This window comes from Nocardia paucivorans NBRC 100373, from assembly GCF_000308675.1.
GTDB lineage: Bacteria > Actinomycetota > Actinomycetes > Mycobacteriales > Mycobacteriaceae > Nocardia > Nocardia paucivorans.
The window spans coordinates 1-55,943 of the sequence record NZ_BAGE01000035.1; the positions used below are offsets into that span (position 1 = coordinate 1).

General features: G+C 68.4%; 60 protein-coding genes (1 of these 60 running past the window's edge). 40 read left to right on the forward strand and 20 right to left on the reverse strand.

Annotated elements, in window-relative coordinates; genetic code table 11:
* On the forward strand, positions 1-645 hold a 645-nt coding region (locus ON32_RS08225; RefSeq protein ID WP_157224127.1), incomplete at its 5' end, for a serine hydrolase.
* 47 nt (positions 646-692) lie between these two features.
* Here the strand turns inward: ON32_RS08225 and ilvA are convergent.
* A complete protein-coding gene (gene ilvA, locus ON32_RS08230) occupies positions 693-2,018 on the reverse strand; it encodes a threonine ammonia-lyase IlvA (RefSeq protein WP_040790326.1) in 1,326 nt (441 codons plus the stop codon).
* A gap of 277 nt (positions 2,019-2,295) precedes the next feature.
* A complete protein-coding gene (locus ON32_RS08235; RefSeq protein WP_040790202.1) occupies positions 2,296-2,733 on the reverse strand; it encodes a nitroreductase family deazaflavin-dependent oxidoreductase in 438 nt (145 codons plus the stop codon).
* A gap of 107 nt (positions 2,734-2,840) precedes the next feature.
* Between ON32_RS08235 and ON32_RS08240 the strand changes: the two genes are divergently transcribed.
* Positions 2,841-3,125, forward strand: a complete 285-nt coding sequence (locus ON32_RS08240; RefSeq protein ID WP_040790205.1) for a hypothetical protein — start codon at positions 2,841-2,843, stop codon at positions 3,123-3,125.
* 18 nt (positions 3,126-3,143) lie between these two features.
* On the opposite strand, the gene treY is transcribed toward ON32_RS08240, so the two are convergent.
* Together treY and ON32_RS08250 are read right to left on the reverse strand one after the other, a co-directional pair.
* Positions 3,144-5,552, reverse strand: a complete 2,409-nt coding sequence (gene treY, locus ON32_RS08245; RefSeq protein ID WP_051133026.1) for a malto-oligosyltrehalose synthase — start codon at positions 5,550-5,552, stop codon at positions 3,144-3,146.
* A 160-nt stretch (positions 5,553-5,712) separates the two neighbouring features.
* Positions 5,713-6,261 (reverse strand): cupin domain-containing protein, encoded by a 549-nt coding sequence (locus tag ON32_RS08250; protein ID WP_040790207.1) that lies wholly within the window; start codon positions 6,259-6,261, stop codon positions 5,713-5,715.
* 29 nt (positions 6,262-6,290) lie between these two features.
* Between ON32_RS08250 and ON32_RS26965 the strand changes: the two genes are divergently transcribed.
* A complete protein-coding gene (locus ON32_RS26965) occupies positions 6,291-6,854 on the forward strand; it encodes a MarR family winged helix-turn-helix transcriptional regulator (protein ID WP_245550884.1) in 564 nt (187 codons plus the stop codon).
* Between the two features lie 71 nt (positions 6,855-6,925).
* Positions 6,926-8,200, forward strand: coding sequence for an adenosylmethionine--8-amino-7-oxononanoate transaminase (locus ON32_RS08260; RefSeq protein WP_040790209.1), 1,275 nt, complete (start codon positions 6,926-6,928; stop codon positions 8,198-8,200).
* A 28-nt stretch (positions 8,201-8,228) separates the two neighbouring features.
* On the opposite strand, the gene ON32_RS29555 is transcribed toward ON32_RS08260, so the two are convergent.
* Positions 8,229-8,561: a hypothetical protein gene (locus ON32_RS29555; RefSeq protein WP_051133001.1), complete on the reverse strand. Its 333-nt coding sequence runs from the start codon at positions 8,559-8,561 to the stop codon at positions 8,229-8,231.
* Positions 8,562-8,636: 75 nt separating this feature from the next.
* Here ON32_RS29555 and ON32_RS08270 point away from each other — a divergent pair, with 75 nt between their 5' ends.
* From ON32_RS08270 to ON32_RS08300, 8 genes are all read left to right on the forward strand, one after another.
* Positions 8,637-9,146, forward strand: coding sequence for a MarR family winged helix-turn-helix transcriptional regulator (locus ON32_RS08270; RefSeq protein ID WP_040790211.1), 510 nt, complete (start codon positions 8,637-8,639; stop codon positions 9,144-9,146).
* Positions 9,147-9,264: 118 nt separating this feature from the next.
* Positions 9,265-10,416: an 8-amino-7-oxononanoate synthase gene (locus ON32_RS08275; RefSeq protein ID WP_040790212.1), complete on the forward strand. Its 1,152-nt coding sequence runs from the start codon at positions 9,265-9,267 to the stop codon at positions 10,414-10,416.
* 7 nt (positions 10,417-10,423) lie between these two features.
* On the forward strand, positions 10,424-11,110 hold the full coding sequence (gene bioD / locus ON32_RS08280; RefSeq protein ID WP_040790213.1) for a dethiobiotin synthase: 687 nt from the start codon (positions 10,424-10,426) through the stop codon (positions 11,108-11,110).
* A gap of 65 nt (positions 11,111-11,175) precedes the next feature.
* A complete protein-coding gene (locus tag ON32_RS28760) occupies positions 11,176-11,331 on the forward strand; it encodes a hypothetical protein (protein WP_157224128.1) in 156 nt (51 codons plus the stop codon).
* Between the two features lie 16 nt (positions 11,332-11,347).
* Positions 11,348-12,532 carry a MacS family sensor histidine kinase gene (macS, locus tag ON32_RS08285; RefSeq protein WP_051133002.1) on the forward strand — a complete coding sequence of 395 codons (1,185 nt, stop codon included), beginning with the start codon at positions 11,348-11,350 and terminating at the stop codon, positions 12,530-12,532.
* 95 nt (positions 12,533-12,627) lie between these two features.
* On the forward strand, positions 12,628-13,260 hold the full coding sequence (locus tag ON32_RS08290) for a response regulator (RefSeq protein WP_051133027.1): 633 nt from the start codon (positions 12,628-12,630) through the stop codon (positions 13,258-13,260).
* 168 nt (positions 13,261-13,428) lie between these two features.
* Positions 13,429-15,627: a DUF2339 domain-containing protein gene (locus tag ON32_RS08295; RefSeq protein ID WP_051133003.1), complete on the forward strand. Its 2,199-nt coding sequence runs from the start codon at positions 13,429-13,431 to the stop codon at positions 15,625-15,627.
* Positions 15,628-15,769: 142 nt separating this feature from the next.
* Positions 15,770-16,930, forward strand: coding sequence for an alpha/beta hydrolase (locus tag ON32_RS08300; RefSeq protein WP_040790215.1), 1,161 nt, complete (start codon positions 15,770-15,772; stop codon positions 16,928-16,930).
* Positions 16,931-17,003: 73 nt separating this feature from the next.
* Here the strand turns inward: ON32_RS08300 and ON32_RS08305 are convergent, their stop codons facing one another.
* From ON32_RS08305 to ON32_RS08325, 5 genes are all read right to left on the reverse strand, one after another.
* The gene (locus tag ON32_RS08305) at positions 17,004-18,302 is read right to left on the reverse strand and encodes an APC family permease (protein WP_040790216.1); all 1,299 of its coding nucleotides are present in this window, start codon (positions 18,300-18,302) and stop codon (positions 17,004-17,006) included.
* Positions 18,299-19,120 carry a TVP38/TMEM64 family protein gene (locus ON32_RS08310; protein WP_085995146.1) on the reverse strand — a complete coding sequence of 274 codons (822 nt, stop codon included), beginning with the start codon at positions 19,118-19,120 and terminating at the stop codon, positions 18,299-18,301. The genes ON32_RS08305 and ON32_RS08310 overlap by 4 nt, the downstream gene beginning before the upstream one ends.
* A 41-nt stretch (positions 19,121-19,161) precedes the next feature.
* Positions 19,162-19,566: a VOC family protein gene (locus ON32_RS08315; RefSeq protein WP_040790217.1), complete on the reverse strand. Its 405-nt coding sequence runs from the start codon at positions 19,564-19,566 to the stop codon at positions 19,162-19,164.
* Positions 19,563-20,315 (reverse strand): arsenate reductase/protein-tyrosine-phosphatase family protein, encoded by a 753-nt coding sequence (locus ON32_RS30505; protein ID WP_040790218.1) that lies wholly within the window; start codon positions 20,313-20,315, stop codon positions 19,563-19,565. Before ON32_RS30505 ends, ON32_RS08315 begins: the two co-directional genes overlap by 4 nt.
* Positions 20,316-20,575: 260 nt before the next feature.
* Complete coding sequence (locus tag ON32_RS08325) at positions 20,576-21,160, reverse strand: TetR/AcrR family transcriptional regulator C-terminal domain-containing protein (RefSeq protein ID WP_040790220.1); 585 nt, start codon at positions 21,158-21,160, stop codon at positions 20,576-20,578.
* A 128-nt stretch (positions 21,161-21,288) separates the two neighbouring features.
* On the opposite strand from ON32_RS08325, the gene bioB reads away from it, so the two are divergent.
* The 5 genes from bioB (at position 21,289) to ON32_RS08350 (ending at position 24,642) form a co-directional block, all read left to right on the forward strand.
* Positions 21,289-22,326 carry a biotin synthase BioB gene (gene bioB, locus ON32_RS08330; protein WP_040790332.1) on the forward strand — a complete coding sequence of 346 codons (1,038 nt, stop codon included), beginning with the start codon at positions 21,289-21,291 and terminating at the stop codon, positions 22,324-22,326.
* Positions 22,327-22,388: 62 nt separating this feature from the next.
* Positions 22,389-22,601, forward strand: a complete 213-nt coding sequence (bsaP, locus tag ON32_RS08335; RefSeq protein ID WP_174361615.1) for a biotin synthase auxiliary protein BsaP — start codon at positions 22,389-22,391, stop codon at positions 22,599-22,601.
* 2 nt (positions 22,602-22,603) lie between these two features.
* Positions 22,604-23,308, forward strand: a complete 705-nt coding sequence (locus ON32_RS08340; protein WP_051133004.1) for a DUF2567 domain-containing protein — start codon at positions 22,604-22,606, stop codon at positions 23,306-23,308.
* A gap of 96 nt (positions 23,309-23,404) precedes the next feature.
* Entirely contained in the window at positions 23,405-24,040 is a 636-nt protein-coding gene (locus tag ON32_RS08345; protein WP_040790221.1) for a GNAT family N-acetyltransferase, read from the forward strand.
* 68 nt (positions 24,041-24,108) lie between these two features.
* Entirely contained in the window at positions 24,109-24,642 is a 534-nt protein-coding gene (locus ON32_RS08350; protein ID WP_040790222.1) for a DUF1353 domain-containing protein, read from the forward strand.
* A 100-nt stretch (positions 24,643-24,742) separates the two neighbouring features.
* Here ON32_RS08350 and ON32_RS08355 read toward each other — a convergent pair whose 3' ends face one another.
* The 4 genes from ON32_RS08355 to nadA form a co-directional block, all read right to left on the reverse strand.
* On the reverse strand, positions 24,743-25,252 hold the full coding sequence (locus tag ON32_RS08355; protein WP_040790223.1) for a hypothetical protein: 510 nt from the start codon (positions 25,250-25,252) through the stop codon (positions 24,743-24,745).
* 81 nt (positions 25,253-25,333) lie between these two features.
* The gene (gene nadC, locus ON32_RS08360; RefSeq protein ID WP_040790224.1) at positions 25,334-26,194 is read right to left on the reverse strand and encodes a carboxylating nicotinate-nucleotide diphosphorylase; all 861 of its coding nucleotides are present in this window, start codon (positions 26,192-26,194) and stop codon (positions 25,334-25,336) included.
* Between the two features lie 91 nt (positions 26,195-26,285).
* Positions 26,286-27,947 (reverse strand): L-aspartate oxidase, encoded by a 1,662-nt coding sequence (locus ON32_RS08365; RefSeq protein ID WP_245550886.1) that lies wholly within the window; start codon positions 27,945-27,947, stop codon positions 26,286-26,288.
* Between the two features lie 35 nt (positions 27,948-27,982).
* The gene (nadA, locus tag ON32_RS08370; protein ID WP_040790226.1) at positions 27,983-29,032 is read right to left on the reverse strand and encodes a quinolinate synthase NadA; all 1,050 of its coding nucleotides are present in this window, start codon (positions 29,030-29,032) and stop codon (positions 27,983-27,985) included.
* Between the two features lie 77 nt (positions 29,033-29,109).
* Between nadA and ON32_RS08375 the strand changes: the two genes are divergently transcribed.
* The gene (locus ON32_RS08375; RefSeq protein ID WP_040790228.1) at positions 29,110-29,868 is read left to right on the forward strand and encodes an NUDIX hydrolase; all 759 of its coding nucleotides are present in this window, start codon (positions 29,110-29,112) and stop codon (positions 29,866-29,868) included.
* A 45-nt stretch (positions 29,869-29,913) separates the two neighbouring features.
* On the opposite strand, the gene ON32_RS08380 is transcribed toward ON32_RS08375, so the two are convergent.
* A complete protein-coding gene (locus ON32_RS08380) occupies positions 29,914-30,312 on the reverse strand; it encodes a MerR family transcriptional regulator (protein ID WP_245550887.1) in 399 nt (132 codons plus the stop codon).
* A gap of 31 nt (positions 30,313-30,343) precedes the next feature.
* Here ON32_RS08380 and ON32_RS08385 point away from each other — a divergent pair, with 31 nt between their 5' ends.
* A complete protein-coding gene (locus ON32_RS08385) occupies positions 30,344-31,135 on the forward strand; it encodes an SDR family NAD(P)-dependent oxidoreductase (RefSeq protein ID WP_051133006.1) in 792 nt (263 codons plus the stop codon).
* Between the two features lie 23 nt (positions 31,136-31,158).
* On the opposite strand, the gene ON32_RS29560 is transcribed toward ON32_RS08385, so the two are convergent.
* Positions 31,159-31,299 (reverse strand): hypothetical protein, encoded by a 141-nt coding sequence (locus ON32_RS29560; protein WP_217998031.1) that lies wholly within the window; start codon positions 31,297-31,299, stop codon positions 31,159-31,161.
* 51 nt (positions 31,300-31,350) lie between these two features.
* Complete coding sequence (locus tag ON32_RS29565; RefSeq protein WP_217998032.1) at positions 31,351-31,563, reverse strand: hypothetical protein; 213 nt, start codon at positions 31,561-31,563, stop codon at positions 31,351-31,353.
* 151 nt (positions 31,564-31,714) lie between these two features.
* On the opposite strand from ON32_RS29565, the gene ON32_RS08390 reads away from it, so the two are divergent.
* The 6 genes from ON32_RS08390 (at position 31,715) to hisH (ending at position 39,374) form a co-directional block, all read left to right on the forward strand.
* On the forward strand, positions 31,715-32,692 hold the full coding sequence (locus ON32_RS08390) for an alpha/beta hydrolase family protein (protein WP_040790230.1): 978 nt from the start codon (positions 31,715-31,717) through the stop codon (positions 32,690-32,692).
* A gap of 363 nt (positions 32,693-33,055) precedes the next feature.
* Entirely contained in the window at positions 33,056-34,573 is a 1,518-nt protein-coding gene (locus ON32_RS08395; protein ID WP_040790231.1) for a serine/threonine-protein kinase, read from the forward strand.
* Positions 34,574-35,600: 1,027 nt separating this feature from the next.
* The gene (gene hisD / locus ON32_RS08410) at positions 35,601-36,938 is read left to right on the forward strand and encodes a histidinol dehydrogenase (protein WP_040790236.1); all 1,338 of its coding nucleotides are present in this window, start codon (positions 35,601-35,603) and stop codon (positions 36,936-36,938) included.
* Entirely contained in the window at positions 36,935-38,119 is a 1,185-nt protein-coding gene (locus ON32_RS08415) for a histidinol-phosphate transaminase (protein ID WP_051133007.1), read from the forward strand. Before hisD ends, ON32_RS08415 begins: the two co-directional genes overlap by 4 nt.
* Positions 38,116-38,748, forward strand: coding sequence for an imidazoleglycerol-phosphate dehydratase HisB (gene hisB / locus ON32_RS08420; protein WP_040790238.1), 633 nt, complete (start codon positions 38,116-38,118; stop codon positions 38,746-38,748). The genes ON32_RS08415 and hisB overlap by 4 nt, the downstream gene beginning before the upstream one ends.
* Entirely contained in the window at positions 38,745-39,374 is a 630-nt protein-coding gene (gene hisH / locus ON32_RS08425; protein WP_040790239.1) for an imidazole glycerol phosphate synthase subunit HisH, read from the forward strand. Before hisB ends, hisH begins: the two co-directional genes overlap by 4 nt.
* Before the next feature lie 52 nt (positions 39,375-39,426).
* Here the strand turns inward: hisH and ON32_RS26970 are convergent, their stop codons facing one another.
* Positions 39,427-39,918: a nuclear transport factor 2 family protein gene (locus ON32_RS26970; protein WP_157224129.1), complete on the reverse strand. Its 492-nt coding sequence runs from the start codon at positions 39,916-39,918 to the stop codon at positions 39,427-39,429.
* Between the two features lie 97 nt (positions 39,919-40,015).
* On the opposite strand from ON32_RS26970, the gene ON32_RS08435 reads away from it, so the two are divergent.
* The 6 genes from ON32_RS08435 (at position 40,016) to hisI (ending at position 44,263) form a co-directional block, all read left to right on the forward strand.
* Positions 40,016-40,477: a MarR family winged helix-turn-helix transcriptional regulator gene (locus ON32_RS08435; protein ID WP_040790340.1), complete on the forward strand. Its 462-nt coding sequence runs from the start codon at positions 40,016-40,018 to the stop codon at positions 40,475-40,477.
* A gap of 112 nt (positions 40,478-40,589) precedes the next feature.
* Positions 40,590-41,321 (forward strand): bifunctional 1-(5-phosphoribosyl)-5-((5-phosphoribosylamino)methylideneamino)imidazole-4-carboxamide isomerase/phosphoribosylanthranilate isomerase PriA, encoded by a 732-nt coding sequence (priA, locus tag ON32_RS08440; protein ID WP_040790240.1) that lies wholly within the window; start codon positions 40,590-40,592, stop codon positions 41,319-41,321.
* 6 nt (positions 41,322-41,327) lie between these two features.
* Complete coding sequence (locus tag ON32_RS08445) at positions 41,328-42,140, forward strand: inositol monophosphatase family protein (RefSeq protein ID WP_040790241.1); 813 nt, start codon at positions 41,328-41,330, stop codon at positions 42,138-42,140.
* Positions 42,137-42,910 (forward strand): imidazole glycerol phosphate synthase subunit HisF, encoded by a 774-nt coding sequence (hisF, locus tag ON32_RS08450; RefSeq protein WP_040790242.1) that lies wholly within the window; start codon positions 42,137-42,139, stop codon positions 42,908-42,910. Before ON32_RS08445 ends, hisF begins: the two co-directional genes overlap by 4 nt.
* A 39-nt stretch (positions 42,911-42,949) precedes the next feature.
* Positions 42,950-43,909: a TIGR03564 family F420-dependent LLM class oxidoreductase gene (locus ON32_RS08455; protein ID WP_040790243.1), complete on the forward strand. Its 960-nt coding sequence runs from the start codon at positions 42,950-42,952 to the stop codon at positions 43,907-43,909.
* Between the two features lie 9 nt (positions 43,910-43,918).
* On the forward strand, positions 43,919-44,263 hold the full coding sequence (gene hisI, locus ON32_RS08460) for a phosphoribosyl-AMP cyclohydrolase (RefSeq protein WP_040790244.1): 345 nt from the start codon (positions 43,919-43,921) through the stop codon (positions 44,261-44,263).
* Between the two features lie 33 nt (positions 44,264-44,296).
* On the opposite strand, the gene ON32_RS08465 is transcribed toward hisI, so the two are convergent.
* Both ON32_RS08465 and ON32_RS08470 read right to left on the reverse strand, forming a co-directional pair.
* On the reverse strand, positions 44,297-44,722 hold the full coding sequence (locus tag ON32_RS08465; RefSeq protein ID WP_157224132.1) for a MarR family winged helix-turn-helix transcriptional regulator: 426 nt from the start codon (positions 44,720-44,722) through the stop codon (positions 44,297-44,299).
* Between the two features lie 302 nt (positions 44,723-45,024).
* The gene (locus ON32_RS08470) at positions 45,025-45,489 is read right to left on the reverse strand and encodes a peroxiredoxin (RefSeq protein WP_040790245.1); all 465 of its coding nucleotides are present in this window, start codon (positions 45,487-45,489) and stop codon (positions 45,025-45,027) included.
* Between the two features lie 77 nt (positions 45,490-45,566).
* Here ON32_RS08470 and ON32_RS08475 point away from each other — a divergent pair, with 77 nt between their 5' ends.
* From ON32_RS08475 to ON32_RS08520, 9 genes are all read left to right on the forward strand, one after another.
* Complete coding sequence (locus ON32_RS08475) at positions 45,567-47,171, forward strand: anthranilate synthase component I (protein WP_040790247.1); 1,605 nt, start codon at positions 45,567-45,569, stop codon at positions 47,169-47,171.
* Complete coding sequence (locus ON32_RS08480) at positions 47,168-48,049, forward strand: TIGR02234 family membrane protein (RefSeq protein ID WP_083874215.1); 882 nt, start codon at positions 47,168-47,170, stop codon at positions 48,047-48,049. The genes ON32_RS08475 and ON32_RS08480 overlap by 4 nt, the downstream gene beginning before the upstream one ends.
* Before the next feature lie 277 nt (positions 48,050-48,326).
* Positions 48,327-49,145: an indole-3-glycerol phosphate synthase TrpC gene (gene trpC / locus ON32_RS08485; RefSeq protein WP_040790248.1), complete on the forward strand. Its 819-nt coding sequence runs from the start codon at positions 48,327-48,329 to the stop codon at positions 49,143-49,145.
* Complete coding sequence (trpB, locus tag ON32_RS08490; protein ID WP_051133010.1) at positions 49,142-50,449, forward strand: tryptophan synthase subunit beta; 1,308 nt, start codon at positions 49,142-49,144, stop codon at positions 50,447-50,449. The genes trpC and trpB overlap by 4 nt, the downstream gene beginning before the upstream one ends.
* Entirely contained in the window at positions 50,446-51,246 is an 801-nt protein-coding gene (gene trpA / locus ON32_RS08495; protein WP_040790251.1) for a tryptophan synthase subunit alpha, read from the forward strand. The genes trpB and trpA overlap by 4 nt, the downstream gene beginning before the upstream one ends.
* Before the next feature lie 135 nt (positions 51,247-51,381).
* Positions 51,382-52,707 (forward strand): prolipoprotein diacylglyceryl transferase, encoded by a 1,326-nt coding sequence (lgt, locus tag ON32_RS08500; RefSeq protein WP_083874237.1) that lies wholly within the window; start codon positions 51,382-51,384, stop codon positions 52,705-52,707.
* A 401-nt stretch (positions 52,708-53,108) separates the two neighbouring features.
* On the forward strand, positions 53,109-53,549 hold the full coding sequence (locus tag ON32_RS08510; protein WP_040790254.1) for a TM2 domain-containing protein: 441 nt from the start codon (positions 53,109-53,111) through the stop codon (positions 53,547-53,549).
* An 82-nt stretch (positions 53,550-53,631) separates the two neighbouring features.
* Positions 53,632-55,050 (forward strand): pyruvate kinase, encoded by a 1,419-nt coding sequence (gene pyk, locus ON32_RS08515; protein ID WP_174361613.1) that lies wholly within the window; start codon positions 53,632-53,634, stop codon positions 55,048-55,050.
* Between the two features lie 26 nt (positions 55,051-55,076).
* A protein-coding gene (locus ON32_RS08520) for an acyl-CoA thioesterase (RefSeq protein ID WP_174361614.1) crosses the window boundary here: on the forward strand, positions 55,077-55,943 show its 5' portion. 27 nt of this gene lie beyond the right edge of the window; 867 of the gene's 894 nt are visible here — the first part of the coding sequence; it begins with the start codon at positions 55,077-55,079; its stop codon lies beyond the right edge, outside the window.

Consider the following 55,943-nt stretch of genomic DNA (forward strand, 5'->3'; position numbering starts at 1 on the left):
GGTATCCATCTCGGCCGGCCGGATACCGGGTCTCCCATAACGGTGGCGCGGGGCACCGGTTCCCATCTGAACGCCGCCGGCACCCCGTGGGGGCTGCGGTTGCTGAACGGACTCGCCCGGGCGCCCGGTGCCGCCGGGGCCGCCATCCGCTCGTTGTTCACCCCGGGTCTGGAGAAGATCCTCACCGGTGCGGAGCCGCCGATTCTGACCACCGAGATGGCCGCGGGTGGCGGTGTCTGCACCGCGAACGGTCTGGCCACCCTGTACACCCCGCTCGCATGCGATGGGATGATCGCCGGTCGCAGATACCTGTCCGGGGCCGCCATGCAGGCCATTCGACGTATCGAGCGGTACCGTCCCGACGGCGGACTGTTCTTCTATCTGCCGCCACTGTGGCATCTGGGCTACCACACCTTCCCCACCCGGGGCGGCTGGAGCGCCTTCGGTCATATCGGGCTCGGGGGCTCGTTCGGTCTGGCCGATCCACGTTCGGGCCTATCGATCGGATTCGTGCACAACCGGCTGGCGCTCGAGAGTATCGGTTGGGATATGGCCACCCCCGCGTGGCTGTTGCCGCTCATCCTTTCCGGGCTGCGGGCGTCCGGGCGGATCAGCCGCGAGCAGGCCCCCGATATCGCTGCCTGAGCCCCGGATCGCGCGCGACATCCGGTCGGTGTCGCGCGCGATCCGATTCAGGTGAGATAGCGATAGGCGGGGGATCCCGGTTCGAGCCGTTCGCACTGGATGGGCGAGGCGGCGATCCGGGCCAACAGCGGGTCGAGCCCTTCCCGGACGCCGAGTTCGATACCCACCAAAGCGGCGCCGGTCTCCCGGTTGTTGCGTTTGACGTACTCGAACAGGGTGATGTCGTCGTCGGGGCCCAACACCTCGTCCAGGAAGCGGCGCAGCGCGCCCGGTTCCTGGGGGAAATCCACCAGGAAATAGTGCTTGAGCCCCTGGTAGACGAGGGAACGCTCGATGACCTCGCTGTAGCGGGAGACATCGTTGTTGCCACCGGAGATCAGACATACCACCGTCGAGGACGGGGAGAGGTCGATCTCGGTGAGCGCCGCCACCGACAGGGCCCCGGCGGGTTCGGCGATAATGCCCTCGTTCTGATACAGGTCCAGCATGGCGGTGCAGACCGCGCCCTCGTCCACCTGCATCATCCGGAACGAGCCCGCACCGGCCGGTGGCTCGGTCGCGGTGAGCAGCGGTAGCGAGGCGTGCGAGACCACCCGTCCGCCGAATCCGGACACCGCCGCGTACGGCACCGCGCCCACTCGGCGCACCGCGGCGCCGTCGACGAACGGGTCGACCTCCGGCAGGGTCACCGGACCGCCCGAGATCAGGGCCGCCGTCATGGAGGCCGCGCCCTTGGGCTCGACCCCGAGGATGCCTGTGGCGGGAGATCGTTCCCGCAGATAGGTGCCGATTCCGGCGAGGCAGCCCCCGCCGCCCACCGGTACCACCACCAGGTCGGGCGGGGTATTCATCTGCTCCAGGATTTCGGCGGCGATGGTGCCCTGACCGGCCGCGGTGCGGGTGTCGTCGAACGGGGGAACCATGGTGGCGCCGGTGCGTTGGACATCGGCCTGGGCGGCCGCCGCCGCGGCGTCGTAGGTTTCGCCGATGGCGATGAGCTGTACGAATTCGCCGCCATGTGCGCGGATTCGGTCGCGCTTCTGTTTGGGGGTGGTGGTCGGCACGTAGATTCGGCCGGTGATACCCATGGCCCGGCAGGCGAAGGCGACGCCCTGGGCGTGATTGCCCGCGCTGGCGGCGACCACCCCGGCCGCGCGTTCACGCTCATCGAGCTGCACCACCAGGTTGTAGGCGCCGCGCAGTTTGTAGGAGCGCACCACGCCGAGGTCTTCGCGCTTCAGATAAACCTGTGCGCCGGTGATTTCGGACAGCCGCGGACAGGGCTGTAGCGGCGTCGGCTCGATAATCTCGGCGAGGCGTTTGGCGGCGGCGTCGATCTCGTCCGCGTTCAGCGCGGGACGGGTCAGTGACATGTCTTCGAGCACATCGAGGGGATCGGCCACTCGACCATGCTGCCACCTGCCGGTTCGTGGCAGCGCAGTGGGGGCCATCTCCGGGCGTGGCCCATGGCCTGCGCAACCTACCACGTCGGGCACGTCCCACGGACCGGCGGGCAGCCGATCCGTGTCCCCCGAGCGGCATCGCCGTCCCAGGGCGGAGCGGGCACCCACAGGGCCGCCGGCCCGAGACGACGTCCCGGGGTGAGGCGGGGCATGCCGCCGGGCGGCCCGGCCGGACGAGGTGGAACTCTCAATCCAGGGGTGTCAGAACGAAAACCGGGATCTGTCGGTCGGTCTTCTTCTGGTAGTCGGCATACGGCGGGTAGGCGGCGACCGCCCGTTCCCACCACACGGCCTTTTCCTCACCGAAGACCTCGCGGGCCAGGTAATCCTTCTGGACGGTGCCGTCGCGCAGTTCCACATGCGGATCGGCGATCACGTTGTAGTACCAGACCGGGTGTTTGGGCGCGCCGCCCAGCGAGGCGACCACCGCGTACTCGCCGTCGTGTTCCACCCGCATGAGCGGAGTCTTGCGCAGTTTGCCGGTCTTGTTGCCCTTGGTGGTGAGGAGCACTACCGGCATGCCCTGCAGGGTCGTGCCCTTGGTTCCGCCGGAATTCTCGTACTTCTCGGCCTGTTCGCGGGCCCAATCGGACGTGCTGGGTGCGTATTCTCCTGAAAGCGGCATACGGCGTGCAACGTGCCGGAGAGCCGGAGTGTTCCCGCGGGCCGGGGACCGGCCGGCCGCCGATAATTTCGACTTCCCGAACTTCTTTACAGGGGTATCCTGAACTGATGGCAGTACCTCGTCCCGTGCAGGCGCGTGCCACCGCCTCGTCCGCGGTGGAGTCGTACGATGCCGTCGATATTGCGGGTACCCGGTGGCCGCTGTACAAACTGGAGGCGCTGGTGATCGCGCTGCTCACCGTTCTGGTCCTGGGACTCGTCACCGGGTCCGCGCAGACCGCGGTCCTGGTGGGGGCCGCGGTGGGGGCGCTGTTGTGGGTGACGGGGCGCTACCGCGCGGCGCACCACAACCCGCATCCGTATCTCCGACCGAAGGCGGGCCGCCCGATATAACCCCGCGCCGGCGCGGCCTCAGCGCACCAGCAGTGCCACCGGCAGCCGGGCGAACAGTTTCTCCATCCGGGCCCGGCCCTGGAAGGTGTGTCCGGTCAGTCGGTCGGTCCAGCTTCCACTGGGCAGCTCGAGAAAGGTGTCGCCCCAGCCGGTTTCGGCCAGGGCGACGCTGTGCCGGGTGGTGGCGACGACGACCTCCGGCTCCGACCCGAACCGACCGCGGGCATAGGCGACCAGTTTGTCCTCCTGCTCACCGTAGGCGAACAAGGGTGTGTAGGTGCCGCCGACGAAACAATCCGGTTTCTCCCGGCGTAGCCACAGCGCGTAGGCCACGATCCACATCTTCGCCGCCCCCGTGATATCCGGTTCCGGGGTGCTGGTCAGCGAATGCAGCATCGCGGCACATCGACCGAAGTCCACCGGACGTCGATTGTCCGGATCGACCAGCGAGTCCTCCCACAGCTCGCAGCCCTGGTAGATGTCGGGGATCCCGGGGGCGCACAGCTGCAACAGTTTCTGCGCCAGCGAATCCGACCACGCGTGCGGGGCCAGATCGTGGGCCAGATCGCCGAGTTGTCCGCCGACCGGCCCGTCGATCACCGTGTCCAGCCAGGTGTGCACCGCGGCCTCGAACTCGATATCGGGATCCTCCCAGGACGTGTGTTCACCGGCCTCACGTATCGCCTTCTCGGCGAAGACGTGCAACCGTTCGCGCAGGCCCGGTACCGCGGAGGCGGGCCTACCGTCGGCGGGCCAGACGCCGAACATGTTCTGCAACAGGAACAGCGCCGTCGCGCCGTCCGGTGGTGGGGCCATCTCCAACCAGGACAGCACCGATCGGGCCCAGGTCCGCGATACCTGGGACAGCACCCCTATTCGGGCGCGCACATCCTCACCACGTTTGGTGTCGTGGGTGGACAGTGTGGTCATGGAGGCGGGCCAGCGGGTGGCGCGGCCGATATTGGCCAGGTGGAATTCGTTGACCGAATGTCCGAATCGAGCCGGGTTGCCGCCCACATCCTGTAGCGACACCAGGCGCACCGCCCGGTAGGACATGATGTCCTCCACCGCTTTCGCGGTGATCGCCCCGTTCACCTGGGCGAAGCGGGTCGTCGCGGAACCGCCCGCGGCCAGTGCCCGCACCAAAACCGACAACGGGACCCGAAGTTCGCTGTTGCGCCGCTCCACATCGGCCACCACGGCGCTGATCATCCCGGCCAGCGGGGTGTAGTCGGAGCGATACACCGGCATGAAGGCCAGCACCTCGATGGTGGCGTTGGTCAGGGCCATGGTGTCGAAATCCTCGGCGCCGGCATCCTGTTTGATCGCCGTGACCAGCCGGCGGACCTCCGGGGCGAGAATGGTTTCGGCGACCGCGCGTTTGATGCGATGCTGTTTCTCTCCGATCCAGACGCGGTCGCTGCCGTGACCGGCGACGGCCCGCGACAGTTCGGTGAGCGGTTTCTCACCGGCCGGATCGATCAACACCCCGCCGAAATCGGCGAGTGCCTCGTAGCCGGTGGTGCCATCGATCGGGAGGGTGGGATCGAGGGGTTCCCGATTGGACAGGATCTTCTCCACCAGCAGGAGGCGGTGCGGGCCGATGATTCGACGCAGACGGGCCAGATAGGACGCCGGGTCGGTGAGGCCGTCGGGATGATCCACCCGGACACCATCGATGAGATCGTGATCGCACCAGGCCATGAGTTCCCGATGGGTGATATCGAAGACCTCGGTCTCCTCTTGGCGCAGGGCGGCCAGGGTGTTCACCGCCAGATAGCGGCGGTAGCCGCACACCCCCGATTTCCAGCTCACCAACCGATAGTGCTGTTTGTCGTGGATGCGCAGGGCGTTGTCGCCGTCGGTGCCGGGGGCGATGGGGAACCGCATATCGTGCAGGGCCAGCATGGGTTCGGGCCCGGTGCGGTCGACGGTGAGCGCGGCGGGGTCGTTCTCGCTCTGTAATACCGGTAGCGCCAGTCGTCCCCCCGCGCCGTTGCCGGGGCTCCAGTCGATATCGAAGTAGTGGGCGTATTTCGAGCGACGGCCGTTGCGCAGCACATCCCACCACCAGCGGTTGTGCTGCGGATTGCCGACGCCGACATGGTTGGGCACCAGGTCGATGATCAGGCCCATCCCGCGGGCGCGGACCTCGTCGGAGAGGGCCTTGAGTCCGCCGGGGCCACCCAGGGCGGCGGAAACCGTGGTGGGGTCGGTGACGTCGTAGCCGTGGATGGAACCGGGCTGGGCGGTCATGACCGGGGAGAGGTACAGATGCGAGATGCCCAGTTGTTGCAGGTATTCGGCGATGGCGGCGGCGCCCGCGAAGGTGAGTACGTCGGGACGCAGTTGTAGCCGGTAGGTGCTGCGCACCGGGGTGTGCCGGACACGGCGTCGGGCGGGCACGGTCGGTGGGGCTTCGAACATGCGCTTCTCGGGAATCGGCTCGGTCTCGGGTGACGGCTCGGTCATGCGAACGACTCGTCAGCCGGGACGGTGGACGAGCAGGCGTGGCAAATCGGGCGCACACATGGCATCGACAGTAGCGCCACCGGACGCGGAACCGGGCGGGTGGTGGCCTTTCGGCCTACCGATTCGCGGTGCGATCCGCCGACCACCGGCGCTCATAACCGAGTTTTCGGGCGAGCGCGGCCAGTGGGCCGAGGATCGCTCGTTGCGGCCGGGCCGGGATACCGGCGAGATAGCCATCCTGTTGCTCCCACAGCAATGCCAGTGCCAGCGGGTCGCGCGGGACGCCGGAGCAGGTGGTTCGACCGGCATTGTCGAGCGCGCACCACAATTCGAACATGCGCCGATGCCGCAGTGCGGGGCGGATTTCGTGTTCTATCACGGTATTCGGTTCGGCGCTTCGGAATTCGTGCACCGTGCGCGCGGGGGCCGTCACGGTATCGCCGGGGCGGGCGTGGATCGTGCGGCCGGCGATGCGAAAACGCACCGCGCCCTGCCGGACGGTCCACCGTTCGGTGAGTACCGGGTGCCAGTGCGGTCCGGCCTGCCGGGCGGGGATCGGGAGTTCGTGACGCAAACGTAGGTACGTGCCCTGATCATCGGTGCCCTCGGCGAGCACCGTGACGCGATGGCCGCTACGGAAGGTGAGTGTGTCGCCGGTGGTCATGAGACAATTAGAAAGGTTACCTTCATAATATGTCAATGTCTTCGATGTCCTCGTCGCCGTCTTCGTCGCCGTCTTCGTCGCTTTCGGTGTCCGATCTGCCGAGGTCCGCCGAACCCTCACTGTTGCAGCTGCTCATTCGCGCCGCCCGGGCCTTCGAGGACGAACTGAACCGGGAATTGCGCGCCCGATTGGGCGACGAATTGCGACCTGCCCACTACGCGGTCTTCCGCTATCTCGATCCCGCGGGGTCGCGGGTGGGGGCACTGGCCGAAGCGGCGGGGATGACGCAGCAGTCCATGGGGGAGCTGATCGGACAGCTGGAGCGGGCCGGACTGGTTCGGCGTCGGGTGGACCCCACCGATCGGCGGGCCCGATTGGTGGAATGCACCGAGGCCGGGATCGTCGCGCTGCGGATCGCCGGGGCGCGGATCGCGCGGATCGAGGAGGTGCTGCGGGTCGGGATGGGGGTCGAGGAGTTCGACGAGATGCGACACCACCTGGGTCTGGTGATCGATGTTCTGACGCGTGGGCCGGTGGCGCTCACGGAGAAGGATCGGCGACCCCTGGAGGGGAATGCCCCGGACGATTGCTAACTTGAACAACGTTCAGGCCGCGGCGGTGCGTGCCGTGCGGCCGTCGCCGACAGCGAAGGACCCGAGCTCTCGTGGTATTGACCCCCGCCGAGATCACCGCCCTCGACGCGCGATATGTCTGGCATCCCTACGGCGGTTTTCCGCCCACCACCCAACCGCTGGTGGTCGCCTCGGCCGCCGGAACCCGCCTGACCCTGGCCGACGGACGGGAACTGGTCGACGGAATGAGCTCCTGGTGGGCGGCCGTCCACGGTTACCGGCATCCGGTCCTGGACGCGGCCCTGCGGGAGCAATCGCAACGAATGAGCCATGTGATGTTCGGCGGGCTCACCCACGAGCCGGCCGTGCGGTTGGCCGAACTGCTGGTGCGTCATACCCCGGCCGGATTGGACAAGGTGTTCCTGTGTGACTCCGGTTCGGTGTCGGTCGAGGTCGCGGCCAAGATGTGTCTACAGTACTGGCGCTCGCTCGGCCGCCCGAACAAACGGCGGCTGCTCACCTGGCGCGGCGGCTATCACGGCGACACCTTCACCCCGATGAGCGTCTGCGATCCCGAGGGCGGGATGCACGCCCTGTGGACCGATGTGCTGGCCGACCAGATTTTCGTCTCCGCGCCGCCGCGTGACTACCGCGACGACTACGTCCGGGAGCTGGAGACCGCTCTGGCCGCCCACGCCGACGAACTGGCGGCGGTGATCGTCGAGCCGGTGGTGCAGGGTGCGGGCGGGATGCGCTGGCACGATCCGCGATATCTCGCCGATCTGCGGCGACTGTGCGACGCGCACGAGGTCCTGCTGATCTTCGACGAGATCGCCACCGGGTTCGGCCGCACCGGCGCTTTCTTCGCCGCCGAACACGCCGGGGTGTCGCCGGATGTCATCTGTGTCGGCAAGGCCTTGACCGGCGGATACCTCACCCTGGCGGCCACTCTGTGTACGACCCGGATCGCCGAGACGATCAGTGCCGCGCACGGTGGGCTCATGCACGGGCCCACCTTCATGGGCAACCCCTTGGCCTGCGCGGTCGCCGTCGCCTCGATCGAACTGCTGCTCGCGCGCGACTGGTATGGGGAGGTGACACGGATCGAGGCGGAGCTGATCGAGGGATTGGCACCGGCGCGCGGGTTGCCGGGGGTGGTGGATGTGCGGGTTCTCGGCGCCATCGGGGTGCTCGAGCTCGACCGTCCGGTGGATATGCGCGCGGCGACCGACGCGGCGGTGGCGGCCGGGGCCTGGCTGCGGCCGTTCCGGAATCTCGTCTACGCCATGCCGCCGTTCATCAGTGGCACGGACGATATCGCAACCGTCACCGCGGCCATGGTGGCGGCCGCCGCGGCCTCGTGCTGATCAGGCCATCCATGCCGGAACGATCGGATCACCGCTGTCCGGGGTGCGCACGGCGGCATCGGCCGGGGCGGTGTAACCCTGCGGTCCCGCGGATATCCGTCGGGTGGCTTCGGCGGGCAGGATGACGGTATCGCCTTCGGTGGCCTCGAGGGGTGCCGTCCAGGTCGAAGCTCGCCCGGCCGGTGAGGATGGTCCAGATCTGTTCCGTATCGCAGGAGTGCATGGGTCCGCGGTTGTCCGCCGTCATCTCGACCCGCCACAGGAGCTGCGACGATCCGCCCAGGGTGGGTGAGGCGAGGGTGGTCATCACGGCATCGGGGGTTTCGGTACGGCGGGTTTCGGACTGTCGGATGATCGGCATGACGGCTACTCGCCAAGATGGACAACAAAGTTGTCCATATAGTCAACGAGCATATAGTCAACGAGGTTGTCCATTATGTCAACGGGATCCCCGAACACCGGCCGTTCCCCGGAGTCCGGTGGCTATGAACTACCGTTGCGCATGCTGCTCGGATTCCGTGTCGTCATCGACGAGGTGCACGCGGATCTCGCCGAACACGGACACGCCGAGCTGCGGCCCATGCACGGTTTCATGTTCCAGGCCATCGGCCGGATCGGTGGTGCGAACGGCTGCACCGCCGCCGACCTCGGTCGTGCCCTGGGTATCTCGAAACAGGCCGCGGGCAAACATGTCGAGGCATTGGAGCGGTTGGGGTATCTGACGCCCGGACGTGATCCGGCCGATGCCCGGCGCAAGGTCTATACGCTCACCGAACGGGCTCTCGATGCGCTGGACCGCTCGGTGCGCGCCTTCGATCGCATCCACCGTCGGTGGGCCGCCCTCATCGGAGCCGATCGGCCGGCCGCATTGGAGGCCGATCTGCGCACCCTCACCCCCGATGGGCCGTTCCGGTTGGATACGCCCGGTTGGTTCGCCTCGTCGTGAACTCCCGGGATTCGTTGCCGGTGGTCGTCGAGTGCGTGGGGCGTGTCGTGCTCGGGAGATGGGGTCACCCGGCCGGGACGAGTTCCTGAACGGCGTTCAAGTATGGTGTACAGCTGTGATGATCGACCCCTTGGCCTGGCTGGATGAGCGCGCTGCCGAACGGGTGGCCGTCGGATTGCGCCGGCAGTTGCGGCCCCGAGCGGTGCATTCGTCGGCGCTGGATCTGGCCTCCAACGACTATCTGGGCCTGGCGCGCCGGCCCGAGGTGATCGAGGCGGCGATCGAAGCGGTGCGCCGCTGGGGCACCGGCGCGACCGGATCGCGGCTGGTGACCGGGACCACCACCGATCACGAATTGCTCGAAATGGAATTGGCCGAGTTCGTCGGGGCCGAATCGGGACTGGTCTTCGCCTCCGGATACGCCGCCAACCTCGGGGTGGTGACGGCATTGGCCGGGCGGGGCTCGCTCGTGGTCTCCGACGCGCGCAGCCATGCCTCTCTGGTGGACGCCTGCCGGTTGTCCCGGGCCCGGGTGGAGATCGCCCCGCACTGTGATGTGGCGGCGGTCGACCGCCTGCTCGCCGAACGCACCGAAGAACGGGCACTGGTACTCACCGACTCGGTGTTCAGCGCCGACGGGAACCTGGCGCCGCTCGTCGAATTGCACCGGGTGACCCGGGCCAATGGCGCGGTGCTGATCGTGGACGAGGCACACGGGATCGGGGTGCGCGGCGCCGGCGGTCGCGGTCTGGTGCACGAGGTGGGGCTGGCGGGGGAACCGGATCTGATCGTCACCGCCACCCTGTCGAAGGCCCTGGCCGCGCAGGGTGGCGCGATACTGGCGAGCCATCGGGTGCGGGCGCATCTGATCGATGCCGCGCGCACATTCATCTTCGACACCGGTTTGGCGCCCGCCGCGGTGGGCGCCGCTCGTGCGGCACTGCAGGTGTTGCGCGCGGACCCCGGATTGGCCGGACAGGTCCTGGAGCGGGCGGCGGAAATCGCGCGGATCGCGGATGTGCCCACACCGGACTCGGCGGTGGTCTCGGTGGTGCTCGGCGATGCGCAGGTGGCCTACGAGGCCGCCCTGGCCTGCCGGGAACGCGGGCTGGAGGTGGGCTGTTTCCGTCCGCCGAGTGTGCCGGAGGGCACCTCCCGGCTGCGGATCACCGCCCGCGCCGACCTGTCGCCCACCGATATCGACACCATTGCGGTCGTCCTCGGCGAGGTGCTGGCACATGCCCGCGCCACCGACGCGATGGCATCGTGAGGCGCCGATGAGTCCGCTGCTGATCACCGGAACCTCCACGGAAGTCGGGAAAACCGTGACGACCGCCGCCCTGGCCGCCACCGCCCGGGCCGCCGGCCGCACCGTCGCCGTCTGCAAACCCGCCCAAACCGGTGTCGTCGAAGGGGAACCCGGTGATCTGGCCGTCGTCGCGAACCTCGGCGGAGCCGGCCGCACCGTGGAACTGGCCCGCTACCCCGAGCCATTGGCCCCCGACACCGCTGCCCGTCGGTGCGGCGCGCCCCTGCTCACCCTGGCCGAAACCGCCGCCGCCGTGGACGATCTCGCCGGGGCCGATGTGGTGCTGGTGGAAGGCGCGGGCGGACTGCTGGTACGGCTCGGTGATTTCACCCTGCTCGACCTGGCCGTGGAGTTGGCGGCGCCCGTACTGGTGGTTGCCGCGCCCGGCCTCGGCACCCTCAACCACAGCGAGCTGACCACCCGTGTCCTGCGCGCCGCGGGGGTTCCGTGCGCCGGGCTGGTCGTCGGTTCCTGGCCGGACGATCCGGATCTGGCGATGCGGACCAATCGCTCGGACCTGCCCCGGGTCACCGGCGCCGAACTCGTCGCGACCATACCGGCGGGGGCCGGTTCCTGGTCGCCGGAGAAATTCCGTGCCGCGGCGCCCACCTGGTTCCCCCGGACATGGACCGCGCGATATCTGGGAGCCGGATAACCCGTCTGCCGGTGCGGCCACCGGAATTCGTTGTGTGGTGTGGCGGGGACGCATAGGGTTTCGCCATGTCGATCAGCACGTCCGCCGCACGGGATATCGCTGTGCTCCCGGACCCGTTGCGCCAGGTCTTGCACGCCGGTGCGGTGATGCCGCCCCGGCCGGTGACCACCGGGACGACGAGCCGGGGCCGCGGATTCGACGCCCTAGCGATACCGGTCTGAGCGGAGTTGTCCGACGGTGGCCGAGCGAAGTGGCGCGCGGGTGTCCGAGCCGGACCCGGCCGATGCGGCGACCGGCCCGCTCTGGCGGGCCGTGCAGGCATTTCGGTTGGTGACGCTGCTGTATGCGATCGGGCAGCAGTTCGCCTCGGTGCCGTACTACCACAATCAGCGGCTGAGCTGGTTCTGCATAGCCGTGATGGTGATGTGGTCGGGGATATCGGCCCTGGCATTGGCGCAGTGGCATACCACGGAGGTCGCCCGCACCCGGCGGCGTGTGGTGATCGGCGACCATATCGTGGTGATCGGATTGATCGCCGCCACCCGGCTGGTCGCCGACTACGACTGGTATCACGGGCATCAGCCGCTGCCGACCACCATGTGGGCGACCAACGCGGTGATCTCCGCGGCGATTCTGCGCGGGCCGACGGTCGGGGTCGGTTCCGGTCTGCTGATTGCGGCGGTGATCCTCACCGTCCGCGAACAATGGGGAGAAGACGTCTGGAGCGATGCGACCGCCCCGGTGCTGGTGTCGGTCGGACTGGCTCTGGGGCTGGCGGCCAATACCGCGCGCCGCGCCCAGGAGCAGTTACAGCGCGCGGTGCGGATGACCGCGGCCGCCGAGGAACGGGAACGGCTGGCCCGCGAGGTACACGACGGTGTGTTGCAGGTGCTCAGTTACATCAAACGCCGGGGCGGCGAGATAGGCGGACCCACCGAGGAATTGGCGCGGCGGGCCGGTGAACAGGAAGTGGCGTTGCGCATGCTGATCTCCGAGCAGGGCACCGAGGTCGACACCGGGGGTGGTGAAGTGGATCTGCGTTCGCTGCTGACCGGTTATGCCTCCCCCACGGTATCGGTGTCGATGCCGGGGGATCCGGTGCGGATCGAACGCCGGGTCGCCCACGAGATCGCCGCCGCGGTGGCCACCGCTTTGCACAATGTCGAATTGCACGCCGGACCGGGCGCCCGTGCCTATGTGCTGGTGGAGGACACCGGAACGGAACTCGTCGTCAGTGTGCGCGATGACGGTGTCGGTATTCCGCCCGGTCGGCTGGCCGAAGCCGAGGCCGAGGGGCGGATGGGGGTGTCGCGGTCGATCACCGGACGTATTGCCGCACTCGGCGGCACCGCCGAGTTGCTCACCGCGGATACGGTGGGGGAGGGCACGGAATGGGAGTTCCGGGTGCCCCGCACCGCCTGATCCGCCCCACGGACTCTGGCACGATAGGCGGGCGGAAACGGCGGAGAGGAGGGCCCGCGGTGGCCGATCGAACCGAGGCCGAGGGGATCTCGGTCATGGTGGTGGACGACCACCCCATGTGGCGGGAGGGGGTGTCCCGCGATCTCACCGAGGCCGGTTTCACGGTGACCGCCACCGCCGACGGCGTCGCCTCGGCCGCCCGCCGGGCCGCGGCCGTTCGGCCCACCGTGGTGCTCATGGATATGCAGCTGCCCGATGGCAGTGGTGCCCGGGCCACCGCCGAGGTCTTGCGGGTATCACCCGACAGTCGGGTATTGGTGCTGTCGGCGTCGGCGGAACGCGGTGATGTCCTGGATGCCGTCAAGGCGGGTGCCTCGGGGTATCTGGTCAAGAGCGCGTCGGCGGCGGAGCTGATCGCCGCCGTGCGGGCCACCGCCGCCGGGCAGGCGGTGTTCACGCCGGGGCTGGCCGGGCTGGTCCTCGGCGAATACCGTCGGATGGCCAATGCGCCCGCCGATTCCGGTGCGCCGAGTCGTCCCGCGCTGACCGAGCGGGAAACCGAGGTGCTGCGTATGGTGGCGAAAGGGTTGTCCGCCAAACAGATCGCGGCCCGGTTGGGTTTGAGCCATCGAACCGTCGAGAACCATGTCCAGGCCACCCTGCGCAAACTGCATCTGGCCAATCGGGTGGAACTCACCAGATACGCCATCGAACAGGGCTTGGAATAGTCGGCGCGGGTGACGATGCGGCGGCGTCGTACCGAAACGGGATGGCGCGCATCGCATCGGTGGGACCGGAGGAAATCGGTGGGACCGGAGGAAATCGAGTAGATCCCGGCACGCTACCGAGTAGTACTACTCATGTGCGGACGGTCGCGGTGGTCGAGCATCGATGGTATGACCACCACTATCGATCCGGCACTGATAGAACGCCTTTCCGGCGAGTTCACCACGCTGGGCAGGCATATGGGGGCGCTCGGACACGACCTGGGACTACTGCGTGCCCAGCTGCTCGCGGGTGGGTCGGTCGCCGAGGGAAGCGAGCCGAAGGCGCTCGGGACACCCACCCCGCCCCCGGCGGGGGAACAGTATGTGAATGTCGAGACCTCGCGACCCGACAGTCTCCCGTCCACCGCCCCACCGGAAACCGGAGCGGTCGAAGCATCGCCCGAGATGGAGGCGGAGAAGGACACACCGGTGGATTCGGCCGTGGACCGGACCGGCGAGAAGGCACCCGACTCCCGGGCGGAGGCCTTTGCCGCGGCGGCGGCAACCGATCCCGTTCCTCCGCAGGAGTTCGCCCCCGCCTGGCCGGGTATGCCGCCACGACCCCCGTCACCGACCGGTATGCCCACCGGCGCATGGATTCCACAACAGCCGTATCGACCCGGCTACGCGGGGACGGTGCCGCCGCGATACAGCGCACCGAGCGCCCGCGCATGGTCCGGTGCCGCACCGCCGGCCGGGGGCCGACCGAAACCCGGGTCACGGGAACCATGGTGGCAGCGCGATGGGATGATCAGCCGCGTACTCGCCGTCGCCGGGGTGGGGGTCACCCTGATCGGCATCGTGATGTTGCTCGTCCTCGCCGCCCAGGCGGGGGTGTTCGGACCGATACCGAGAGTTGTGGCCGGGGCGGCCTTCTCGGTGGCGCTGATAGGGGTCGGGGCGCGGGTGTACGGGCGCGACGGGGGACGGGTCGGCGGTATCGCCTTGGCCGCTACCGGTATTGCGGGCGTCTACCTGGATGTGGTCGCGATAACGGCGATATACGAATGGTTGCACCCGGTGCCGGGATTGGCCGCGGCGTTGGCGGTGGCCGCGGCCGGGGTGGGATTGTCCGTCCGATGGCGTTCCCAGTTGCTGGCGGTGCTGGTGGTGGCGGGTGCGGCGCTCCTGGCGCCCTTCGTGACACTCGACTTGTCGTTGCTCGCCTTCCTCATCGTTTTGCAGTTGGCCTTTCTGCCGGTGCAATTCGAGCGTGACTGGCCGTTTCTGCACCTGGTCCGCACCGTGCCGGCGGTGGTGACCGCCCTGGTGATCTGTGCGATCGCCGCCTTCGACCCCTTCGAACGGGACCGGCTGTACCTGTTGTTGTCGGCCACGGTCGCACTGGCGGTGATCGGCCTGGTCGGCACCGTGGCGGTGGTGCGCCGCCGTCCGGCGGATCTCGTGGCCACCCTCACCTTCGCGGCCGCGGCCGCCCCGCTGCTGCTCGTGCCGGGTCTGTTCGGCAAACCGGTCACTGCCGTCATCGCGGGCGGTTACGCGGTCGTACTGCTCGCGCCGGCGGTATCGCCGCTGGTGTCGAAACTTCGCGATATCGCCCGGATACCCGGTCACACCGCCGGCGCGGCGGCCGTGGTCGCGGCATTCGCGCTTCTGGAAACCTGTGTTCAGGTGACCGATTTCCGCACCCTGCCCATTGCGCTGTTCCTCGTCGCGCTCGGTTTCCTCGGTGTGGGTGGGCAGCTGCTGTCGCGGGCCGCGGCCGGGATCGGCGGTGCCTTCGCGGGGCTGGGTGGTCTGTTCTTCCTCGCTCAGGCCCGACCGGCAACCCTGGCCACCTCGCGGGAGGCCGAATGGGGGCTGGGTCCGGTCACCGCCCTGGCCGCCGTCGTCGGCCTGGGACTGGTGGTGGTGACGGTGTGGGCGGTGCGGAAACTGCTCCGGTCGGCCGGACAGGATGCGCACGGCTCCGCGGAACGGGTGCTGTGGATCACGGCCGGGGCCGCCGCGCTGTACCTGGTGACCGCGGCCGCCGTGTCCATCGGTACGGCCGCCGGCACCGCCGACGGATTCGTCATCGGCCATAGTGTCGCGACCATGATCTGGATGGTGGCCGCTACCGGTGCGCTGCTGTACGGTCTGCGCAACCCCGCCGCCGGGGTGGCCGGAATCGCCCTCGGCGGTGGACTGTCGGTGACGACCGCGGCGCTGGTCAAGCTGTTCATCTTCGACCTGGCCACCCTCGACGGCCTGATCCGGGTCGCCGCGTTCCTGGTGGTGGGGATTCTGCTGCTACTGGTGGGCACCCGGTACGCCCGGGCATTCGCCGAGGTCGGCGGTCGAAACGAATCCTCGAACGGCCGATAATCCCGGTGAATCGGAGCGTCCCCGCCGGATATGTCCGGTGGGGACGTTTCGGCGTTCCGGCGACCGTTGCCGCCGTGAGCGTGTCGTACGTCGCCGCGGCGATCGTGGCACGGGGCCGCCGGCCGTGCCTACCCTGGCGCATATGTCGCCGTTGTACCCTCGGCCCCCGTCCACCGTCGCCGACTGGGACGATGCGCGGCGCCGGGCCCGGCTGCGGGAGACACGGTGGGGATACCGGTGGACGAGATTGCGTCGCACCCGATCGGTGGCCTTGCGGATGGCCGTGTTGCTGCTGTTCGTGCTGGTGCTGTTCGCCCAATACCTGGCTCGTGACGTCGCCCCGGAACGGGATCGGCTGTCCCGCACCGCGCCGACCTTGCTGCCGGTGGCCGGTCCGGCCGAGGAGAGCGGATGGGACACCGCGGTCGTCGATATGGTCGGTCTCGGGGGACTCAATGCCGCCGATACCGCCGCGGCGCTACCGTCGCTGCGCCGGATGGGGGTGGTGTGGGCGATTCGCTACGACAACACCGGTATCGATACGAAGGTCATCGCCGATCTGATCGTTCGGGCCACCGCGATGTCGGGGGTGCGCAATATCGTCCTGGTCGGCCACAGTATGGGCGGAGTGGTGGCGCTCGAGGTCGCCCAACACATCCACACCGACAGCGACCGCCACCTGGTCGGGGTGCTGTTGGACTGCACCCCGCTGGATCTGGATGCGGTACGCCCGGAAAGCCGCAGCCTGGGCGAGGACATGGTGCGCTGGATGCGGTGGCTGCCCGGTGCCCGGGAGAGCCGCAGTCTGCGGTTGCTGGTGGAGACCTACGCCCGCCGGGACCGGTTCCTCGACCGCACCGGTGTCCCCGGTATTCGCGTCGGCGATCTGGGCGAGACCGTCGCGGATGTTCTGCGGGAGAAGATCTTCAACGACGATGCCGCGAGCAACGGTCTGATCGAAGCGCAGTTCCTGGCGATCGTGGCGGGCGGCGCCGGCGACAATCTGCGGGTACTGTCCCGCCCGGCGCACGGAAAACCGCGGCCCGCCATCGTATTCATCCGTCCCCGCAATGCGGCGAACGATCCGGTCGTCGATGTCGTGTATTCGCACCGGATGCTGGTGGAGCGGGTCGGCGGCCCGGACGGATCCCTGCTGGTGGTGCGCCCCCGCAATACCGGTCACGCCAATCCGCGGGAGCGGCCCCGGGAATACAACACGGTGATCGAACAGCAGGTTCTGCCCTTCGTCGAGCGATACCGGGCGCAGATCCGCATGGCGACTCGCGCCGCGCCGCCACCGTAACGCGACAGCGGTGGTGCGTGAAGGGTATGAGCGGTCCTGGCGTCGAGTGGCCGATCGGCCGTCCGTTTCCCGCTCAGCGGTCGGCGTTTCCGTGCATCGGTGTCGTCGAAGCGCCGGCGATACCGCGCCGTAGACCGTATACGAGTGCTCCCACGGCCATGACCACCGCGCCGGTGACGATGGAGGACAGCGGCAGAGTGCATACGAGGACGAGGCAGCCCGCCAGACCGAGAACGGGGACGACCCGGCCCCATCGATTCCCACCCTGGGCGAGTGTGTAGGCCGAGGCATTGGCGACGGCGTAGTAGAGCAGCACGCCGAAAGAGGAGAAGCCGATTGCCGCGCGGATATCGGCGGTCGCGGCCACCACGGCGACGACCACGCCGATGGTGATCTCGGCGCGATGCGGCACCCGATAGCGCGGATGTACGGCGGCCAATGCGGGGAACAGGTATCGGTCGCGGGCCATGGCCAAGGTGGTGCGCGAAACACCGAGGACGAGTGCCAGCAATGATCCGAGCGCGGCCACGACGGACCCCGCCCGCACCACCGGTTCCAACCACTCGGCCCCCGCGATCCGCACCACCTCCGTCAGCGGCGCGGCGGTCCGGGCCAAGTGCTGTGGGCCCAGCACCATCAGTGCGGCCCCGGCCACCATCGCATACACGACCAGGGTGATGACCAGAGCGATCGGCACGGCTCGGGGAATGATGCGAGCGGGATCACGGACCTCCTCACCGAGGGTGGCGATGCGCGCGTATCCGGCGAAGGCGAAGAACAGCAATCCCGCCGCCTGCAGCACTCCGCCGACGGTGATATCGGAACCGAATGCGAGTCGCGCACTCTCGGCGGCATCCGAACCGAACGCGGTCACCGCGACGGCGGCGAGCACCGCCGACACCACCACGACGATGAGTCGGGTGAGCCACGCGGATTTCTGCACCCCCACGTAGTCGACCGCGACCACCGTGACCACCGCGGCCACCGCGACCGCGTGCGCATGGTCGGGCCAGGCGTAGACACCGATGGTGAGCGCCATTGCCGCACAGGATGCGGTCTTGCCGACCACGAATGCCCACCCGGCCAGATAGCCCCAGAATCGGCCGAGCCGTTCCCGCCCGTAGACGTAGGCGCCGCCCGAGGTCGGATAACGTGCGGCCAACCGTGCCGAGGAGATCGCATTGCAGTAGGCGACCGTTGCCGCGATCACCAGGCCGATCGGCAGTCCCGACCCGGCCGCGTGGGCGGCGGGTGCGAGAGCGGTGAAGATACCCGCACCGATCATCGCGCCGAGTCCGATGACAATGGCGTCGGTGAGGCCGAGGCGGCGGCTCAGCCGGTCTGCGGTCTCGGGCGATGCGGGATCACTCACCCTGCCTCCCGTCGTTCTTCGGCCTCGCAGGAGAACGGACTTCGGCCTTCGTCCGATGGTGAGGAGACCGTTCCACCGGTGGAAGGACTCGTATCGAGTGGTTTCGGGAGGTGGGGGAGCGGTGAATGCGCCCGCGCCGGGTCGTCCTCGCCCGGGGTCGGATCCTCGATTCCCAGACGCGCGTCGACGACAAGGCCTATGACGCCGACCGTGATACCGATTGCCGAGACGGCGATGAGGGAGGGCTCGGTGCGTCCGGTGAGTGCGTCGGCGAGGGTGATGAGGGCGACCGTACCGGGGAGCACACCGACGGCCGTGGCGATCAGATAGGGCACGAGTCGGACCGACGAGAGGCCGGCGCAGAAGCTGGCCAGCGAGAAGGGGATCGGGCTGATCAGTCGAAGCGATCCGACCGCGAGCCAGCCGCGGCGCGCCAGGCGACGGTCGACGGCGGAGACCGCCCGGTGGGTCAACCGGTCTGCGACCATACCGCGGCCGAACACTCGGACCAGCAGGAATGCGAGTAGTGCGCTCACGGTGGTGGCGCCGATCGCGACGGCGACTCCGGTGACGGGCCCGAACAGGAGCCCGGCACCGAGAACGAACGGAACCCGTGGGACGACGACGGTTGCCAGTGCGTGCGCGACGAAGAATGCCAGGGGGAACCAGGGGCCGGTTCGCTGTGCCCAATCACGGATCTGTTCGGGGCCGGGGATCGGGAGCAGCGGTGCGAGCGCCACCAGGACGACGAGCAGCGCCACGGTACCGAGCAGCCTCGGATCACGCCACCGTGGCCTCTGACGTTCTGTCCTGGCCACCCTATCGGTGTGCGAGGTCGTGCCCGGTGTGAAAGGTGCGTTCACCGTGCGCCGTGCGGGTTGGGCTGGAACAGTTCGACGAGATTGCCCGCCGGGTCGTGCAGTAGGACCTGCTGCCCGCCGGGGCCGTCGATGATGTCGTTACGGAAGCCGATTCCGGTAGCTCGCAGCCTCGCCGTTTCGGCGTGGATATCGTCGACGACGAGCTGGATGCGGTTCCAGCCGGTGCCCGGCGCCGGAACGGTACCGTCGGGTAGGGGACGTCCGGCGGAACTCTTGGGCCCGGCGAGAAGCAACTGCAACGGACCACGCCGGATGGCGGCGAAGGCGGGCGCGGCATCGAAGTCGATGCCGAAGCCGAGATGAGTGGTGTAGAAGTCGACGGCTGCACGTACATCGTCGACGAGGTATCGGACGCGGGCGAGCTCGGTCGGTGCAGTGGTCACAGTGGGGCTCCTTCGAATTGTTCTCGGATGGGCAGAAAGCCGATGCGGGTATCGAGTTCTCGGGCCACGTGCCGGAATTCCGGGTAGGTCGCCGTATCGGAGGTGCCGGCTTCGGTGGGATTGGGCAGGCTCCAATGCACCGCGACGGCCGGTCCGTGGTCGCGGGGGACTTCGCGGATCTTGTCGCACAACGTGATCACGTAATCGAAGTGTCGCCCGGCGACGGCGTCCAGTGACTGCGGCCGGCGGTGTTGCAGGTCGATGCCGTAGTCCTCGCGGAGGACCCGAACCGTGTTCGGATGCATTCGCGGTGCAGGATGGCTGCCTGCGCTGGTGACATCGATGCCTTCGATGCGGTGCCGCAGCAATGCCTCGGCGATCGGGGATCGCGCACTGTTTCCGGTGCACAGGAACAACACCGAACCGCCGACGTGTCGGCGCTTGCCCGTGGATGCCGGCGCCGGGTGCAAAGCGGCCGCCGCCTCCCTGAATGCGACAGCGCAGCGGGCCATATCGAGGTGGTAGTAGCTGTCGCGGCCGTCGAAGCTGCTGCGTCGCGCGGTGACCAGTCCGGCCGAACGCAACAGTCGCAGATGGTACGAGACCAGGTTCTGTGGCTCGCCCACGGCGTCGACCAGTTCCCTTACCCGGCGATCGCTGAAGGCCAGTTCGGTCATCAGGTTCCATCGCAGCGGATGGGACGCCATCTGTATCAGCAGCGGGACCTGTACTCGTTCGGAAGTCGACACATGGGTAATATATATCAAATCAATTTGATGCGAAATGATTTGATGTAATTGTCCAGGTCGTCGGATCGGCGCGGTCGCGACCGTCGAGCGCGATGCAGCAGTTGCCGACCGAAGCAGGGTGGCCCTGGTGAAGGAAAGGGGGAGTTCGAGTCGATCCCCGGACTCCCGCCGCCCCGGTTGTGCCATGGAAGAGGGGCCGCATACCCGTGTGCGGCAGATCTCGGCGGGGACGAGAAGTTCGGAGTTCTGTGGATGGTGGTTCAGCGCAGCGCGGCGCCCAGGCGTTGGCGGATACCGTCGACGAACAGGCGCAGACCGAAGTCGAATCGGGAGGTGGGATCGGGGTCCTCGGCGTCGGGATCGGCGGAGTCGGGAAGGGCGCCGGCGGAGTCCATCTGCATTCGGGACTGTTCGTCGACGGTGTGGCCGAGCACGTAGTACAGCAGGGTGTAGGCGGCCAGTTCGGCCTCGGCGCGCGGCATACCGGCGCGGATCACGGCGCTTGCCATCCGTTCCCGGCTCTTGCTGGTGGTGAGGCGGGAGGCGTAGGTGGCCGAGACCAGTTCGGCGCCGTCGCGGTAGGTGAGCAGGCAGTCGCGGAAACGGTGGGCCAGTTCGGTGAGGGCGCCGGACCAGTCCGTGGCGGTCACCGGTTCCTCCATCGGGGTCAGTATGCGGTCGGCCACGGCGCCCAGGAGGGCCTGTTTATTGGGAAAGTGCCAGTACAGGGCGCCGGGTTGGACCCGAAGCGAGCCGGCGAGCCGGCGCATGGTCAGGTCGGCGAGGCCGTACCGGTCGAGAATGGCGAGGGCCCCGTCGACCACGTCGGCCCGGTGCAACTGCACGGTTCGATCCTCCCGATGGTGTTTTGACTCACTCCTACCGCTACCCTAGCCTGAACACCGTTCAAGTTCAGTGTCCCGGGTTGTCGGGACGCCGAAGACCCCGCACGCCGGACGAAGGGATGCGCGCTGTGACCCAGGCACCCGTGAGGCCCACCGATACCTCAGCGACCACCGACGACATCCTCGCCGTCGCCCGGGAACAGGTGCTCGAACGCGGTGTCGGGCTGAATCGAGAGCAGACCCTGCGGGTGCTGCAACTCGGCGACGACCGGCTCGAAGAGCTCCTCGAACTGGCGCACGAGGTGCGCATGAAGTGGTGCGGGCCCGAGGTCGAAGTCGAGGGCATCATCAGCCTGAAGACCGGCGGCTGCCCGGAGGACTGCCACTTCTGCTCGCAGTCCGGCCTGTTCCAGTCGCCGGTGCGCGCCGCCTGGCTCGATATCCCCAGCCTGGTGGAGGCGGCCAAACAGACCGCCAAGACCGGCGCCACCGAATTCTGCATCGTCGCCGCCGTGCGCGGCCCCGACGAGCGGCTGATGGCGCAGGTCGCCGCCGGTGTGGAGGCCATTCGCAACGAGGTCGACATCCAGGTGGCGTGCTCGCTGGGCATGCTCACCCAGGAACAGGTCGACCAGCTGGCCGCCATGGGTGTGCACCGCTACAACCACAATCTGGAAACTGCCCGCTCCTACTTCCCCAACGTGGTCACCACGCACACCTGGGAAGAACGCTGGGACACCCTGCGCATGGTGCGTGAGGCCGGTATGGAGGTCTGCTGTGGCGGCATCCTCGGCATGGGAGAAACCCTCGAACAGCGCGCCGAGTTCGCCGGCGATCTCGCCGAACTCGAGCCCGACGAGGTCCCGCTGAACTTCCTCAACCCCCGGCCGGGCACTCCCTTCGGTGACCTCGAGGTTCTACCGGCCGCCGATGCGCTGCGCGCGGTCGCCGCGTTCCGGCTCGCACTGCCGCGCACCATGCTGCGCTTCGCGGGCGGTCGGGAGATCACTCTCGGCGATCTGGGTGCCAAGAAGGGCATTCTCGGTGGTATCAACGCCGTGATCGTCGGCAACTACCTCACCACGCTGGGCCGGCCCGCCGAACAGGACCTGGATCTGTTGGGTGAGCTGAAGATGCCCATCAAGGCCCTCAACGAAACCCTGTAGACCGGGGCCGATCGGCCATGTCGGCTGGGGAGGAGACCGGTGTCGTGAGTACTGTCGACATTATGGACGACGAGCGCTACAACCCGTTCACGGGCAAGCGGATCGTGCCCGGGATCGATGACCCGATCCCCCGGGCCGCGGTGTTGGGGTTGGAACCCCCTCGGTTCTGCGAACATTGCGGTCGACGGATGGTCGTGCAGGTCAACCCGGACGGTTGGTGGGCCAAGTGCTCCCGGCACGGGGTGATCGATTCGGCGACCATGGAACAGCGCTAGCGATGACGGGGGACAACCCTTCCGCGACGGTGCGGGAGGTCCGCGCCGCCGCCGTCGTTCTCGCCGCCGTGGTGCTGTTGAGCATTGTGGTCGGCGCGATCTGGGGCATGCTGGCGCCCACCAGGAGCTACCTGGTCATCGAGCCGGATCGTCCGGTGCCGTTCACGGGGGAGAACCTGCACCACTTCGACGCATTGGCACTGTTCGTCTGCGCGGGCGCGGCAACCGGGTTGCTGTCGGCGGTGGGCGCGTGGCGGATGCGCCGGATGCGGGGCCCGATCCAGGTGGTCGGGCTGGTACTCGGCTCGGGCATCGGCGCCGTGGTGATGACATGGTTCGGGGAGATCGTCGCCGAACGGCGGAACCCGTTTCCCGACGAGTTGCGGGTGGGGGAGATCGTCACCGAGGCGCCGACCGTCGAGACCTGGGTGGCCCTCATCGTCCAACCGCTCACCGCCGCGCTGGTAATGGTCTTCCTCGCGGCGCTGAGTGCCGGTGCCGACCTGGGGACCGGTTTCGTCAGCGCATTCGACGACTCCCGGCCGCTGCCGCCCGAATTCCGGTCTCCCACCGCGCGCTCGCCGCATCCGGCTCCGGTGGCCACCATGGTGCACGTGCGTTCCGATGCGATGCTCGCACCGCAGCATGGCGGTCCCGGCGCGGGAAGTCCCTCGGAGGTCGGTCGAATGAGCGGTGCGGCCGGATAGGGCCCACCCGTTGTCCCACCCTGTTCGACGGCCGTTGCCGGTGGTCCGGAGCCGGAACCACCACCCACACCCGGTATTCGGGCGTAGGTTGGTGTGATGGTGATCCGTGGGTTCCGCGACGACGACCGAACCGAGTTGCGGGAGTTGTTCGCCCGTGCGGGGCAGGGCTCGCCGACCGAAAACCTGTGGGGTGATCCGGCCGCCGAGGCAATGGTCTATCTGGACCCGTACATGGATCTCGAACCGGAATCGTTGTTCGTCGCCGAACAGAACGGCAGATTGGTCGGGTATCTCACCGGGTGTGTGGACAGTGCCGCCTTCCCCACCGAGGAGGAGCGGATCCAGCGGGCGATTCGGCGACACCGGGTGGTTTTTCGGCGTCGCGGTGCAGTGTTCTTCGCCCGCGCCGCGGTCGACTCCCTCGGCGCCGTCGTGCGCCGAAGGCCCACCGCGGGCGATTTCACCGACCCACGATGGCCGGCGCATCTGCACATCAATGTGGCGCCGAAGGCCCGCGGCACCGGTGCGGCGGATGAATTGATGCGGCGGTGGTTCGAACGGCTGCGCGAGGTGGGCTCGCCGGGATGTCATCTCCAGACCCTGGTGGAGAACACTCGGGCCGTACGGTTTTTCGAGCGGATGGGTTTCCGCTCCCATGGCCTCGAGTCGCTCGTTCCGGGACTGCGGTACCAGGGTGCGCGAGTGCATCAGCGCACCATGGTGTGTAACTGAGGTGCACCTCTCTCCCGCACGCCGTACGCTGTGTGCGGTTGTGCGTGGTTGGTTGGGAGGGAGCAGTCGTGGTCTTCACGAATTCGCTTGTGGTCGAGGAGATCGACGCGCAATTCTGGCGACTCGTCCAACCGCTGCACTATCAGGGGGCGGATAGGGAGTTCACGGTGCCCGTCGGGTTCCGCACCGATTTCGCCTCGGTGCCGCGTCCGGTGACCTGGCTGGTGCCGCGCTACGGGGTGTACACCAAGGCCGCCATCCTGCACGACTATCTGTTGAAGTCGGGCGAGGTGAGTACGGCGGACGCGGACGGGATCTTCCGGCGCGCGTTGCGGGAATGCGATGTCTCGGTGCCGCGCCGTCGAATGATGTGGGCGGCGGTGCGTTTCAACAGTCGACTGGAGGGCGCCACCGCCGGTGATGTGGTGTCGTTCGTGATCACCGCCGTGCTGTCGCTGCTGTTCCTCGCGATTCCGGTGGTGGTGATCACCGTTTTCCTCTTGCTGTTCTGGCTGGTCGAACTCGTGTCCTGGGTGATCACCCGGGCGATGCCATCGATTCGCACCGAGTCCCCGCCGCGTCCGGAGATGAGATCCGCCTGAGCGCAGTGGTTCTCGGCGCGGACGCACCGAGAACCACTGTGGCGAAAGTGGCCGACGGGTACGGTGTCGAGTCGGCCGCCGGGAAGCCCGAATACGCGCCCTATTCTTCGTCGTCCTCGAAGCGGGTGGCGAATTCGTCGTCGCTGAACCATTGCTTCTCTGCTACGGAGTAAACGCCTGGATGGTCGTGTCGCCGAATCGCGTAGACGAGCGGGAGATCTGTATTCGCCTCGCGCAGCATATCCGCGAACCAGCCGCACAGATAGTTGACGGCGAGATCGTCCAGATCCCCGACCTCGTCGGGACTCATGCGATCCACTTCATCCAGTCGGGCATAGGCGTCGAACCCCAGAGCGAGTTGGTCGAATCCCGTCCGGTACAGGGGAGTACCCGAGGCATCGATGTCCACGTGGTAGTAGCTGTCCCGCATGACCCAGGGATGGAGACCGAAGTCGCCGTGGTGGCCGTGCAGCTCGAACATGAGTAGCCGGGTATCCGGGTGGAAGGGGAAGTTCAGTATCCGCTTCAGATCGTCCAGCGTTTTCTCGCGATACGTTTCGAACGAAGCGATGATTTTTTCCCGATACTCATGGTCGAAAATGGGACCCACAGCCTTTCCTGGTTTCGTCGGCGCGGGCCGGAACGGGGGCCGGCCATGCGCGCAGAGGAAAAGTGTAGTCGCACAAGACTTTTACATGTCGAGACCGAGATCCAACACCCGCACGGAGTGGGTGAGCGCGCCCACCGCCAGATAGTCGACCCCGGTGCGCGCGTAGTCGGCGGCCACATCCAGGGTCAGTCCACCGGAGGACTCCAGTGCGGTCTGCGGGGCCGTGGCATTGCGGCGCTGGACCGCGGCCTGGGTCTGCCAGAGCGGGAAGTTGTCCAACAGCACCAGTTCCACATTCTCGGCGAGCACCGCGTCCAACTGGTCCAGGTTGTCCACCTCGACCTCGCATTCGATATCCGGGGCGAGTTCACGCACCGCGCGCAGGGCGTTCACCACCGATCCGGCGGCGACCACGTGGTTGTCCTTGATGAGCGCGGCGTCACCCAGACCCATGCGGTGATTCACGCCGCCCCCGACCCGGACGGCGTATTTCTGCAGGGCGCGCAGACCCGGGAGGGTTTTGCGGCTGTCACGGATACGGCATCGGGTGCCGGCCACCGCGTCCACCCAGGCGGCGGTGGTGGTGGCGATCCCGGACAGGTGGCACAGCAGATTGAGCATGGTCCGTTCCGCGACGAGCAGTCCGCGGGTGGGGGCGACCAGACCCACAACCGTTTCCCCGGGCGCGATGCGGGTGCCGTCGGGGACCCGCTCGGTGATCTCGTAACCGCCTGCGCCGATCACCTCGTCCAGCACCAGCAGAGCAACATCGATACCGGCGACCGTTCCGGGTTCACGCGCGACCACCGCCGCTTTCACCGTCGCGTCGGCGGGAACGGTCGCGGTGGTCGTCACATCCGGGCCGTACCGCAGATCCTCATCGAGCGCCGTCCGAACCACGGACAGCACCTCCGCGTGGTCGAGCCCCGCATCCAATGCCATTACTACTCCTGTCCTCGGTTCGATCGGTCCGGCGGGCTACCGTCGCCGACGGTGTCGTCGTAGCGGGTGCCTGTCATGTAACGGGTGCCCGTCATATCGGGGCGGGCGATGTTCGGAACGGCTCGGGTTCGCGGACGACGCATGGCGCACCGTGTTCGTCCAACCGCACCATAGTGCTGCGGCCGAACCCCGCCACCGGATGGGGATGATCGGAGCGGGTGTGGCAGCCGCGGCTCTCCCGACGCTCCGTCGCCGCGAGGATCAGGACGCGCGCGGTGAGTGTCAGCGCCGCGTCCTCGAATTCGCCGAGCAGCCGGGTCGCGGCCGTCTCGTTGCGCGGTGTCGCGGTCGGGTCGAAAGACCCGGACTCCCGGCGGTCGTCGATGGCGACGGTCGTGAGCGTGGTCGCCGCCGTTTCGGCGATGCGCACCGCGTCGGTGAGTGTCCGAGCCGCGTGGGCGAGGCCGTCGCCGTCTCGGACCACCGAGGCGTGCGCGGTCATCAGTCCCTGCACCAGGCCGCGTGGCAGCCGGGGGGCGATCCGCGCCGCCGAGCGGGCGACCAGGGTCGGCTCCCCGACTCGTTCGACGGCGGCGGCACCGACCCGTTCACCCATCACCAGTCCTTCCAACAGGCTGTTGGATGCCAGTCGGTTCGCCCCGTGCAGGCCGGTGCGCGCCACTTCACCCGCGGCGTACAGACCAGGTACACCGGTGCGACCGTGTAGGTCGGTCACCACCCCGCCGCACTGGTAGTGGGCCGCCGGCGCGACCGGGATGAGGTCGACACCGGGGTCGATACCCGCGGCCAGGCAGGAAGCGGTGATGGTGGGGAAGCGGCGGGTGAAATCGGTGACTCCCCGCGCGTCCAGGTAGACGTGGTCGGCGCCGAGCAGACGCATCCGGTCGGCGATTGCCCGGGACACCACATCGCGTGGGGCCAGGTCGCCGCGCGGATGCACACCCGCGGTCACCGACTCGCCACGCGTATCCACCAGGACGGCGCCCTCACCGCGCACCGCCTCACTGATCAGCGGTTGTCGGCCCAGGCCGCCCGGTGTGTAGAGCACGGTGGGATGGAACTGCACGAACTCCAGATCGGCCACCGTGGCCCCGGCCCACAGCGCCAGCGCCACCCCGTCGGCGGTCGCGCCGGGCGGATTGGTGCTGAGCGCGTACAGCTGCCCCAACCCGCCGGTGGCCAGTAGTACCGCGGGCGCGTGCACGATGCCGAGTCCGCGCTCGGATACCGCGAGTACGCCCCGCACCCCGGTGTCACCGGTGACGATCTCGAGTACGGCGGTCCCGAACAGCACCGGCAGCCCGGCCGCGTTCAGCGCCCGCTGCACCTCGGCGCCGGTGGCATCACCACCGGCGTGGATGATGCGTCGGGTGCTGTGCCCGCCCTCACGGGTGCGCGATACCTGCCCGTCCCGGCCGAGGTCGAAAACCGCGCCCAGATCGGTGAGCGCGGCCACCGCGTCCGGGCCGCCCGCCACGATGGACGCGACGGCGTCGGGATCGCACAGCCCGCCGCCGGCCGCCACCGTGTCGGCGACGTGGGAGTCCACCGAATCCCCGTGCGGCGCGACGACCGCGATACCGCCCTGGGCGTATTGGGTGGCGGTATCGGTGGGCCCGCCCTTGCTCAGGATCAGCACCCGCAGCCCGCGCAGCGAGGCCGCGCGGGCCGCGGTGAGCCCGGCGACCCCGCCGCCGACGACGACCAGGTCGGCCTCGGCGGTCCATCCCATGCCGGGCATCGGGCCCGCGACCGGCCCGAGGGAGATCATTCCCCGCCGCCGGGATTACCGATCTCGATCATGCGCTGGACCGAATTACGGGCCAGGACGGCGGTTTCCGGGTCGACGTGCACCTCGTCGCGGTTCTCGGCCAGGCAGCGCAACAGCGCGGCCGGCGTGATCATCTTCATGTACTTGCAGGACGCCCGATCGTTGACGGCCCGGAAGTCCACGCCCGGGGCGGCCTTGCGCAGCTGGTGCAGCATGCCGACCTCGGTGGCGACCAACACCTGGTTGGAGGTGGCGGCGCGGGCGGCGTCGATCATGCCGCCGGTGGACAGGATGTGCACCCGCTCGGCGGGGAATTCGCCGGCCCCGGCCAGATACAGCGCGGAGGTGGCGCAGCCGCATTCCGGGTGTACGAAGAGTTCGGCGTCGGGGTGGGTGCGGGCCTGTTCGTTCAGTTCGTCACCGTTGATACCGGCGTGGACGTGGCATTCGCCCATCCAGATGTGCATGTTCTCCCGCCCGGTGACGCGCTTGACGTGCGCACCGAGGAACTGGTCGGGCAGGAACAGCACCTCCCGGTCGGGATCGATGGAGGCGACCACGTCGACGGCATTGGACGAGGTGCAGCAGATATCGGTGAGCGCCTTCACGGCCGCGGTGGTGTTCACATACGACACCACGACCGCATCCGGGTGCTCGGCCTTCCAGGCGCGCAGTTCGTCGGCGGTGATGGAGTCGGCCAGTGAGCAGCCGGCCCGCTGATCGGGGATGAGAACGGTTTTCTCGGGGCTGAGGATCTTGGCGGTTTCGGCCATGAAGTGCACACCGCAGAACACGATGGTGTCCGCATCGGCCTCGGCGGCGATCCGCGACAGTGCCAGTGAGTCGCCGACGTGGTGGGCCACGTCCTGGATCTCGGGCAGCTGGTAGTTGTGCGCGAGGATCGTGGCATTGCGCAGTCGGGCGAGGCGCTCCACCTCGGCCGCCCATTCGGGCGTGGCGTCGATGCCCGTGTAACCCGACGGACCGTCGTCGATCTGTACCGGCAACGTGGTACCCGCGATCGGGGTGACTGCCGTCGTCGCCATGGTGGCTCCCTTCCTTCGTGCGGTCGGCGGCGCCGCCGATTCGCACCAAACCAGGTTTTCGACTTAGGATCGAAAACGTGGCCCATGGTAGCACCATCCATGAATCGCTTACCGCGGTGTTCCAAGTTCGTCGCTTTCCGGAAAACATCGCGGCAGGTAGAAACCCCGACGACCCCGTCGCCGACGCGGTCGGACGTCGCCGACCCGGTCGGCGCAGTGAATTGGCGGTGCTGCTGTGGCAGCGGGCTCTGGACCCACAGGCCGGAAGTTGGTCGCTACCCGGCGGCCGATTGGGCGACGACGAGGACCTGGACACCTCCGCGCGCCGGCAACTCGCCGAGAAGGTCGACGTCCGCGAATTGAGCCATCTCGAGCAGCTCTCGGTGTTCAGCGCCCCCGACCGGGTGCCGGGACCGCGCCGCATCGCCTCGGCCTACCTGGGTCTGGTCCCGCTCACCGCCGACCCGCGGCTGCCCTCGGACACCGCCTGGCATCCGGTGTCGGCGCTTCCGCGGATGTCGTTCGACCACGGGGTGGTGGTCGAGCACGCCCGGGCCCGATTGGTGGCCAAACTCTCCTACACGAATATCTCGTTCGCGCTGGCGCCCAACCGCTTCACCATGTCGACACTGCGGGAAATCTACTGCGCCGCACTCGGTTACGATGTCGACACCACCAACCTGCAGCGAGTTCTGACCCGGCGCAAGGTGATCACACCCACCGGCGCCACCGCCGCCCCCGGCCGGGCGGGCGGGCGTCCGGCGGCCGTATACCGTTTCACCGATTCGGATCTGCGGGTCACCGACGAATTCGCGGCGCTGCGGCCCCCGTCCTGATCGGGTTCGCCGCAGCGGACCTGTGTCCGAGGAACCGTTAGGACATCACCGCTTTCCGGTCTGTTGCCGAACCGTTTCGAGCTCGTCGAGGCGTTCGGCCAAACCCGCTCGGTGCTCGTGTAGGCGGGCGAGTCGCGCGTCGAGCACCGCCAACCGCGAACGGTAGACCTCGATCGCGTGTGCGGGATCGTCGCATTCGGCCGGATCGCCCATATCCAGACAGGGTTCGAGGCGGCGGATGCCTTCGATGGTGAGACCACGCGCCAACAGGTCGGCGATGGTGCGCACCCGTCGCACACAGGACTCGTCGTACTCGCGCCACCCGTTGGCGGTGCGATGTGACCGCAGCAGCCCATTGCTTTCGTAATAGCGGATGGAACGCCTGCTGACACCCGTCCGTCGGGACAACTCGCCGATTCGCATGGCCACCTCGGGGTTGATCATGACACCAGTGTCACCGTTTAGCGTCGCCGCCATGGTTACCGATTCCGCATCAACCGAATTCTCCACGCCTCCGACCTCCACCGACCTGGCCGGACGAACCGCGCTCGTCACCGGCGGCGGGTCCGGTATCGGCGCCGCCGTTGCGTACGCATTGGCCGACCGGGGGATGGACGTCCTGGTGACGGGCCGCCGCCGCGAGCCGCTGGAGCGGGTGGTCGAACATCGTTCGGGCGTCCGGCTACAGGTCGGCGACGTCTCTCGCCCGGCGGACGCCGCCGCCATGGTGGAAGCAGCGGTCGCCGCGCACGGACGGCTGGACCTCCTGGTCAACAATGCCGGGTTCGGCATACCGGCCCCCTTGGGAGAGATCGATCCCGACGATGCCATGCGCATGTGGGCGACGAACGTTCTGGGCCCCACCCTGCTGACACAGGCCGCCCTACCGCACCTGCGTGCCTCACGTGGGGCCGTGGTCAACATATCCAGCACCTTCGGCGCCAAACCGGCACCCGGGATCAGTCACTACGCGGCCGGTAAGGCGGCACTCGAGCAGCTCACCCGCAGTTGGGCCCTCGAACTCGCCGAGTTCGGCGTGCGGGTGAATGCGGTGGCGCCGGGGCCGACCGAGAGCGAAGCGCTGGTTCGAATGGGGTTGTCCGAGGAGGAGATCGACCGTCTGAAAACCGCGGAAGCCGCACGTATTCCGTTGGGCCGCCGGGGCCGTCCCGACGATGTGGCCCCCTGGGTGGTCGCACTGGGTCGGCCGGATTCCTGGGTGACAGGTCAGGTGTTCGGTATCGACGGCGGTTATCGGGTGGCCTGATCGGTGCGCCCCGGTCGAATCCATCAGGTCGTGAGCTCCCGCTCCAGCGGCGTGCGGAATCGGGGAATCGGACGGGTATCGCCGTATCGGCTCGCGGCCCGCTCGATTTCGGCATCGATCAACGCCCGGGCGTCGGCGCCGATGTCCTCGAGTACCCGCACCACGATCTCGCCGTCCTTGCGCTGTGCCCACCCACCGACGATCCGGCCGTCGTGTTAGACGCTGGGCCCGATATTGCCGTTGCGGTCGAACAGCAGGGGCGCGTACTCGCCGAGATACCAGTCGCGGGAACGCCATCCCATGGGGCAGGGGCGAGAGCGGGCAGCAGGGCGGCCCAGGGTTCGGGAGCGGGCACCGCGTCGATGTCGTGGCGATCGATGTCGTATTCCCAAGCGGGACAGCTGTTTCGCCGTGCCGATCGAACGCATACGCGCAGTCTGGCGGGCCGGTCCGACAGATTCCGTGCACTCGGGCCCGCTTCGGACCCGGTCTGCCGCTTCGCGTTTGCGGCCCGGGCCGAATCCCGACCGACCGCGCGGCCTACCCGGTGTGGCGCGATGTTCGTGCCATATTCGAATCATGAGACGAGGCGTGGGGTATGTGGTCGGATGGCTGCTGTCGGTGCTGCTCGTAATGGTGCCGGTGGGGATTCCCACGGCGGTGGCCGCGCCGGGGTGCACGGTCGATGTGCGGAATGTGTCGGTGCCGGTGGACGCCGAACACGCGACCGGACGCCTGTACGAGCCACACGGCTGTGCCGTCGGCGACGCCCTGGTGGTGGTGGCGCACGGGCACAAGGGCTCCAGCGCCCAGTACGCCGACTATCTGACCGAGATCGCCACCCGCACCGCGACCCCGATCGTGTCGATGGATATGCGCGCCACCGACAGCGCATGGCGCACCGGTGAATGGAACCCGTGGGCGGGTTGGCGGGATCTGGTGGCGATCACCCAGTGGTATCGCGGGGGTCATCCCGCCGTCACGCGCACCGTGCTGTGGGGATGGAGCCAGGGCGCCCTGACCTCCGGGCTCGCCGTCGCGCACGGACCGCGCGGCCTGTTCGACTACTGGGTCGATACCTACGGCCCCTCCGATTCCTTCGACCACTGGCACGGCCCGGCGGCCGACAATCCGGCGCTGCGGGCGCAGATCGAACGCGATGCGGGTGGATGCACCCCCATGGTCTGCCCGCTCGCCTACGCCGAACGCTCGCCGATGCTCCTCGCGCCCCGAATGGGTATTCGGCACGCGTTCCTCGTACACGGCACCGCCGACCACGTGGTGCCCTTCGAGGCGTCGCGCCGGATGCGTTCGGCGCTGATGGTCGCGGGGAAGCCGAGTTCCATGTACACCATCGTCAGCGGGCGTGATCGCAGGGGAGCGATCGTTCCCGGTTCGCACAATGTGGGTCCGGTCCTGTTCGAGGCGGGGTGTGTGGTGGAACGGTTGATCCGCGGCACCGAACCGCTCGGCGGCAATCGGGACTATCTGGTGGATATCGGGCGAGGTATCGCCACCGCACCTCCCGCGCCGGCGAACGCGAAGTGTGCTGCTTGACGGACGGTCGCACGGCTGCGCTGCCCCGCAATGGATATATAGCTTTTCGGTATCATTCGATGTTTCGGTGGGTTGTGGTGCGACACCCCGGACGCGGAGGTGTCCACGGTTCACCGCCGTCGGCGACGGTTTCGGTCCGGGTGGCCCGCCTCGTACCTGTATTCCCAGGTCGGAGCGCTTTTCGTGGGCGGTGTGGCCGGTTGCCGGGCCGGCACTTGTGGGACGGATCACCCATTGGGGGTAGATCGCTCGATGCCGTCGGTTCGGAGCCCGCTACACTCGTCCGGAACGCGTGAGTGGTCAAGGACGCGGCATGTCACGATTTCGAGAAGGTTCGGAGTAGGCGCCATCGATACCGGTCAGTTGATCGCGGAGCACTACCGCCTGGTCGAGCAGATTGGTAGCGGCGGCACAGGCGTGGTCTGGCGTGCCGTCGACGAGCGCCTGCAGCGGTCGGTTGCGATCAAGCAGATTCACATCAAGCCCAGCCTGCCCGAGGCCGAGCGCGATGTCCTTCGTCAGCGGGCCATTCGCGAGGCCCGCAATGCGGCACGTTTCCAACACCCGAATGCGATCGTCGTCTTCGATATCACCGAACACGGCGGCGATCCGTGCCTGGTGATGGAGTATCTGAAATCCCGCAGTCTGGCGATGGTGATCTCGGCCAACGGCCCCCTGCCGCTACCACAGGTCGCACGGATCGGCACCCAGGTGGCGTCCGCGCTCATCGCCGCCCACCAGGCGGGGATCGTGCACCGCGACGTCAAACCGGGCAATGTGCTGCTCGACGAACACGGCACGGTGAAGATCACCGATTTCGGTATCTCTCGCGCCGCCGGTGATGTCACCCTCACCGAAACCGGCCTGATCTCCGGAACTGCCGCCTATCTGGCGCCGGAAGTGGCCCGCGGCGCCGACCCGACCCCCGCCGCGGATGTCTTCTCCCTCGGTGCCACCCTGTTCCACGCCCTGGAGGGCGAACCGCCCTATGGTTCCGGAAACCCGCTGAAAGTGCTGTACGCCGCGGCGAACGGTCAGCTCAGCGAACCGCGCAATGCCGGTCCCGCCACCGATCTCCTGCTCGAGTTGCTCGATCCGAAACCGGAGAACCGGCCCACCATGCGCGAGGCGCGGGATCGGCTGACCCGGTTCACCGAGGTCGGTTCCGCCCGGGACGGCGGATATGTGTCCGCCGCCGAACAGCACGGTCGCGGCGGCCGGGAGCAGTCGGGCGCCCTGGGCACCATGGAGGCCGCGCCGCCGCGGCGGCGCCAGGCGTCGCCCCCACCGACCCGGCAGCACGAGCCGCCCCGCCGGTCCGACCGTGCGAACCCGCCCACCACGACCCAGCCCACCCCGCTGGTCGACCGGCCCGACGGGAAGAAACGCACCATGGTCATCGGCGGTGTGGTCGGCGCGGTGGCCATCGGCGGGGTGCTGTTGTTCAACCCCTTCGGTTCCGACGACTCCGGGTCCTCGGGTGCGCAGGCCACCTCCTCGGTCACCAGCGCGCCGCGTCCGAGCGATACCGAGGACGTCGGTGGGGCGGTCGCCCTCGGCGAGACGCCGAGCAGCGGCAGCGTCGACTGGGGGGCGGCCGGCCGACTCATCGAGGACTTCTACACCAACCCGAGCGGTTCCTGGTCGCTGCTGACCCCGGCCGCGCAGCGGGTGTACGGCACCCAGCAGCAGTTCCACCAGTACTGGGACCAGCGCACCGTGCAGAGTTTCTCCACCATCACCGCCGATCGCGGCAACAACCCCGACGGTTCGGTGGATATGCGGGTCAGTGGCCTCACCTACGGTGGGCAGACCAAGAACCCGGTCCTGCGGGTTGTCTCCGTCGGCGGGCAGCTGCTCATCGACAGCGACACCCGCTGACGATCCGACCGCGCCGGCGGCGGTTTTCGCACCGCGGCCGGCGCAGGCGCGCGCCATGGGATTCGGGGGCTGCTCGCCGCGAAGCGCCGAGCCGATCGAATTGTTGCGCACCCTGACGGACAAGCGGCGGGATGCGCCGACACCGTGCGGCGGACAGCGGGTCCGTGGGGTAGGGCCATCTGTGGCACGGCACCATCCCGCCGGCCACGTATACGGCGATATGCGTCCGGCACGGGCCGGGGGTGAACCGGGTCGACAACAGTCCGGCCGCCCAGGCCGCGACCATGTTGCCCCGGCCCCGGTGGCCGGCTCGAATCGTCGGCGGGGACCCTGTCGCGGTGGATGCCGCGGGTGATTCCGGCCGATATGCCGTGGACGCGCGGCTCCGATCCGGAGGTCTGCGGCACCGGGAGGCATCGACATCGGCAATCGTCGGGCGCAGTGCCGTTCTCGACGAACTCGAAGGCGGACGAACGCGCAGGCGGACGAACTCGAAGGTGATGGGGTGCCGGAGCTGCGGCGCCGCCACGGCCGGGTACGGGCCATCGTCCACCCGGGCCGGGGTACGAGGCGGTGTGCGATGAGACGGAGAACATCGAGACGGAAAACACACCACCTGCCGCCTAGGCATTACAACGAGCCGTTCCGTGTGCCCGAAACGCGATATATCCGGGTTCGGCGGGGATCCGTCGGCCGCAGGAGCGCCGGCCGGCCGCACACCGTCGCGTCGGGCGGATACGGGGCCGCCGGTGGAATACGCTGCGGCCGAATCCGTTTCCGGCATATCCGCGTTCGCTTGCCATCCGACGCGCCTCTCGTCGGGCATCGCGTGGCCGGTGGTGCCCATCGGGGCTTTTCCCGGGCTCCGATCGAGGGTCGGGTTCGGGGCGAGAGTGTTCGGGACCGGGCCCGGGGTCTCGGGTCCGCCGGCCGGCCCACCGGACGAAATTCGCTCGACCACGCCCACTAGGCTGGTAGCGGCAACTTTCCGTTGTTCTCCATCCGCAGACCAAGGACTGATACCGCTATGACACCCCGTATCGAGCTCGCCCGCGTCGATCTGCGCGGTCGTACTCCTACCGTCGCCGAGCTGCGCACCGCGCTGCCGCGCGGAGGAGTCGACGTCGACTCGGTGCTCCATCGGGTGCGGCCGGTGGTCGATGCGGTCCGGGAACGCGGCGCGGCCGCCGCACTGGAGTTCAGCGAACAGTTCGACGGGGTGGCGCCCGCCGCGGTGCGGGTTCCGGCCGCGGAACTGGCCGTCGCCCTGGACGGGCTGGATCCCGCGGTGCGCGCCGCGCTCGAGGTGGCCATCGAACGGACCCGGGCCGTGCACGCCGACCAGCGGCGCGCCGATACCACCACCGAGGTGGTGCCCGGCGGGACCGTCACCGAACGATGGGTACCCGTGGAACGGGTGGGGCTGTACGTACCCGGCGGTAATGCCGTCTACCCGTCGAGTGTCGTGATGAACGTGGTCCCCGCGCAGGCGGCCGGGGTGGACTCGCTGGTGGTGACCTCGCCGCCGCAGGCGCGGTTCGGCGGCCTGCCGCATCCGACCATCCTGGCGGCCGCCCGGCTGCTCGGCGTCGAGGAGGTGTGGGCGGTCGGTGGCGCGCAGGCGGTGGCCCTGCTGTCCTACGGCGGCGCCGATACCGACGGGGCCGCGCTCACCCCGGTCGATATGATCACCGGCCCCGGAAATATCTACGTGACCGCCGCCAAACGGCTCTGCCGCGGTCTGGTGGGCATCGATGCCGAGGCAGGTCCCACCGAGATCGCCGTCCTCGCCGACGCCACCGCCGATCCGACGCATATCGCGGCCGATCTGATCAGTCAGGCCGAACACGATGTGCTGGCGGCCAGTGTGCTGGTCACCGACAGCGCCTTGCTCGCCGACGCGGTCGACGACGCGATCACCGCGCAGATGGCGGTGGTGAAACACGCGCAGCGGGTGACCGAGGCGCTGACCGGAGCCCAGTCCGGAACCGTGCTGGTCGACGATATCGAGCAGGGGCTGCGGGTGGTGAACGCCTACGCCGCCGAACACCTGGAGATCCACACCGCCGATGCCGCGGCCGTCGCCGCCCGGGTGCGCAGCGCGGGCGCGGTCTTCGTCGGACCGTACGCGCCGGTGAGCCTCGGCGATTACTGTGCCGGCTCGAACCACGTCCTGCCCACCGCAGGCTGCGCGCGGCATTCGTCCGGGCTCAGCGTCCAGACGTTCCTGCGCGGTATTCACGTGGTGGAGTACAGCGAGGCCGCGCTGAAGGATGTCGCCGGACACGTGGTGGCGCTGGCGAACGCCGAGGACCTGCCCGCGCACGGTCAGGCCGTGCGGGCGCGTTTCGAGGCCCTGTCATGAGTGCCCGGGACACCACGACCGCATCCGTTCCGGGCGCGGGTATCGGTTTGGACGCGCTGCCGCTGCGGGAGAACCTACGCGGCAAATCGCCGTACGGCGCACCGCAGTTGACGGTTCCGGTGCAGCTCAACACCAACGAGAACCCACATCCGCCGAGTCGGGCGCTGATCGACGACATCGCCGAGGCCATTCGCGCCGCCGCCGCCGATCTACACCGCTATCCGGACCGGGACGCCGTCGCGCTGCGCGCCGATCTGGCCGCCTATCTCACCCGGCAGACCGGCATCACGGTGGACACCGCCAATGTGTGGGCGGCCAACGGCTCCAATGAAATCCTGCAGCAGCTGTTGCAGGCGTTCGGCGGTCCCGGCCGGCGAGCCCTGGGATTCGTCCCGTCGTATTCGATGCACCCGATCATCTCCGAGGGCATCGACACCGAATGGGTCGAGGCGAAACGCGCCGCCGACTTCTCCATCGATATCGACGCCGCGTTGGCCGCCATCGCCGAACGCCGGCCCGATGTGGTGTTCGTGACCAGCCCGAACAACCCCACCGGGCACAGCATCCCCGGCGACGAGCTGGTTCGGATACTGGAGGCCGCTCCGGGCATCGTCATCGTCGACGAGGCCTACGGTGAGTTCTCCGCCGCGCCGAGCGCCATCGGTCTCATCGACCGGTTCCCGGCCAAACTCGTGGTCACCCGCACCATGAGCAAGGCGTTCGCCTTCGCCGGCGGTCGCCTCGGTTATCTCGTCGCCGCCCCCGCCGTGATCGATGCGCTGCTGTTGGTGCGGCTGCCGTATCACCTGTCGGTGGTGACCCAGGCCGCCGCGCGTGCCGCGCTGCGGCATGCCGACGAAACTCTGGCCGGTGTCGCCGAATTGGCCGCGCAGCGGGACCGGGTCGCGCGGGAGCTGACCGAACTCGGTTTCGAGGTGGTCCCCAGCGATGCGAATTTCCTGCTGTTCGGGCGTTTCCGCGATGCGGCCCGGGCCTGGCAGCATTATCTGGACGAGGGTGTACTCATTCGCGACGTCGGTATTCCCGGCTATCTGCGCGCCACCATCGGCCTCGCCGCCGAGAACGACGAATTCCTGCGGGTCAGCGCGAAACTGGCCGCCGCCGAACTGACGGACCAGGGCCGAGGCCCGGGGCCGAGAACGACACGGAAGAGAGTATGAATCGAACCGCGCGGGTGGAGCGCACCACCAAGGAATCCCACATCGTGGTGGAACTGGACCTGGACGGCACCGGCCGCACCGATATCTCCACCGGTGTCCCGTTCTACGACCATATGCTCACCGCGCTCGGCGCCCACGCCAGTTTCGATCTGACCGTTCGCGCCGAGGGCGATATCGAGATCGAGGCCCATCACACCGTCGAGGACACCGCTATCGTCTTCGGTCAGGCCCTCGGTCGCGCCCTCGGCGACAAGAAGGGCATTCGTCGCTTCGGCGACGCCTACATCCCGATGGACGAAACGCTCGCCCACGCCGCCGTCGACGTCTCCGGCCGCCCCTACTGTGTGCACACCGGCGAACCCGATCACCTGCTGCATGCGGTGATCCCCGGCTCCCCGGTGCGCGGTCGCGGTGAACCGGGCGCCCCGTACTCGACGGTGCTCAATCGGCACGTCTTCGAATCCATCGCCCTCAATGCCCGGATAGCCCTGCACGTGCGGGTGCTGTACGGCCGCGATCAGCACCATGTCACCGAGGCCGAGTACAAGGCGGTCGCGCGGGCCCTGCGCGCCGCCGTCGAACCCGACCCCCGGGTACAGGGTGTGCCATCCACGAAGGGAGCGCTGTGACCTCGGTCGTGCTGCTGGACTACGGTTCCGGCAATCTGCATTCCGCCCACCGTGCCCTCATCCGTGCCGGCGCCGAGGTGGAGGTGACCGCCGACCCGCAGGCCGCCCTGGCCGCCGACGGACTGGTGGTCCCCGGCGTCGGGGCCTTCGCCGCCTGTATGGCGGGGCTGCGCGCCGTGCGCGGCGATCGCATCATCGGTCGGCGCCTCGCCGGTTCCCGTCCGGTGCTCGGTATCTGCGTGGGGATGCAGATCCTCTTCGAGCGGGGCGTCGAATTCGGGGTGGAAACCGAGGGTTGCGCCGAATGGCCCGGTACCGTCGACCGGCTCGAGGCGCCGGTGCTGCCGCATATGGGATGGAACACCGTCCAGGCGCCCGCCGACTCCGTGCTGTTCGCCGGGATGGACCCCGATACCCGCTTCTACTTCGTGCACAGCTACGCCGCCCGGAGTTGGGAGCTCCCACCCGGCGACCATATCGCCGAGCCCAAACTCACCTGGGCCCACCACGGTGGGCCGTTCCTGGCCGCGGTGGAGAACGGGGTGCTGTCGGCCACCCAGTTCCATCCGGAGAAATCCGGCGACGCCGGCGCGCAACTGTTGCGCAACTGGATCAAATCGCTCTGAGTCGACGCGTTTCGCGGCACAACGCTCCGAGACGTCGCGGCCTTTTCGTGCCTTACGGGCGCACGCCCTGCGCCCAGACCGGGTCCGTCGCCACACTCGACAGGCGCCAGCCCTGTGCGGTGCGGATCGCATCGAAGTGGTAGATCTCGCCGAGGGTGTACTGCGATGCCGGTGGGGTGGTATGGGCGTCCTTGCGGGCGAAGACCACCAACAGGTTCGCCCGAACGGTCGCGTGATCGCCGTGTAGGTCGATGTGCGTATTGGTGACGAAGTGCTGGATGGCGTAGTCCGGTCGGTGGTTGCGCGTCGCCTGTGCGATGAGCGCGTCCCGGCCCCGGGCCCGTCCGCCCGGGGTTCGGGCGGTGGCGTCCGCGGTGTAGATGGCGCCCAGCTCGGCGAACCGACCCTCATCGAGGGTACGGCCCAGACGATCGACCAGTGCGGTGATCTCCATGCGATCGGCCAGTTCTCGTCGTGTGTCGACGCGTGTGGCCGCGAATGCGCGCGGGAGCAGTGCCGATGACAGGATGCGTCCGACGTTCATTTCGAAACCCTTTCCTGAAATGTTGGCCAGTCCAACATTGGTATTACCAACGATATACATTGTGGGCCGCGCCAACAAGTCGGGTAAGTTGTCGGTCATGCAGATCGCGCACGACGGCGCCGCGGACCGGTTACGCGCCCTGCCGACCCGGCTGGTGGGACAGGTCGCCGTACTGGCGGACCGGGCGAGCGACCGGGCCTTCGCCGGCACCGGCTCCCGCCGTCACCATTTCGCCCTGCTCGCCACACTCGACCAGTTCGGCCCGCTCAGCCAGGCCGAACTCGGCCGGCGCACCCATATCGACCGCAGCGATATCGTCGCCGCCGTCAACGATCTGGTCGCGCGCGGTATGATCCGTCGCGATCCCGACCCCGCCGATCGCCGCCGCAATATCGTCACGCTCACCGATGCCGGCGCCCGGCACCTGGCCCTCCTGGACGATCGGCTGGCCGTGGCTCAGGACGAACTGCTCCACGGTTTGTCCGCCGCCGAGCGCCGCCAATTCGTGCGGTTGCTGACCCGAGTGCTCGACACGCACCCGAACGACCCGGCGCACTGACCCGGCCCGCGCTCCACGCCGATCGCCGTGGCCGCTCGGCGATCGCGGTGCGGTACCGGTATCCGACGGGCCGCCACCAGAGCGTCGAAGTCGAGCCGCTAGGCTGAGCGGAGTGAGTTTAGTGCTGTTGCCCGCGGTCGATGTCGCCAATGGAGAGGCCGTGCGCCTCGTTCAGGGAGAGGCCGGCAGTGAAACCAGCTACGGGTCGCCCCGGGATGCGGCCCTGGCCTGGCAGGAAGCCGGTGCCGAATGGGTGCACCTGGTCGATCTGGACGCCGCCTTCGGACGCGGCTCCAACCGGGAGCTGCTCGCGCAGGTGGTCGGTGAACTCGATGTGCGGGTGGAGTTGTCCGGCGGAATTCGCGACGACGAATCGTTGAAGGCCGCTCTGGCCACCGGATGTGCGCGGGTCAATCTGGGCACCGCCGCGCTGGAGGACCCGAAATGGTGTGCCCGCGCCATCGCCGAATACGGCGACCGGATCGCGGTCGGACTGGATGTGCGGATCGTGGACGGTGAGCACAGGCTGCGCGGTCGCGGTTGGGTCAGCGACGGCGGGGATCTGTGGGAAGTGCTGGAGCGACTCGAACGCGACGGCTGCTCGCGCTACGTGGTCACCGATGTGACCAAGGACGGTACCCTCACCGGCCCCAACCTGGACCTGCTGCGCGATGTGTGCGCCGCCACCGAGGCCCCGGTCATCGCCTCCGGCGGTGTTTCCACCCTCGACGATCTGGTGGCGATCTCCGAACTGGTCCCCGAGGGCGTGGAAGGGGCGATTGTCGGCAAGGCGCTGTACGCGGGCCGGTTCACCCTGCCCGAGGCGCTGGCCGCGGTGCGCTGACCCGGTATGGCCACCACCGACCTACCCGCGTTGCTCACTGTGGCCGCGGAAATCCTCGACGGGATCGAACCGCGGTTCCGGGAAGGGCGGGGTGCGCCCAGCGCGGTCGCGAAGGGCTCCAAGGACTTCGCCACCGAACTCGACCTGGAACTGGAACGCACCATCTCCGAACAGTTGACCCGCCGCACCGGAATCGATGTGCACGGTGAGGAATTCGGCGGCCCTCGGTTGACCGACGGCACCGCCTGGGTGCTCGACCCCATCGACGGCACCTTCAACTATTCGGCCGGACATCCGCTGTCGGGCACCCTGCTCGCATTGGTTCGCGATGGTGAACCGGTCCTCGGCATGGCATGGCTACCGGTCCTCGGCCAGCACTACGCCGCCGTCGAGGGCGGCCCGCTGCTGCTCAACGGCGAACCACAGCCCATGCTGACGCGGGGGTCCCTCGCCGAGGCGATGATCGGGTTCGGGGCGTTCAACATCGACTCCACCGGACGTATCCCGGGGCGGATCCGCTTCGATATGCTCGGCGCGCTGAGCCGACTGTCGTCGCGGGTGCGGATGCACGGTTCCACCGGAATCGACCTGGCCTATACGGCCGCGGGCATCCTGGGTGGTGCCATCGTGTTCGGTCACCATCCCTGGGACAATGCCGGCGGTGTCGTGCTGGTGCGCGCGGCGGGCGGTGTGGTGACCGATCTGGCCGGGGACCCGTGGACCATCGAATCCGGGTCCGTGCTGGCCGCGGCACCCGGGGTGCATACCGAATTGGTCGAGATGATCGCCGCGGCCCGCGGCAGTGAGGTGAGGCGATGACACTGGCGGTCCGTGTGATTCCGTGCCTGGACGTCGACGCCGGTCGGGTGGTCAAAGGAGTCAGGTTCCAGAACCTGCGCGACGCCGGCGATCCGGTGGAACTGGCCGCGGCCTACGATGCCCAGGGCGCCGACGAACTCACCTTCCTCGATGTCACCGCCTCCAGCGGCAACCGCGACACCATGCTCGATGTGGTCACCCGCACCGCGGAGCAGATCTTCATCCCGCTCACCGTGGGCGGTGGGGTGCGCACCGTCGAGGACGTGGACCGGCTGTTGCGCGCGGGCGCGGACAAGGTGTCGGTCAATACCGCCGCCATCGCCCGGCCGGAGGTACTGCGGGAGATGTCGCAGCGGTTCGGCTCCCAGTGCATCGTGCTGTCGGTGGACGCCCGCACCGTTCCGGACGGCCAACCGGCCACTCCGTCCGGCTGGGAGGTCACCACCCACGGCGGTAAACGCGGCACCGGTATCGACGCGGTGGAATGGGCGATCCGGGGCGCCGAACTCGGGGTGGGGGAGATCCTGCTCAACTCGATGGACGCCGACGGAACCAAGGCCGGATTCGACCTGCCCATGATCCGGGCCGTCCGCGCGGCCGTCTCGATCCCCGTGATCGCCAGTGGTGGTGCGGGCGCGGTCGAACATTTCGTACCGGCGGTGCAGGCCGGCGCCGATGCGGTACTCGCGGCCAGTGTCTTCCACTTCGGTGAGCTGACCATCCCGCAGGTCAAGGACGCCATGCGGGCGGCGGACCTGGTGGTCCGCTGACCGGGGAATCGGTGCGTTCCCCACGGCGTTGTAGCCGGGGTGAACATCGGAATCTCTTTGTCGCCATTTGCTTTCGACGCCGCGGACAATGCCGTGACCGCGGCGGTGGAATCTGCCCGGGAGGCCGCCGACGCCGGCGTGCGATCGTTGTGGTTCGGCCAGACGTTCTCCTTCGACGCGATCACGATGGCCGCCCTGGTGGCGCAGGCGGTACCGGAGCTGGAGGTGGGCACCTCCGCCGTGCCGATCCCCGCTCGCCATCCGCTGCTCATCGGCAGTCAGGCGCTGACCGCCCAGGCCGCCGCGCGAGGCCGGTTCACCCTGGGGCTCGCCCTCGGTGCGCCATCGATCACCGAGTCGGCGTTCGGGATTCCGTTCGACCGCCCGATCACCCGGTTGCGGGAATTCCTCACCGCTCTGGCCGGTCCGTTGCGCAACGAGAGCGCCGAGTTCCACGGGGAGACGGTCACCGCTGTCACGCCCATACCCGGCCGGGTCGCGGGGGCCGAGCCCGCCGTACCGGTGCTGGTGGCCGCCATGGGTCCGCAGGCGGTGCGGGTCACCGGAGAATCGGCCGACGGCACCCTGCCGTTCCTGGTGGGTCCCCAAGCGCTGGAACGGCATATCGTCGGGCCGATCGGGGCGGCCGCGCGCCGGGCCGGGCGCTCGCGACCGCGGGTGGTGGCCATGGTGCCCGGGGTGGTCACGAGCGATCCGGAGGCCGCACGGGCGGCCGCGGCGCGGCAGATGGCCTTCTACGACACCATTCCCTCCTATCGGCGGGTCATCGAACTGTCCGGGGCTTCCCGGGCGGCGGATCTGGCCGTTATCGGTGACGAGCGCGTGGTCGCCGATCGGATCGCCGAGTACTTCGCCGCGGGCGCCACCGATGTGGTGATCACCCAGACCGACCTGACCACCCCGGACGACCGCCGCCGCACCTGGCGTCTGCTCGGTGAACTGGCCCGCACGTCCACTCCGGCGACCCCCTCGGTATAAAAAGACACCATGAGCCTCGATCCCGCCATCGCCGCCCGCCTCAAGCGCAACGACGCCGGTCTGGTGGCCGCGGTGGCGCAGGAACGGGACACCGGCGCCGTGCTGATGGTCGCCTGGATGGACGACGAAGCGCTGGCCCGCACCCTGGAAACCCGCAGGGCAACCTACTTTTCGAGGTCGCGCGGCCAGTACTGGGTCAAGGGGGAGACCTCCGGCCATACCCAGTACGTGCACGAGGTGCGGTTGGACTGCGATGGGGACACCGTGCTGTTGGTGGTGGAGCAGCAGGGCGCGGCCTGCCATACCGGCACCCACACCTGTTTCGACACCGACGTGCTGCTGTCCGAATCCTGACGCCTTGCGGCGTACCCGAGGCGGGTGCGCGGATCAGCCGTCGGACGACGGATAGGGCGCGCGTTCGATCCCGACGGCCAGCTGGGCGTTGAGTGTCTCGCCGAGTTCGGCCAAGGTGAGCGTCCGCTCGGCGTCGAGGCCGTCGAACACCAGTCGGCGGACCATGTCCAGATAGCCGGGGGCCGCCTCCACCACTTTCCGATACCCCGCATCGCTGAGCACCGCCTGGACTCCGCGGCGGCCGCTGGTGGCCGAACGGCGGGCCCAGCCCATCCGTTCCAGCTTGGACACCACATGGGAAAGTCGTGATAGCGACGAGTTTGCTCTGTGGGCCAGCTCACTCATCTGTAGTCGGTGTTCGGGGGCTTCCGACAGTAGGGTCAGTACCCAGTACTCGAAATGTGTCACGCCGGATTCGCGCTGGAGCTCGGTATCCAGTGCGCTCGGAAGCCGGGTCATCAGCGCGACGATAGCGCGCCACGCGCGTTCCTCGACAGGATCCAGCCATTTCGTCACATGCGCCTTCTCTCCAGACAAGTGACGTGATCGGAATTCGGTCACCCGCTCCCCAGAGTTTGCCACGTCTTCGCTCGATCGTGTGGGAGATGCGGATGGCAGTTCTTGCTCGGATATGTCTTGCTTGGATGTGTCTTGCTCGGATATGTCTTGCTCGGATGTGTCTTGCTCGGATGTGCGGTCACGCGCATGGCGGCCCTATCACGCCCGGTGTCCGTCCGGGCGGAGCGTGAGGGCACGAAGCCTCAGGAGGTCGAATGCTTCCGGAGGAACTCCAGCGCCGCGTCGGCGTGGACGTTGGCGCGGAATTCGCCGCTGATCACGGTGAGTATCCGTCGATCGCGATCGATGACGAAGGTACGTCGTTTGACCGGCATCAGTGAGCCGAGCAGTCCCCGCTCGACACCGAACTGCCGCGCCACCGATCTGTCGGCGTCCGACAGCAGCGGATAGTCCAGCCGTTGGGCCCCGGCGAAACCGGCCTGGGTGTCCACCGCATCGGTGCTGATCCCGGCGCAACTCGCGCCCAGAGCGGCGAATTCGGCACTCAGATCCCGGAAATGGCAGGCCTCCGCCGTGCACACCGGGGTGTTGGCGGCCGGGTAGAAGAACAGGACCAGCGGTCCTGCGACCAGCAGGTCGGCCAGGGAACGCGGGGTTCCGGTCTGGTCGGGGAGTTCGAAGGCGGGGGCGAGCTGTCCGGTTTTCATACGGCGAAGTTACCGGCGTTCGCCCCGCCACGTGGGGTGTGCCCACCGGCTCCGAAGCGTCCTGGGATGATGGGCGGATGCCCGGCGTGCTCTCTTCCACGACGACCCGCGAACGTTTCCGAGAACTGGCCGCGGAACACCGCGTTGTCCCGGTAACCCGGAAAGTGCTGGCGGATTCGGAGACCCCCCTGTCCGCATACCGCAAACTGGCCGGTGACCGGGCAGGGACCTTCCTGTTCGAATCCGCGGAAAACGGCAGATCATGGTCGCGCTGGTCGTTCATCGGGGCGGGCAGTCCGTCCGCGCTGACCGTCGTGGACGGCGCCGCCGCCTGGTTGGGCGCCACCCCAGCGGACGCGCCGACCGGCGGCGACCCCCTCGACGCCCTGCGGGAAACCCTGGAACTGCTGCGCACCGAACGGCTGCCCGGGCTGCCGCCACTCACCGGCGGCATGGTCGGATACCTCGGCTACGACGCGGTGCGGCGGATGGAACGGCTGCCCGAGATCGCCGTCGACGACCTGCAGCTTCCGGAAATGGTGCTGTTGTTGGCCACCGACCTGGCCGCCTTCGACCATCACGAGGGCGCAATCACCCTCATCGCGAACGCGGTCAATTGGAACGGCACCGCCGAACACGTCGACGAGGCCTACGACGACGCCGTGGCCCGCCTGGACCGGATGACCGCCGCACTGGCCACGCCCGCCCCGTCCACGGTCTCGGTGTTCGATCAGCCCGAGCCGGTGTTCCGCCGCTCCCGCACCCCTGAGCAGTTCGGGGAGGGGGTACGGCGCCTGGTGCGGGAGATCGAGGCCGGTGAGGCGTTCCAGGTGGTGCTGTCACAGCGGTTCGAGATGGACTACGGCGGCACCCCGGTCGATCTGTACCGGATGTTGCGCGCGGCCAATCCCAGCCCGTACATGTACCTGCTGCACATTCCCGACGCCGACGGCGGCACTGCGTTCTCCATCGTCGGTTCCAGTCCGGAATCCCTGGTGACGGTGAAGGACGGCGTGGCCACCACCCATCCGATCGCGGGCACCCGGTGGCGGGGCGCCACCGAAGAGGACGACCGGCTGCTGGAGAAGGGACTGTTGGCGGACGAGAAGGAAAACGCCGAGCATCTGATGCTGGTGGACCTCGGTCGCAACGACCTCGGCCGGGTCTGTGAACCCGGCACGGTGCGGGTGAGCCAGTACCGCCACGTCGAACGGTACAGCCACGTCATGCATCTGGTGTCCACGGTGAGCGGGCGGCTGGCCCCCGGCAAGATCGCCCTGGACGCCGTGCGGGCCTGTTTTCCCGCGGGAACCCTGTCCGGTGCGCCCAAGGTGCGGGCCATGGAACTGATCGAGGAACTCGAACCCACCCGGCGCGGCGTCTACGGCGGGGTGGTCGGTTACCTGGACTTCGCGGGCGACGCCGATACCGCCATCGCCATCCGCACCGCCCTGCTCAAGGACGGCATCGCCTATGTGCAGGCGGGCGCGGGCATCGTGGCCGATTCTCAGGCCGAATACGAGGACACCGAATCCAGGAACAAGGCCATGGCGGTATTGCGGGCCATCGCGGCAGCCGAAACCGTGCACGCCTTCGGCGAGGAGATCCGGGCCGACAACGGAGCCGCCACGGCGGCCGCCGGCGCTTCCGCCGCGGTGTCGGGGACCACGGTGCGACCATGACGGATCCGACCCGCCCCGGTGAGCCGACCCCGAAGCCGGGCGGCGAGACCTCCGGCGCGCAGACCGGGTCGCCGGGAGACGAGACGACCACATCCGCCGGAGCCGCGGGGCGCGGGCGCGGTCCCGTCCTGCCGATCGCGCTACTCGCCGTTGCCGCCGCCACGTTATGGGGCTCGTCCCGGCTGACGTGGGTCACCGTCACCTCGGCCGACGGGCTCACCGAACCGCGCACCGACGATATCGACGGCGGGGTGTGGTTCGGCGCCCTCACCCCGCTGGCCCTGACGATGCTCGCCGCCGTCGCCGCCGTCCTGGGCACCCGCGGTTGGGTGCGGCGGCTGGTCGGGGTGATCGTCGCCCTGGCCTCGGCGGTCACGGCCGTACCGCCGCTGGCCCTGTTGAACGGTTCCGGCGCCACCGCCGAACGCGCCGCCGCCCTGGCCGAGCTGCCGGGACGGGCCGTGGTCCAGGAGGTGACGACCTCCACCGCGCCCGCCCTGTTGGCCACGGTGGGCGCGGTGGCCGCCTTCCTCGCCGGAGTTCTGCTGGCCCGTATGTCGGGACACACCGCGCGCCTGTCCGGTAGATACGACAATCCGGTGTTCCGCCGGGCCGAGGCCACCGATCTGGTCGCCAAGCGCAACAGCGGTGCGCCCACTGCCGAGCCGGTCTCGGAACGGGTGCTCTGGGACGCGCTGGACGCCGGTACCGACCCGACCGAATCCGATGCGGATCGGGAGGCCGAGACACCCCATTCACCCGGCGACCCGAAAGATGCGCCCGCGAAGCGGCAGGACGATTCGGCGTACCGTGTGGACGAAACCGGTACCGATCCCGGTGACGGCCCGGCCGACGGTGGGGGCGGAGGCGTCCGATAACGGTCGCGCACGATATCCCGCATGCCATGCGCCCCCTCGGGTGCCCTGATGCGCCGCGACCGATTCGTGTCGGGTATCCGTGGGCGGTGTTGCCCACTTCGGCCACGGGCGCGTGCAACCATGAATTGCACCACATTCGGGTTTCGTTCTCGGCGGACCCTCCCCCGACGTGAAGCCCCGACAACGCTCCCTTTACTCTTGATCAGCATCGGTGAGACAGCGCCTGGGGGAAATTCTCCGGCAGTACTCGCGTCTCCCCAGAAAGGATTCGAGCCAGATGACGGTACTCGACTCGATTCTCGACGGGGTCCGCTCGGATGTGGCCGCTCGGGAAGCCCTGGTGGACTTCGCCACGGTCAAGGCCGCCGCGGCCGCCGCGCCGCCACCGTTGGACGCGAAGGCCGCCCTGCTCGAAGACGGTATCGGGGTGATCGCCGAGGTCAAGCGGGCCAGCCCCTCGAAGGGCCCCCTCGCCTCGATCACCGATCCGGCGAGCCTGGCCAAGGCCTACGAGGACGGCGGCGCCCGGATCATCAGCGTGCTCACCGAGGGACGTCGTTTCCACGGATCGCTCGACGACCTCGACGCCGTGCGCGCCACCGTGAACATTCCGGTGCTGCGCAAGGATTTCGTGGTCGGTCCCTACCAGATCCACGAGGCCCGCGCGCACGGCGCGGATGTGATCCTGCTGATCGTGGCCGCATTGGAACAGGACACCCTGGCCTCGCTCATCGATCGCACCGAATCGCTGGGGATGACCGCGCTGGTCGAGGTGCACACCGAGGAGGAGGCCGACCGCGCGCTCGCTGCCGGCGCCTCGGTGATCGGGGTGAACGCGCGCAACCTCAAAACCCTGGAGGTGGACCGGGACTGCTTCGCCCGGATCGCGCCCGGCCTGCCCACCGAGGTCATCCGAATCGCCGAGTCCGGGGTGCGCGGCACCGCCGACCTGCTCGCCTACGCGGGCGCGGGCGCGGATGCGGTGCTGGTCGGCGAGGGCCTGGTCACCAGCGGCGACCCACGTGCCGCGGTATCGGAACTGGTGACCGCGGGCACCCATCCTTCCTGCCCCAAACCCGCACGTCGGGGGCGATGATGGCACCGACCGAGCGGATCGCTTCCGACGCCCTGCCCCAGGCCAGCGACGGGATCGCGCACCGGAGCGGGCACGAACCCGACACGGGCGGTCATTTCGGCGTCTACGGCGGCCGCCACGTTCCCGAGGCGCTGATGGCGGTGATCGAGGAGGTCACCGCCGAATACGACAAGGCCCGCCTGGATCCGGATTTCCTGTCCGAACTGGACCGATTGCAGCGTGATTACGCCGGGCGCCCGTCGCCGGTGTTCGAGTGCGCCGGTCTGGCCGAGCACGCGGGCGGCGCCCGGATCCTGCTCAAGCGCGAGGACCTCAACCACACCGGTTCGCACAAGATCAACAATGTGCTCGGGCAGGCGCTGCTGGCCAAACGGATGGGCAAGAACCGGGTCATCGCCGAAACCGGTGCCGGCCAGCACGGGGTGGCCACCGCCACCGCGTGCGCGCTGCTGGGCCTTCGGTGCGTGATCTATATGGGGGCCGTCGACACCGCCCGTCAGGCGCTCAATGTGGCCCGGATGCGGTTGCTCGGCGCCGAGGTCGTCTCGGTGACCCTGGGGTCGCAGACCCTCAAGGACGCCATCAACGAGGCCCTGCGTGACTGGGTGACCAATGCCGAGGACACCTACTACTGTTTCGGCACCGCCGCGGGACCGCACCCGTTCCCGATGATGGTCCGCGATTTCCAGCGCGTCGTCGGTCTGGAGGCGCGCGCTCAGGTCAAGGCCATGACCGGTCGCCTGCCCGATGCGGTGGTCGCCTGCGTCGGGGGCGGTTCCAATGCCATCGGCATCTTCCATCCCTTCCTCGACGACCCGGACGTTCGGTTGATCGGCTACGAGGCGGCCGGTGACGGCGTCGAGACCGGACGCCACGCCGCGACCTTCACCGGCGGTACCCCCGGCGCGTTCCAGGGCGCCTACTCGTACCTGTTGCAGGACGAGGACGGGCAGACCATCGAATCGCACTCCATCTCCGCCGGGCTGGACTATCCCGGCGTCGGGCCGGAACACGCCTACCTCAAGGACATCGGGCGCGCCGAATACCGGCCGATCACCGACACCGAGGCCATGGACGCCCTGTTGCTGCTCAGCCGGAGCGAGGGCATCATTCCGGCGATCGAATCGGCACATGCCGTGGCGGGGGCGCTACAACTCGGCAAGGAGCTGGGGCCCGGTTCGATCATCCTGGTGAATCTGTCCGGGCGGGGGGACAAGGATATGGATACCGCCGCCCGCTGGTTCGGCCTCTTCGACGAACCCGGCGACCACGCCGAGGCCGGCGCCAAGGAGAACGATCGGTGACCGAACAGTCCAATCTCGCGGCGACCTTCGCCGCCTGTCGTGCCGAACACCGAGCCGCGCTCGTCGGCTATCTGCCCGCGGGCTATCCGGATCTGCCCGGTTCCATCGCCGCCGTGCGGGCCATGGTCGAAGCCGGCTGCGACATCATCGAGGTCGGCGTCGCCTACTCCGATCCGGTGATGGACGGCCCCACCATCCAGGCTGCCGCCGAACAGGCCCTGCGCGGCGGTGTCCGGGTCCGCGACGTGTTCTCCGTGGTCCAGGCCGTCGCCGACGCCGGCGCCCGGGCCGTGGTGATGACCTACTGGAATCCGGTGCTCAAGTACGGCGTCGATCGGTTCGCCCGCGATCTGGCCGCCGCCGGAGGTTCGGGCCTCATCACCCCGAATCTCATCCCGGAGGAGGCCGACGAGTGGTTCGTCGCCTCCGCCGCCCACGAACTGGACCGCATCTTCCTGGTCGCGCCGTCGTCCACCGAGGAACGTCTGGTCAAGACACTCGAGGCGAGTTCCGGATTCATCTATGCCGCCTCCACCATGGGCGTCACCGGTGCCCGGCAGTCGGTATCGTCCATGGCGCCCGCATTGTGCGCCCGGATTCGCACGCACAGCGATATTCCGATCGGAGTGGGGCTCGGGGTACGTTCCGGCGCCCAGGCCGCCGAGATCGCCGCCTACGCCGATGGGGTGATCGTCGGTTCGGCTCTGGTGAGTGCGGCCGCTGAGGGGCTGGACGCGGTACGGCGGTTGACCGCCGAACTCGCCGAGGGTGTCCGCTCGGCGACGGTCTCGAGCTGATCCGGTCCGCGCTTCGCGGGGCCGCGCGCGATGCGGTGAGGACGCGCGGGGGTCGACCATCGGACTTGCCATTGTGATCGGCTGGACTACGGTGGCCCCGTGACCGTTCAAGCCCTGGCCGATACCGTTTCGACCATGCGGAGCCCGCAGGGACCCGCATCGTCCGCCGCCGTCGCCGATGTGCTGGCCTACATCCCCAGTCCGCCGCAGGGCGTCTGGCCGATCGGACCCTTCCCGCTACGGGCGTACGCAATCTGCATCATCATCGGGATCATCGTCGCCATCTGGTGGGGCGAGCGGCGCTGGCGGGCACGGGGTGGAGAACCCGGCACCGTCCTGGACGTCGCCGTGTTCGCCGTTCCGTTCGGTCTGATCGGCGGTCGGCTCTACCACGTCGCCACCGACTGGCAGAAATACTTCGGTCCCGACGGCGACCCGATGAACGTTCTGCGGATCTATCAGGGCGGTCTGGGGATCTGGGGCGCGGTCCTCCTCGGTGGCGTCGGCGCCTGGGTCGCCTGCCGGATCTACCGAATACCGCTGCCGGCCCTCGGCGACGCCGTCGCCCCGCCGATCCTGCTGGCCCAGGCCATCGGCCGGCTCGGCAACTATTTCAACCAGGAACTGTACGGCCGGGAAACCGATGTGCCGTGGGGTCTGCAGATCTTCCTGCGGTTCGACGACGCCGGGAAGCTCGACATGATGAACGGCGTGTCCTCCGGCGAGGTGCAGAAGATCGTGCACCCGACGTTCCTCTACGAGTTGCTGTGGAATGTGCTGGTCGTCCTGTTGTTGGTCTGGGCGGACCGCCGTTTCCGCCTCGGCCACGGCCGACTGTTCGCCCTCTACGTGGCCGGCTACAGTTTCGGCCGGTTCTTCGTGGAACTCATGCGCGACGACGAGGCCACTCTGATCGCCGGTATCCGCATCAACTCCTTCACCTCGTCCCTGGTGTTCCTGGCCGCCCTCGCCTACTTCCTGCTCGCCACCAGGGGCCGGGAAACCCCCGCCCGCCTGCAGCCCGGGGTGGCGGACCGTCCGTGGCCGTGGCAGCTGGGTGCGTTGCGGCGGGCCGGGGAGGTAACCGAGCAGAAGCCGGTCGCTACCGCCGACGAAGAATCGGGCTCGTCGGCGGGGGAGTCGAGTAAACCCGTCCTCGACAAACCGGACGCCGACAAACCGGACGCCGACAAACCGGACGCCGCCGCGAAGGATTCCGAGACCGCGAGCACGGACTCCGATGCGCCGATACCGGACCCGGAGATACCGGACTCCCGGTCGGACGCCTCCGCTTCGAAGGATGAGGAAGAGGCGGATTCCACCGTATCGGACCCCGGTGCGGCGAAGGCCGATACGGTCGCGGAGCGGTCCGAGACGGATTCGGACGAGGAGAAAACGGGGAACGAGCCCACCGAGGCGTCGAATTCGACGGAAGAGAAGGCGGGACGAACTCGCGCATAGCCGTATCGAGCGACCCGGTCGCAGGGGCTCGTCACCGATATTCGTTTCCGGATATCGCGGTCCCACCGGGCCTCGGCGCCTTCGCCCGGGAAGCGTCTCCACCTCCGGTTATCCGACCGGTGAAACGCGGCCGGGCGCGCCGGCGATGCCAGGGGAAAGCGGATATCGGCGCCGCCGTCGGGGCGGTGCCGTCCCATCGTTCGCGAGCACATGACCGACCACCTCGACCCGGGTAGGCCACCCGGGTCGGCAACCGGGAGCGCGGATATTGTCACCGGCACCGACCTTCTCCATTGCGCATCGAACGCCGAACTCGGGCAGAATCTGGCGTGGCCTTGCGTCGGGGAGGAGAGCACAGGGTTGTCCTCCACTACCGGGGGCCCGAACACAGGAGGAAACCGATGACCGATCCGTATCAGAGCTATCCCAAGAACGGCCCGCAGTACGGCCCGCCCGGCACCGGTCCCGGTGCACCGGGGCAGTACCCCTCGCAGCCTCAGCCCGGTTACCCCGCCCAGCCGCAGCCGGGCTACCCTGGCGGGTCCTACGGGCAGCCGCCGCAGCAGGGCTACAACCCCGCCGACCCGGAGGCCCCGTACGGTCGCGACTGGAACGGTGTGCCGTTTTCCGACAAGCAGAAGTTGGTGGCGGGCCTGTTGCAGATCTTCCTCGGCGGCTTCGGCGCGGGACGGTTCTACACCGGCCACACCGGTATGGCCGTCGGACAGATCGCGGTGACCTGGCTGACATGTGGTCTCGGCGGTATCTGGCCGCTGATCGACGGAATCATGATGCTGACCGGCAAGGTTCCCGACAGTTTCGGCCGCCCGCTGCGCGACTGATGGTGCGGCCGGCCCACCGATTACTCGTGGTTCACCCCGGGCGCAGCGCGCTGCCCCGGTTCGGCGCGACTAGGCTCGACCCGTGATGCGACGGACGAAGATTGTGTGCACCCTCGGACCGGCCACTGCCACCGAGGACCGTATTCGAGAACTCGTCGAGAGCGGAATGGACGTCGCCCGGCTGAATTTCAGCCACGGCGAGCACTCCGACCATGCCGAGAACTACAAGAAGGTACGGCAGGCGTCCGATCACGTCGGTCGTGCCGTAGGCATCTTGGCGGACCTACAAGGGCCGAAGATTCGGTTGGGCCGGTTCACCGAGGGACGTACCGTCTGGGCGGCCGGTGAGGAGATCCGCATCACGGTCGACGATGTCGACGGTGACCACGATCGTGTCTCGACCACCTACAAGCAGTTGGCCGCCGACGCCAAGCCCGGGGACCGGCTGCTGGTCGACGATGGCAAGGTCGGCCTCACCGTGACCGCCGTGGACGGCAACGACGTGGTGTGCCGGGTCACCGAGGGTGGGCCGGTCAGCAACAACAAGGGCGTCTCGCTTCCCGGCATGGACGTCTCGGTGCCCGCGTTGTCCGAGAAGGACGTCGAGGACCTGGAATTCGCGTTGAAACTGGGCGTGGACTTCATCGCGCTGTCGTTCGTGCGTTCGCCCGCGGATGTCGAACTGGTCCACGATGTGATGGACCGGGTGGGTCGCCGGGTGCCGGTCATCGGCAAGTTGGAGAAGCCGGAGGCCATCGACAACCTCGAGGCCGTGGTGCTGGCCTTCGACGCGGTGATGGTCGCCCGCGGCGATCTGGGCGTGGAACTGCCGTTGGAGCAGGTGCCGCTGGTGCAGAAGCGGGCCATCCAGATGGCGCGGGAGAACGCCAAACCGGTCATCGTGGCCACCCAGATGCTGGAATCGATGATCGACAACTCGCGGCCCACCCGCGCGGAGGCCTCCGATGTGGCCAATGCGGTGCTCGATGGGGCGGATGCGGTGATGCTGTCGGGGGAGACCTCGGTCGGCCGGTATCCGATCGAGGCCGTGCGGACCATGGCGCGGATCGTGCACGCGGTGGAGACCGAATCCACCCGGGTGCCGCCGCTGACCCACGTGCCGCGCACCAAACGCGGCGTCATCTCCTACGCCGCCCGTGATATCGGGGAGCGGCTCAACGCCAAGGCCCTGGTGGCGTTCACCCAGTCCGGGGACACGGTGCGTCGCCTGGCCCGGCTGCACACCCCCCTGCCGCTGCTGGCGTTCACCCCTCTACCGGAGGTGCGCAGTCAGCTCGCGCTGACATGGGGCACCGAAACGTTTATCGTTCCCACAGTGGACAGCACGGACGCCATGATCAAACAGGTCGATCAGGCGTTGCTGAGTATGAATCGGTATCGGAAGGGCGACCTGGTGGTCATCGTGGCGGGGTCGCCGCCCGGTACCGTCGGTTCCACCAACCTCATTCACGTGCACCGAATCGGCGAGGAGGACCACTAAGTGATCGAGCAGCGCGGAGTACAGCCGTGACCGTGTCGTTGGATGCCGTCCGGACGGAATCCCCGAGTGATCTGAAGGTTCTGCTCGACCTGCTGGACCTCGAACAGATCGATGACGATGTGTTCCTGGGCCGGCACCCGGAGAAGGTGTGGAGTCGCACCTTCGGCGGGCAGCTGGTCGCGCAGGCCATCATGGCGGCGGGCCGGACGGTCGGCGACCGACCGATTCACGCGGTGAACGCGCATTTCGTGCGTGGCGGGGACGTCAAGCAGCCGATCGAGTACCGGGTGGATCGGCACCGCGACGGACGTGCCTTCGCCAACCGCACGGTCACCGCGAGCCAGGACGGACAGGAGTTGTTCGTCATGCTGGCCGCGTTCCAGGACTGGGGCAAAGGTCTCGAACACGCCCACGAACGACCGGAGGTGCCCGACCCGGAGACCCTGCCCCGGGTGGAGGAGAGCTTCCAGGGGTTCGAGGACAAACTGGAGATGTTCGTCAAGGCGCCGCGTCCGATCGATATGCGGTACACGAACGATCCGGCCTGGATCCTGAAGGGCACCGGGGAACGACTCAACCACAATCGGGTGTGGATGCGCGCCGACGGCGCCCTGCCCGACGATCCGCTCATTCACGTCGCGGCACTGGGTTACTCGTCCGACACCACGGTGCTGGACTCGATCATCACCACCCATGGTCTGTCCTGGGGCCTGGACCGGATCGTGGCGGCCACGGTGAACCATTCGATCTGGTTCCATCGCCCGTTCCGTTTCGACGAATGGGCTCTGTACTGCACCGAGTCACCGGTGGCCGCCGGCTCGCGGGGTCTGGCCACGGGCCGTTTCTACTCACGTGACGGGGACCTGCTGGCCACCACCGTGCAAGAGGGACTG

Coding starts and splice junctions, on each gene's coding strand:
- ON32_RS08390 (WP_040790230.1), top strand. CDS start 31,715: ATGAGACGAGGCGTGGGGTATGTGGTCGGATGGCTGCTGTCGGTGCTG.
- ON32_RS08300 (WP_040790215.1), top strand. CDS start 15,770: ATGTCGCCGTTGTACCCTCGGCCCCCGTCCACCGTCGCCGACTGGGAC.
- trpB (WP_051133010.1), top strand. CDS start 49,142: ATGATGGCACCGACCGAGCGGATCGCTTCCGACGCCCTGCCCCAGGCC.
- bsaP (WP_174361615.1), top strand. CDS start 22,389: ATGGACGACGAGCGCTACAACCCGTTCACGGGCAAGCGGATCGTGCCC.
- ON32_RS08290 (WP_051133027.1), top strand. CDS start 12,628: ATGGTGGTGGACGACCACCCCATGTGGCGGGAGGGGGTGTCCCGCGAT.
- ON32_RS08380 (WP_245550887.1), bottom strand. CDS start 30,312: ATGATCAACCCCGAGGTGGCCATGCGAATCGGCGAGTTGTCCCGACGG.
- lgt (WP_083874237.1), top strand. CDS start 51,382: ATGCGGAGCCCGCAGGGACCCGCATCGTCCGCCGCCGTCGCCGATGTG.
- ON32_RS08415 (WP_051133007.1), top strand. CDS start 36,935: ATGAGTGCCCGGGACACCACGACCGCATCCGTTCCGGGCGCGGGTATC.
- hisF (WP_040790242.1), top strand. CDS start 42,137: ATGACACTGGCGGTCCGTGTGATTCCGTGCCTGGACGTCGACGCCGGT.
- ON32_RS29555 (WP_051133001.1), bottom strand. CDS start 8,561: ATGCCGATCATCCGACAGTCCGAAACCCGCCGTACCGAAACCCCCGAT.
- hisI (WP_040790244.1), top strand. CDS start 43,919: ATGAGCCTCGATCCCGCCATCGCCGCCCGCCTCAAGCGCAACGACGCC.
- ON32_RS08480 (WP_083874215.1), top strand. CDS start 47,168: ATGACGGATCCGACCCGCCCCGGTGAGCCGACCCCGAAGCCGGGCGGC.
- nadC (WP_040790224.1), bottom strand. CDS start 26,194: ATGGCATTGGATGCGGGGCTCGACCACGCGGAGGTGCTGTCCGTGGTT.
- ON32_RS08275 (WP_040790212.1), top strand. CDS start 9,265: ATGATCGACCCCTTGGCCTGGCTGGATGAGCGCGCTGCCGAACGGGTG.
- ON32_RS08465 (WP_157224132.1), bottom strand. CDS start 44,722: ATGACCCGGCTTCCGAGCGCACTGGATACCGAGCTCCAGCGCGAATCC.
- ON32_RS26965 (WP_245550884.1), top strand. CDS start 6,291: ATGTCAATGTCTTCGATGTCCTCGTCGCCGTCTTCGTCGCCGTCTTCG.
- ON32_RS08510 (WP_040790254.1), top strand. CDS start 53,109: ATGACCGATCCGTATCAGAGCTATCCCAAGAACGGCCCGCAGTACGGC.
- ON32_RS08445 (WP_040790241.1), top strand. CDS start 41,328: ATGGCCACCACCGACCTACCCGCGTTGCTCACTGTGGCCGCGGAAATC.
- treY (WP_051133026.1), bottom strand. CDS start 5,552: ATGTTCGAAGCCCCACCGACCGTGCCCGCCCGACGCCGTGTCCGGCAC.
- ON32_RS08385 (WP_051133006.1), top strand. CDS start 30,344: ATGGTTACCGATTCCGCATCAACCGAATTCTCCACGCCTCCGACCTCC.
- ON32_RS08435 (WP_040790340.1), top strand. CDS start 40,016: ATGCAGATCGCGCACGACGGCGCCGCGGACCGGTTACGCGCCCTGCCG.
- ON32_RS08250 (WP_040790207.1), bottom strand. CDS start 6,261: ATGACCACCGGCGACACACTCACCTTCCGTAGCGGCCATCGCGTCACG.
- ON32_RS08240 (WP_040790205.1), top strand. CDS start 2,841: ATGGCAGTACCTCGTCCCGTGCAGGCGCGTGCCACCGCCTCGTCCGCG.
- ON32_RS08295 (WP_051133003.1), top strand. CDS start 13,429: ATGACCACCACTATCGATCCGGCACTGATAGAACGCCTTTCCGGCGAG.
- hisB (WP_040790238.1), top strand. CDS start 38,116: ATGAATCGAACCGCGCGGGTGGAGCGCACCACCAAGGAATCCCACATC.
- nadA (WP_040790226.1), bottom strand. CDS start 29,032: ATGGCGACGACGGCAGTCACCCCGATCGCGGGTACCACGTTGCCGGTA.
- ON32_RS08365 (WP_245550886.1), bottom strand. CDS start 27,947: ATGGGATGGACCGCCGAGGCCGACCTGGTCGTCGTCGGCGGCGGGGTC.
- ON32_RS29565 (WP_217998032.1), bottom strand. CDS start 31,563: ATGCGTTCGATCGGCACGGCGAAACAGCTGTCCCGCTTGGGAATACGA.
- ilvA (WP_040790326.1), bottom strand. CDS start 2,018: ATGTCACTGACCCGTCCCGCGCTGAACGCGGACGAGATCGACGCCGCC.
- ON32_RS08235 (WP_040790202.1), bottom strand. CDS start 2,733: ATGCCGCTTTCAGGAGAATACGCACCCAGCACGTCCGATTGGGCCCGC.
- ON32_RS08340 (WP_051133004.1), top strand. CDS start 22,604: ATGACGGGGGACAACCCTTCCGCGACGGTGCGGGAGGTCCGCGCCGCC.
- ON32_RS08475 (WP_040790247.1), top strand. CDS start 45,567: ATGCCCGGCGTGCTCTCTTCCACGACGACCCGCGAACGTTTCCGAGAA.
- ON32_RS08345 (WP_040790221.1), top strand. CDS start 23,405: ATGGTGATCCGTGGGTTCCGCGACGACGACCGAACCGAGTTGCGGGAG.
- trpC (WP_040790248.1), top strand. CDS start 48,327: ATGACGGTACTCGACTCGATTCTCGACGGGGTCCGCTCGGATGTGGCC.
- ON32_RS28760 (WP_157224128.1), top strand. CDS start 11,176: ATGTCGATCAGCACGTCCGCCGCACGGGATATCGCTGTGCTCCCGGAC.
- ON32_RS08270 (WP_040790211.1), top strand. CDS start 8,637: ATGTCAACGGGATCCCCGAACACCGGCCGTTCCCCGGAGTCCGGTGGC.
- bioD (WP_040790213.1), top strand. CDS start 10,424: ATGAGTCCGCTGCTGATCACCGGAACCTCCACGGAAGTCGGGAAAACC.
- ON32_RS08470 (WP_040790245.1), bottom strand. CDS start 45,489: ATGAAAACCGGACAGCTCGCCCCCGCCTTCGAACTCCCCGACCAGACC.
- ON32_RS26970 (WP_157224129.1), bottom strand. CDS start 39,918: ATGAACGTCGGACGCATCCTGTCATCGGCACTGCTCCCGCGCGCATTC.
- hisD (WP_040790236.1), top strand. CDS start 35,601: ATGACACCCCGTATCGAGCTCGCCCGCGTCGATCTGCGCGGTCGTACT.